The sequence below is a fragment of the Acinetobacter sp. BHS4 genome, from assembly GCF_018454425.1.
GTDB lineage: Bacteria > Pseudomonadota > Gammaproteobacteria > Pseudomonadales > Moraxellaceae > Acinetobacter > Acinetobacter pittii.
The window spans coordinates 1,498,864-1,556,534 of record NZ_CP075323.1 but is presented as its reverse complement, the minus strand read 5'-3'; the positions used below and the strand labels follow the sequence as shown (position 1 = coordinate 1,556,534).

At 38.8% G+C, this 57,671-nt stretch carries 48 protein-coding genes and 1 pseudogene (2 of these 49 only partly in view); 14 read left to right on the top strand and 35 right to left on the bottom strand.

Features of this window, described 5'->3' with window-relative positions:
• The 13 genes from KIP84_RS07360 to KIP84_RS07300 all read right to left on the bottom strand — a co-directional run.
• Positions 1 to 828, bottom strand: partial view of a molybdopterin molybdotransferase MoeA gene (locus tag KIP84_RS07360; RefSeq protein ID WP_202724216.1) — the 5' portion only. Its footprint begins 408 nt before the window's first position; only the first 828 of its 1,236 coding nucleotides appear in the window; it begins with the start codon at positions 826 to 828; its stop codon lies beyond the left edge, outside the window.
• The gene (moaCB, locus tag KIP84_RS07355; protein ID WP_213689626.1) at positions 828 to 1,751 is read right to left on the bottom strand and encodes a bifunctional molybdenum cofactor biosynthesis protein MoaC/MoaB; all 924 of its coding nucleotides are present in this window, start codon (positions 1,749 to 1,751) and stop codon (positions 828 to 830) included. The genes KIP84_RS07360 and moaCB overlap by 1 nt, the downstream gene beginning before the upstream one ends.
• Positions 1,752 to 1,774: 23 nt before the next feature.
• Entirely contained in the window at positions 1,775 to 2,260 is a 486-nt protein-coding gene (locus tag KIP84_RS07350) for a molybdenum cofactor biosynthesis protein MoaE (RefSeq protein WP_213689625.1), read from the bottom strand.
• Between the two features lie 3 nt (positions 2,261 to 2,263).
• On the bottom strand, positions 2,264 to 2,518 hold the full coding sequence (locus KIP84_RS07345) for a MoaD/ThiS family protein (RefSeq protein WP_170248197.1): 255 nt from the start codon (positions 2,516 to 2,518) through the stop codon (positions 2,264 to 2,266).
• Positions 2,519 to 3,559, bottom strand: coding sequence for a GTP 3',8-cyclase MoaA (gene moaA, locus KIP84_RS07340; protein WP_199977732.1), 1,041 nt, complete (start codon positions 3,557 to 3,559; stop codon positions 2,519 to 2,521). It lies immediately after the preceding gene.
• Between the two features lie 229 nt (positions 3,560 to 3,788).
• Positions 3,789 to 6,062, bottom strand: coding sequence for a molybdopterin-dependent oxidoreductase (locus tag KIP84_RS07335; protein ID WP_213689624.1), 2,274 nt, complete (start codon positions 6,060 to 6,062; stop codon positions 3,789 to 3,791).
• A 404-nt stretch (positions 6,063 to 6,466) separates the two neighbouring features.
• Positions 6,467 to 7,252, bottom strand: a complete 786-nt coding sequence (locus KIP84_RS18790) for a hypothetical protein (protein ID WP_228308307.1) — start codon at positions 7,250 to 7,252, stop codon at positions 6,467 to 6,469.
• A gap of 46 nt (positions 7,253 to 7,298) precedes the next feature.
• Positions 7,299 to 8,075 (bottom strand): hypothetical protein, encoded by a 777-nt coding sequence (locus KIP84_RS18785; RefSeq protein ID WP_228308306.1) that lies wholly within the window; start codon positions 8,073 to 8,075, stop codon positions 7,299 to 7,301.
• A gap of 120 nt (positions 8,076 to 8,195) precedes the next feature.
• Entirely contained in the window at positions 8,196 to 8,825 is a 630-nt protein-coding gene (locus KIP84_RS07320; RefSeq protein WP_213689623.1) for an NTP transferase domain-containing protein, read from the bottom strand.
• Positions 8,822 to 11,602, bottom strand: coding sequence for a nitrate reductase (locus KIP84_RS07315; protein WP_213689622.1), 2,781 nt, complete (start codon positions 11,600 to 11,602; stop codon positions 8,822 to 8,824). The genes KIP84_RS07320 and KIP84_RS07315 overlap by 4 nt, the downstream gene beginning before the upstream one ends.
• A gap of 18 nt (positions 11,603 to 11,620) precedes the next feature.
• Positions 11,621 to 13,243 carry a nitrite reductase small subunit NirD gene (gene nirD / locus KIP84_RS07310; RefSeq protein WP_213689621.1) on the bottom strand — a complete coding sequence of 541 codons (1,623 nt, stop codon included), beginning with the start codon at positions 13,241 to 13,243 and terminating at the stop codon, positions 11,621 to 11,623.
• Positions 13,244 to 13,255: 12 nt separating this feature from the next.
• On the bottom strand, positions 13,256 to 15,802 hold the full coding sequence (gene nirB / locus KIP84_RS07305) for a nitrite reductase large subunit NirB (protein ID WP_213689620.1): 2,547 nt from the start codon (positions 15,800 to 15,802) through the stop codon (positions 13,256 to 13,258).
• 11 nt (positions 15,803 to 15,813) lie between these two features.
• A complete protein-coding gene (locus KIP84_RS07300; RefSeq protein ID WP_306308256.1) occupies positions 15,814 to 16,083 on the bottom strand; it encodes a hypothetical protein in 270 nt (89 codons plus the stop codon).
• Between the two features lie 456 nt (positions 16,084 to 16,539).
• Here KIP84_RS07300 and KIP84_RS07295 point away from each other — a divergent pair, with 456 nt between their 5' ends.
• Both KIP84_RS07295 and KIP84_RS07290 read left to right on the top strand, forming a co-directional pair.
• Positions 16,540 to 17,130, top strand: coding sequence for an ANTAR domain-containing protein (locus KIP84_RS07295; protein WP_002115726.1), 591 nt, complete (start codon positions 16,540 to 16,542; stop codon positions 17,128 to 17,130).
• Positions 17,131 to 18,153 carry an ABC transporter substrate-binding protein gene (locus tag KIP84_RS07290; RefSeq protein ID WP_213689619.1) on the top strand — a complete coding sequence of 341 codons (1,023 nt, stop codon included), beginning with the start codon at positions 17,131 to 17,133 and terminating at the stop codon, positions 18,151 to 18,153.
• A gap of 5 nt (positions 18,154 to 18,158) precedes the next feature.
• On the opposite strand, the gene KIP84_RS07285 is transcribed toward KIP84_RS07290, so the two are convergent.
• Positions 18,159 to 18,245 carry a hypothetical protein gene (locus tag KIP84_RS07285; RefSeq protein ID WP_101664809.1) on the bottom strand — a complete coding sequence of 29 codons (87 nt, stop codon included), beginning with the start codon at positions 18,243 to 18,245 and terminating at the stop codon, positions 18,159 to 18,161.
• Positions 18,246 to 18,946: 701 nt separating this feature from the next.
• Here KIP84_RS07285 and KIP84_RS07280 point away from each other — a divergent pair.
• Positions 18,947 to 21,136: a TonB-dependent receptor gene (locus tag KIP84_RS07280; RefSeq protein WP_104074388.1), complete on the top strand. Its 2,190-nt coding sequence runs from the start codon at positions 18,947 to 18,949 to the stop codon at positions 21,134 to 21,136.
• Between the two features lie 368 nt (positions 21,137 to 21,504).
• Here KIP84_RS07280 and KIP84_RS07275 read toward each other — a convergent pair whose 3' ends face one another.
• The 8 genes from KIP84_RS07275 to KIP84_RS07240 are packed head-to-tail and all read right to left on the bottom strand — an operon-like array spanning position 21,505 to position 32,034.
• Positions 21,505 to 22,128: a GNAT family N-acetyltransferase gene (locus KIP84_RS07275; protein ID WP_104074387.1), complete on the bottom strand. Its 624-nt coding sequence runs from the start codon at positions 22,126 to 22,128 to the stop codon at positions 21,505 to 21,507.
• A 21-nt stretch (positions 22,129 to 22,149) separates the two neighbouring features.
• A complete protein-coding gene (locus tag KIP84_RS07270) occupies positions 22,150 to 22,776 on the bottom strand; it encodes an RraA family protein (RefSeq protein WP_213689618.1) in 627 nt (208 codons plus the stop codon).
• Positions 22,761 to 23,639 (bottom strand): (2Fe-2S)-binding protein, encoded by an 879-nt coding sequence (locus KIP84_RS07265; RefSeq protein WP_213689617.1) that lies wholly within the window; start codon positions 23,637 to 23,639, stop codon positions 22,761 to 22,763. Before KIP84_RS07265 ends, KIP84_RS07270 begins: the two co-directional genes overlap by 16 nt.
• Positions 23,617 to 25,527 (bottom strand): IucA/IucC family protein, encoded by a 1,911-nt coding sequence (locus tag KIP84_RS07260; RefSeq protein ID WP_213689616.1) that lies wholly within the window; start codon positions 25,525 to 25,527, stop codon positions 23,617 to 23,619. The genes KIP84_RS07265 and KIP84_RS07260 overlap by 23 nt, the downstream gene beginning before the upstream one ends.
• Positions 25,528 to 25,539: 12 nt before the next feature.
• Positions 25,540 to 27,375: an IucA/IucC family protein gene (locus KIP84_RS07255; protein ID WP_213689615.1), complete on the bottom strand. Its 1,836-nt coding sequence runs from the start codon at positions 27,373 to 27,375 to the stop codon at positions 25,540 to 25,542.
• An 11-nt stretch (positions 27,376 to 27,386) separates the two neighbouring features.
• Positions 27,387 to 28,838, bottom strand: a complete 1,452-nt coding sequence (locus tag KIP84_RS07250) for a DHA2 family efflux MFS transporter permease subunit (RefSeq protein WP_213689614.1) — start codon at positions 28,836 to 28,838, stop codon at positions 27,387 to 27,389.
• A gap of 15 nt (positions 28,839 to 28,853) precedes the next feature.
• Positions 28,854 to 30,251, bottom strand: a complete 1,398-nt coding sequence (locus KIP84_RS07245; RefSeq protein WP_213689613.1) for a SidA/IucD/PvdA family monooxygenase — start codon at positions 30,249 to 30,251, stop codon at positions 28,854 to 28,856.
• The gene (locus tag KIP84_RS07240) at positions 30,244 to 32,034 is read right to left on the bottom strand and encodes an IucA/IucC family protein (RefSeq protein ID WP_213689612.1); all 1,791 of its coding nucleotides are present in this window, start codon (positions 32,032 to 32,034) and stop codon (positions 30,244 to 30,246) included. The genes KIP84_RS07245 and KIP84_RS07240 overlap by 8 nt, the downstream gene beginning before the upstream one ends.
• 264 nt (positions 32,035 to 32,298) lie before the next feature.
• On the opposite strand from KIP84_RS07240, the pseudogene KIP84_RS07235 reads away from it, so the two are divergent.
• From KIP84_RS07235 to accC, 6 genes and pseudogenes are all read left to right on the top strand, one after another.
• Positions 32,299 to 32,579, top strand: a pseudogene (locus tag KIP84_RS07235) (aldolase); the annotation flags it as partial.
• A 153-nt stretch (positions 32,580 to 32,732) separates the two neighbouring features.
• Entirely contained in the window at positions 32,733 to 35,003 is a 2,271-nt protein-coding gene (locus tag KIP84_RS07230; protein WP_213689611.1) for a TonB-dependent receptor, read from the top strand.
• Positions 35,004 to 35,271: 268 nt separating this feature from the next.
• On the top strand, positions 35,272 to 36,597 hold the full coding sequence (locus KIP84_RS07225; RefSeq protein ID WP_213689610.1) for a Y-family DNA polymerase: 1,326 nt from the start codon (positions 35,272 to 35,274) through the stop codon (positions 36,595 to 36,597).
• Between the two features lie 235 nt (positions 36,598 to 36,832).
• Positions 36,833 to 37,288: a type II 3-dehydroquinate dehydratase gene (aroQ, locus tag KIP84_RS07220; protein ID WP_213689609.1), complete on the top strand. Its 456-nt coding sequence runs from the start codon at positions 36,833 to 36,835 to the stop codon at positions 37,286 to 37,288.
• A 17-nt stretch (positions 37,289 to 37,305) separates the two neighbouring features.
• Positions 37,306 to 37,725: an acetyl-CoA carboxylase biotin carboxyl carrier protein gene (accB, locus tag KIP84_RS07215; RefSeq protein ID WP_000354611.1), complete on the top strand. Its 420-nt coding sequence runs from the start codon at positions 37,306 to 37,308 to the stop codon at positions 37,723 to 37,725.
• A gap of 17 nt (positions 37,726 to 37,742) precedes the next feature.
• The gene (gene accC / locus KIP84_RS07210; RefSeq protein ID WP_002115704.1) at positions 37,743 to 39,110 is read left to right on the top strand and encodes an acetyl-CoA carboxylase biotin carboxylase subunit; all 1,368 of its coding nucleotides are present in this window, start codon (positions 37,743 to 37,745) and stop codon (positions 39,108 to 39,110) included.
• Positions 39,111 to 39,157: 47 nt separating this feature from the next.
• Here accC and KIP84_RS07205 read toward each other — a convergent pair whose 3' ends face one another.
• From KIP84_RS07205 to KIP84_RS07180, 6 genes are all read right to left on the bottom strand, one after another.
• Complete coding sequence (locus KIP84_RS07205) at positions 39,158 to 39,661, bottom strand: hypothetical protein (protein ID WP_002115710.1); 504 nt, start codon at positions 39,659 to 39,661, stop codon at positions 39,158 to 39,160.
• A 155-nt stretch (positions 39,662 to 39,816) separates the two neighbouring features.
• Complete coding sequence (locus KIP84_RS07200; RefSeq protein ID WP_213689608.1) at positions 39,817 to 40,983, bottom strand: MFS transporter; 1,167 nt, start codon at positions 40,981 to 40,983, stop codon at positions 39,817 to 39,819.
• 573 nt (positions 40,984 to 41,556) lie between these two features.
• On the bottom strand, positions 41,557 to 42,585 hold the full coding sequence (locus tag KIP84_RS07195; protein ID WP_068563032.1) for a spore coat U domain-containing protein: 1,029 nt from the start codon (positions 42,583 to 42,585) through the stop codon (positions 41,557 to 41,559).
• Complete coding sequence (locus KIP84_RS07190) at positions 42,576 to 44,984, bottom strand: fimbria/pilus outer membrane usher protein (protein WP_228308311.1); 2,409 nt, start codon at positions 44,982 to 44,984, stop codon at positions 42,576 to 42,578. The genes KIP84_RS07195 and KIP84_RS07190 overlap by 10 nt, the downstream gene beginning before the upstream one ends.
• 40 nt (positions 44,985 to 45,024) lie before the next feature.
• Positions 45,025 to 45,732 (bottom strand): fimbria/pilus periplasmic chaperone, encoded by a 708-nt coding sequence (locus tag KIP84_RS07185; RefSeq protein ID WP_068563030.1) that lies wholly within the window; start codon positions 45,730 to 45,732, stop codon positions 45,025 to 45,027.
• An 82-nt stretch (positions 45,733 to 45,814) separates the two neighbouring features.
• Positions 45,815 to 46,345, bottom strand: coding sequence for a spore coat U domain-containing protein (locus KIP84_RS07180; RefSeq protein ID WP_068563029.1), 531 nt, complete (start codon positions 46,343 to 46,345; stop codon positions 45,815 to 45,817).
• Positions 46,346 to 47,028: 683 nt separating this feature from the next.
• Between KIP84_RS07180 and KIP84_RS07175 the strand changes: the two genes are divergently transcribed.
• The 3 genes from KIP84_RS07175 (at position 47,029) to KIP84_RS07165 (ending at position 50,526) form a co-directional block, all read left to right on the top strand.
• Complete coding sequence (locus KIP84_RS07175; RefSeq protein WP_016145697.1) at positions 47,029 to 48,702, top strand: FMN-binding glutamate synthase family protein; 1,674 nt, start codon at positions 47,029 to 47,031, stop codon at positions 48,700 to 48,702.
• A gap of 211 nt (positions 48,703 to 48,913) precedes the next feature.
• Positions 48,914 to 49,969, top strand: coding sequence for a linear amide C-N hydrolase (locus tag KIP84_RS07170; protein ID WP_213689606.1), 1,056 nt, complete (start codon positions 48,914 to 48,916; stop codon positions 49,967 to 49,969).
• A 62-nt stretch (positions 49,970 to 50,031) separates the two neighbouring features.
• The gene (locus tag KIP84_RS07165; protein WP_213689605.1) at positions 50,032 to 50,526 is read left to right on the top strand and encodes a hypothetical protein; all 495 of its coding nucleotides are present in this window, start codon (positions 50,032 to 50,034) and stop codon (positions 50,524 to 50,526) included.
• A gap of 56 nt (positions 50,527 to 50,582) precedes the next feature.
• Here the strand turns inward: KIP84_RS07165 and KIP84_RS07160 are convergent, their stop codons facing one another.
• The 5 genes from KIP84_RS07160 to KIP84_RS07140 all read right to left on the bottom strand — a co-directional run bounded on the left by KIP84_RS07160 (position 50,583) and on the right by KIP84_RS07140 (position 54,781).
• Entirely contained in the window at positions 50,583 to 51,611 is a 1,029-nt protein-coding gene (locus KIP84_RS07160; RefSeq protein WP_002115207.1) for an alpha/beta hydrolase, read from the bottom strand.
• Positions 51,611 to 52,735, bottom strand: coding sequence for a YdcF family protein (locus tag KIP84_RS07155; protein ID WP_213689604.1), 1,125 nt, complete (start codon positions 52,733 to 52,735; stop codon positions 51,611 to 51,613). Before KIP84_RS07155 ends, KIP84_RS07160 begins: the two co-directional genes overlap by 1 nt.
• 4 nt (positions 52,736 to 52,739) lie before the next feature.
• The gene (gene murB, locus KIP84_RS07150) at positions 52,740 to 53,774 is read right to left on the bottom strand and encodes a UDP-N-acetylmuramate dehydrogenase (RefSeq protein WP_069030815.1); all 1,035 of its coding nucleotides are present in this window, start codon (positions 53,772 to 53,774) and stop codon (positions 52,740 to 52,742) included.
• 19 nt (positions 53,775 to 53,793) lie between these two features.
• On the bottom strand, positions 53,794 to 54,297 hold the full coding sequence (locus KIP84_RS07145; RefSeq protein WP_213689603.1) for a low molecular weight protein-tyrosine-phosphatase: 504 nt from the start codon (positions 54,295 to 54,297) through the stop codon (positions 53,794 to 53,796).
• Positions 54,298 to 54,553: 256 nt separating this feature from the next.
• A complete protein-coding gene (locus KIP84_RS07140) occupies positions 54,554 to 54,781 on the bottom strand; it encodes a tautomerase family protein (RefSeq protein WP_213689602.1) in 228 nt (75 codons plus the stop codon).
• 62 nt (positions 54,782 to 54,843) lie between these two features.
• Between KIP84_RS07140 and KIP84_RS07135 the strand changes: the two genes are divergently transcribed.
• Entirely contained in the window at positions 54,844 to 55,311 is a 468-nt protein-coding gene (locus KIP84_RS07135; RefSeq protein ID WP_017398914.1) for a helix-turn-helix domain-containing protein, read from the top strand.
• 182 nt (positions 55,312 to 55,493) lie between these two features.
• Here KIP84_RS07135 and KIP84_RS07130 read toward each other — a convergent pair whose 3' ends face one another.
• Positions 55,494 to 55,724 carry a hypothetical protein gene (locus KIP84_RS07130; RefSeq protein WP_213689601.1) on the bottom strand — a complete coding sequence of 77 codons (231 nt, stop codon included), beginning with the start codon at positions 55,722 to 55,724 and terminating at the stop codon, positions 55,494 to 55,496.
• Between the two features lie 289 nt (positions 55,725 to 56,013).
• Positions 56,014 to 56,343, bottom strand: coding sequence for a YcgJ family protein (locus KIP84_RS07125; RefSeq protein ID WP_213689824.1), 330 nt, complete (start codon positions 56,341 to 56,343; stop codon positions 56,014 to 56,016).
• Between the two features lie 341 nt (positions 56,344 to 56,684).
• Here KIP84_RS07125 and KIP84_RS07120 point away from each other — a divergent pair, with 341 nt between their 5' ends.
• A protein-coding gene (locus KIP84_RS07120) for an iron-containing alcohol dehydrogenase (RefSeq protein ID WP_161282331.1) crosses the window boundary here: on the top strand, positions 56,685 to 57,671 show its 5' portion. 171 nt of this gene lie beyond the right edge of the window; only the first 987 of its 1,158 coding nucleotides appear in the window; it begins with the start codon at positions 56,685 to 56,687; its stop codon lies off the right edge, out of view.

The window sequence follows — 57,671 nt, the reverse complement described above, 5'->3', positions numbered from 1 at the left end:
GATCTGTTCAAAACCAACTTCAAAAGCACATGGCCGAACAAAGTCGTAGTCTCCTACGGACACCCCGCCAGTCGTTATAACAACATCATGGTTATCTTTTAATTGGTCGAAATATTGTGTGACCTGTGCTGCCTTATCTGCCACATGAATAATTTCAACCTGCAAGCCATAATCTTCAAACCAAGCTTTTAGTAATGGGCCATTTGCATCAAATATTTTACCTTCAGCTAGATCTTCTGCTGTTTCGGCAACTTCATCACCGGTGATCAAAACAGCGACTTTCGGTGCACGATAGACCTCAACGGTTTGCACACCCGCCATACTTAAGGCAGCCAAACTTCCAATATTCAAAAATTGTCCAACTTGTGCAAGTAACTGCCCTTGCTGGATTTCTTCGCCAGTAAAACGAATATCAGCTTGAGGTCGTATATGCTCCGTTAAACAAATCTCTTGAGGCGAAACAACCGATACGATTTCTTGCCTCGCAACATGTGTTGTACCTTTAGGAATTTTACCGCCCGTAAATATACGAATTGCCTGACCTTCACTCAGAATGTCATGACTTTCGCTTCCAGCACGAATCTCGCCAGTAACCCGAAACTTTTGATTATTTAAATCTTCGGCATGACAACAAAGTGCATAACCATCTACAGCACTCTGAGAAAAGCTTGGTAGATTAATTTCTGAATAAATTTCCTTAGCAAGATACCTATTCAGGCTATTTTGAAGAGGTTGCTGAATCGAACCTAATTTTTTTGGTCGGTTACTAATCAGCTCAAGTGCTTCATTTATGCTAATCAAACCACGTTCTGCACCACAACCTGACATTATTCATAGCCTCCTGGATGTGGTAAGTCACGGCAAACATCAAAAATATGAACTAAGGCAGGTAAAATAGCAGCCATTGATTCGCTAGCTCCACCACGACTTCCCGGTAAAGTCACCACTAAAGAACGATCAATAAAACCAGCCACTCCACGTGACATTGCAGCATATGGCGTGCGTTTTTGTCCAAATGAACGAGCAGCTTCCATTAAGCCATCTAGCTTACGCTCTAAAAGTGGCTCTAGCGTATCAACTGTAATGTCACGCTTACCAATTCCTGTTCCACCAACCGTCATAATGCAAGCATATGATTTGCTCAACTCAAGCACTAATTTTTTTAAAGTATCCGCTTCATCTGGCAAAATTTGGTAATGAATTGGGTCGAATCCTGCTTCGGTTAAAGTTTCAACCACAGATTTTCCGGCAGTATCGGGCTTTCTACCCGCTGCCACGGTATCGGATAAGACAATAACAGCAGCAGAAACAGGCTGACGAAGAACGCGCTTAAAGTGTGATTTACCGCCTTTTTTCTTAAGCAATTTACATTGATCCATCCAGAGTTCTTCTGGTTCACAATGTGGTTTTAACATATCGTAAATAGTTAAACCTGCAAGACTTGCAGCCGTTAAGGCCTCCATCTCTACGCCAGTTGGACCAATGGTTTCAACTACGGCAACGATCTTTACAAAATCATGTTCTAGTTCATATTCAACATCTGCCCGATAAATCGGCAGAGGATGACACAAAGGAATCAGCTCATCAGTACGTTTTGCTGCCAAAATTCCTGCAACACGTGCGGTTTTTAATGCATCACCTTTTTCCGTACTCCCTTGTCTTAATAATTCAATACAGTGCGGTGGTGCATATAAAATTGCTTGTGCTTCAGCAACACGATAACTTTCCGGCTTCATTCCTACATTTTTCATTATTTATCCTAGTCGTACTTATTTCAGTGTGAGTGTTCATAGCCGGCATGATGGTGATGCTTGTGTTCGTGCGGTGCATCCTTACGAATACAGCAGCCCTCTACATAATGACTCGTGCCATCTGTAAAGAACTCTTCTTTAAACACAGGCACTTCATGTTTTACCCGCTCAACCGCTTCTTCGCATGCTTGAAAAGCTTCACGGCGGTGGGCTGCATAAGCAATGGCAATAATGGCTGTTTCACCGACATCTAGATGTCCAATCCGATGAACCACTCGCACATAAGATACCTGATACTTTTTCTCAATTTCCAGTTCAATTTCACGTATCATTTTTTCAGAAAGCGGTTTATAGGAGGTATATTTCAAGGCCTTAACCGCTTTACCTTCATGGTGATTACGAACTGTACCCATAAAAATATCAATTCCACCGCATTCAGGAAATGATTCAATAGGATCAAAAATATCTAGGCTTAAAGCCTGCTCTTGTATACGGGCAAAATCTCGCATAGCTTAGCCTCCTGCAACTGGTGATAATAAAACCAAAGTACACGGCTCACTTAAGGCCGATTGTCTTGTTATGACATTATCGCCAACAGCACATGCACATTTTTCCATGGCCTGTGTACATGACGGGTGTAATGAAACAATTTCATCTAATACATCTTTAACTAAAATATGGCTTGGACAAACTAACGAAAGATCTTGAGGTAGCAATTTTTCAATTGCACCAAATGATTCGATTTTAATTTGAATAGATTGCTGCATTTATCCCCCAAGCATATGCATGCTGATTTTACGGGTTTGTTGATGTTGTAAGGCATGAAAACCTTTAGCTTTGTGCCAGATATACGGATGGACCAAATTCTTTAAATTTTGGATATACATATCGTATTCTGGTGTATGTTGTTTACTTACCAGCGTCTGAAGCTGTGGCTTAATATTTAAACCCTGCGGGGCAAAGAGACAATTATAGAGCTCACCTTGTGCCGTTAGTCGTATACGGTCACATTGATGGCAAAATGAATGAGTAATGGTAGAAATGATGCCTAGCGCGTAGCTATTGTTAAGTAAATATTGGCGCGCTGGTTCATGTTGCTGCTCAATCACTTGTACTGAATAATGGGGGTGCAACGTCTGTAAAATTTCAGCCTCACTCACCACATCTTTATTTGACCAAAGAGCATCACCATCAAGTGGCATGAATTCAATAAAACGTAGCGGAATATGATTGGTGATTGACCATCTCACCATAGGTAGGATTTGATCCTCATTTTTGTATTTCATCAATACGCAGTTAATTTTAAAAGGTAGCCGTGCATCTTTTGCAGCTTGAATACCCTCAAGAACTGGTTCTAACTTTTTCTTAGTGAGTTCTTTAAATTGAATCGGATCTAGGCTATCTAGACTAATATTTAAATCATCTAGGCCAGCGTCTTTTAATTGCTGAGCGTACTTTGCAAGGTAATGTCCATTAGTGGTCATTGAAATACGCTTTAAACCTAATGCTTTTAAAGCTTGTAAATCGCGAATGAAATGAACAATACCTTGACGCATTAATGGTTCACCACCCGTAATACGGATGCTTTCAATACCTTGTTGCACCATAAAACTGCAAAACTGAAAGAGCGCCTCAAAACTAAGCAAATCTTGTTTGTTTAGCCATTCAGGATGCTCAGGCATGCAATATACACACTTAAAATTACAGCGATCAGTTACAGAAATTCTTAACTTACGCTTGATGCGCCCATATTGATCTTGCAGAAGACTTGGGGCCGTTTCAGAGTGATATTGTTTCATCATTTGCACTCATATCGAGAACAGTTCAAATATTGCAAGCACCGATTACGAGCAATTAAACTGTAAAAATTGCGCCTTAGTAGTGCTTTGATCTTTATTGCAAAATTTGTTCCAATTCTATTTATCATCCATAATTATTAAGGTTGTAGTTAAAATATCAGCATTACTGTTTTAACTCAGATTTTAAAGCTTTGCAAAACCAGCACGGCGTCAATTTTTTATATGCCTTACTTTATTTCTAACACTTTTCTAGACGGATGGGTACATATTTATGGTACGGCGTTTTAGATAATGGATCACAATGTTCAGCGGAAATTAGACGGTTTAATTGCGGTCCTATTGGCTCTCCATCTTGAAAACGCATGCCATAACCATGTGGAAGTGAGACAACCCCTTTTCGCATTCCCTCATCAAAATCTACGGTAACCTGAATTTCTCCATGTTGTGAAATACATTTAAGCTGACCACCTGCATCTACATTAAGCTGCCTCGCATCTTCAGGATGAATTCGTAAAGCACCTTCAGCATCTACTTTTCGCCAAGCCGGGTCACGATAAATTTGATTAGCGTTATAACTACGTCGCTCACCCGACAAAAGGATGAAAGGAAATTCTTCAACATTCACCTCATGGCTTTTCAAGGTTGTGAGTTCGCTTAACATTTCGGGAATCGCAAGACGTACTTTCTTATCTTTATAAGCAACCAATTTCCAGACTTCATCATATTCATGTTGTGATAAAACCATACCTGAACGTTGCTTTAATATCTGCTCAAATAAGTTGACACCTTGTGCTAATGGATTACCCTTATAACCTGCACGACGTACCGCTTTGGTGTGTAATACAGCATATTGAATAGACAGTGGCAATAAAAAAGCAACTGAAGCAGCCGAGTTTTCTAACTGCTTACCTAAAGTACGATAGATAATTGAAGCAGCAAAAGGAATATATTTTTTATGCCGTGCAAAAGTGAGTCCTAATGCTGACAAATACGGTAAATAAGCTGTTTTTTTAGAATCGACTGAAGCTATTTTTTCTAAAAGTGGAAAGCGTTTTGGAATCACCTGCATGGCTTCGAGTAATCGTGTATAAATTTCGGATTCCGGCAAAGTATTCGCTTGAGCATTCAATACTGGATGTCTTAGGTGAAAGCCATTCTTAGGAAACTCAAGATTAAAGCCCGTAAATTCCCATTTTTCAAACTGAGTGTGAGCCGGCAAAATGTAGTCTGCAAGTCTCGCTGTTTCTGTCATAGCAACATCCACCACAACCAACAAATCTAAGGCTTTAAAGGCTTCCTCAAAAGCTGGTGTATCAGGATAGGTTAATAGTGGATTACAACTATCTACAAACAAAGCACGAATTCGCTTTTCCCCTGCTTTTAAGATTTCATCGGGTAAAATATTAGGCGGGAAAAACCCGGAAATCGGGAACATTTTATGGTAAACACTACGACGATATTTCGGCTTTCTTTCATCTGTATCGCTTAAGATTGGAATAAACATAGTATGCAGATTATTGGTACCTTGCTTTCCAAAGTTTCCAGTCAGTAAGTACAGTAGTTTTTCTAAATATCCGTTTAATGTAGTATTTAAAGTATGTTGAATGCCTAAATCAATACGTACACAGCCTCTTTTCGCCTTGGCAAAATCTCGAACGACTTGGTAAATCAAATCGACTGGAACATCAGCTTTAGCAATATAGTCTTCAATCGGGACATGGTTAAATACTGTTTTTACATCGTCAAATCCTTGCGTATGTTGCTCAATAAATGCTGCATCATAAAGCTTTTCTTTAATAATGATCGCAATCATGGCCGACATTAAAAAAGCATCAGTCCCTGGTTTTAGCTGCACATGAATGTCTGCTTGTTTGGCCGTTTCAGTAACACGCGGGTCAAACACGACCATGGTTCGATTCGGATCTTTCTTAATATGTTTTAGTGTGTCTCGTGCGTTAGGAATGCCATGGGCCTGAAAAGGATTTGTCCCAATGAAAAGTACATAATCTGCGTGTTCAACATCTTCTGTGGTATGGCAAGCCTGACTACCGAACAAACGTCCATTGAGCCAGAAATCACCTGTTTTTTCTTGAGCAAGTGAGTTGTAGGCATAATAACTTTTCATGGCCAACAAAAGTTGTCGACCATACGCTGCGCCGAGGTGGTTGCCCTGACCACCGCCCCCAACAGAAGCAAAAGCAGTTCCACCAAAAGTATCTCTAATCTGTACTAAACGATCAGCAATTTCTTGTATGGCTACATCCCAACTCACTTCTTGAAATGATCCATCAGGTTGACGTTTTAAAGGTGTAGTCAAACGGTCTGCGTGTTGCTGGTAATGCTGTAATCTGGCAGCTTTTTGGCAAATGTAACCTTGAGAAAAAGGATGTTTGGGATCACCTTTAATTTTAACAAACTGGTTATCTTTAATTTCGACACTCAAACCGCAGTTTCTAGAACATAAGATACATGCTGTCACATCTGTTTTACTTTGCTGAGCTGCGTCCATCATTTTTCTGGCTCCGTTTATTTTTATACATCTGGCTAGAATGAAAATAACAAGTTCCAAAATAGAACTTAAATAATAAATAGTCAACCGCATAAAGATTAAAAATATAGTTCACTCGGCCAATCGTTAAATGACAATTGATGTGAGATTTTTGACACATATTTCAGAATTTTAAAAAGAATTTATATATCAATCACAAATTTCAAATGAACTTAGGTATTACAATAATGAAAACAAACATGGAGATGATGCTGTTGCATTAATTCTAGCTTGGTTCACTAGTTTACATTTAGCTTGTAAGATTGAGTTTACCCCTATCCCATCTAAGGATGGGGATAGAGTTAAATTTTGATGATTATGAGTGGTATCAAGAAAAAGGGTTTATTTGATTAATTTTTGAGAAGAAACTATTTATAATCTCTTTTCACTATTCTGACGTTTACTTGGGCATCTTCATGCCCATCATATTCAAAAAATTTGACAACTAAAAGATCTCTATATTTACTTCCGTATATATCGGAATATTTAACAACGAGATAAAACTCAACTGCACGTTGTTCAATTAATTCCTCAACGTAATCAACATCTACGTAACAAACAATAGTTACAGTACCATCTTTCTTAATTTCATAAGTAGAATCTAACTGAATCATTTTATTACTGTCAGTAACAGTTATATGTTTTGCAACTTCACCCAAATTTTTAATTTCAAATACTAATCTAAGTACTTCTTCTGGTTCTTGAAATTCTGGAACGCCATCAATCAGAATAGTATTACCTCCTTCTACCTCAAAGCTATATCGAACGTGATTAATTTCTAGAAAGGGTTTTGCTGCAAAATATTTAGCTTGAATTTCTTGCTGTTGAAAACTTACTAATTTAGATTGTTGTTCCACACTATTTTTAAGTTCTTCACATTGCTTATTAAAAGCTTCATTACTAATTTTTAGTTCTTTACCTTGTTGTAAATATCCTAAATAAAGGAAAAGGAAAGCTAATGGAGCAAATACACCAGCTAAAAAATCCCCTAGTTCATTCGAATTAAGAAGACGGTTTTCTCCTTTACTGAATATTAAACATACGGTATGTATAACAACAAAACTTAGATAAATAACAACTACCCAAAAAGTCCATTTTTTGTAAAAAACCCAAGTTTTATAGAATGGCTGTTTAGGTGGTACTGGGTTTTCCATGGAATTCATTACTCGTTAATTGATTAAAAACAGATCATTTATGTAATTAATAATAATTAGGATCATCTGTAAAGTTTTTATTATGCAACCATGAAATTGCATAAGGAACATTCAATTGAGGTAGTATTTGATTATGATCTATAGTGATTTTTAAAATTTGAATTCTTATTACATCAATTGCATCAGTATAAAAAAATTTTAAGTAAAGAACTGATATATCTTCCCTTTCATCAATGACATAGCGGGAATGAATGTTAAAGTTAATATTTATTCCTTTTTCTAAATCAGTTGGTAAAAAATCAGCCCCTTCCCATACGAGTTGATTATTTACGTAATCTTTCGAATACATTGTAAAAAGACTTCTGCATAGATTTCGACTATTTTTTAAATTAAATGAGAAAATAAAACATAGAGCACCATGAGACTGTAATTGTTTAATTTCAAAATCTTTTACATGGAAATAGGGCTGAGCATTAATGATTTCTAATTCTGTTTGCCTCTTTTCTCTATCTATTAATAAATCTAATTCTTGTTGAGCCGTAATTGCTAAGCTTCTCTGTTGCGCCACACTATTAGATAATTCTTCTATTTGTAGACTTAATTCTTTGCCCTGTTGGTGATAGCCATAAATTAGCCACATAAATACTAAAGGTGCAAAGAAGCCAGCTAAAAAATCTCCCCACTCATTTGGTCTTAAAGTTCTCACCCCCTTCACATCTAAAAGGCAATATAAAATAACCATTGCCAAGTACACTATCGTGAATATAAGCATATATGGGAATTTTGACTTTTCTTTAGTTTCTTCAATTTTATTGGTATCCACTATAATATTTTCCCGTAATATAAAAAAATGTAAATTAACAGAAATAAATATACTTATAAATAATGATTAATCTGATTAAATAAAATGCATCTTATTTTGTAAATTGACAGAATCTAATGTTTAACTCGCGGTAAATATCTCTTTAAAAGCATTGATTTGTTTATATTGTTGGAGCTCATCCAAAGAGTTAATGCTATGAAAAAATAAGTTTTGTTTTTGGAATACGGCGACTTGTGCATGTAAAAGCTTAAAGGACTCTTTTAAACTTAATCGTTGTTTGTCAATTTGCTCTCTTATCGTAATCAGACTTTCACGCTTTAATAAGCAAAATGGGTATAAAGCATCCCCATTAATTGAAACATAGGCTGCCTGAGCTTGTTTATTTTTGCGAAGTGCGCTGTGTAATTTCGCAACGACTTGCGTAGGTATATACGTCACATCACAAGGAATAAACAAAACATAATCTGCTTTTACATGAGACCATGCGCTTTTCATACCCATAAGGGGGCCGAAAAAACCGGAAGCATCATCTTGAAAACACTTAATATCAGGCACAATACTTTGATAAATCGAATAATCACGATGACTATTTACCCAAATTTCAGATACAGATGACTTTAGTTTTTGATGAATTTTGAATAGTTGCGTATCGCCATCAAATTGCTGCAATAGCTTATTTAAACCATTCATACGGCGGGCTTGTCCACCCGCCAAAATGACCAGATCAGTTACGGGATATCCCTTATTCACACTTCCACCTCTTGTTGGCAAGCTTTAATCAAGCCACGAATCTCAGGTAAACATGAACCACAGTTCCCACCTGCTTTTAAACATGCAGTAACCTGTTTTTCATGGGTAATGTTTTGTGTTTTTATCACGTCGATAATTTTATTCTTACCTACTTTAAAACAACTACACACTAAAGGCCCATCATTATTAGTAGCCGACATTGGCATACCTGCTAGTAAAGCTTTTCGGTGCAAGGCACTCAAACGTTCTCGCTTAAACAGACTCGCAACCCAATCACGGTCTGGCAATAAATCTGGCGGTGCAATATATAGACTTGCAATTACAATGCCATCTTTCAAAATAACGCTATGGCTCAGTTGTGAAGAGATATCTTCTATGCTTAACCATTCAAAGGTTTCATCGGCAAATGGTAAAAAGCTTTTCAGATTCTTTTGAGTATCGTGAAAAGTTTGACGGTCTGCAAGTTCATAACGATTGGTTTTCACCATTTTGACTTTGGTCCACCATGCACAGTGATGCAGCGATTCTTGGATATACGAATCGTATCCTTCACGAATATAGAGCACACCTTGCCAAGTGGTATAGAACGGCTGAATAGTTACAGGCGTATGTTTGAACTCAGGTTCACCTGAAATTGCATCAACTTCTGGATTAACGACTTTACCAATGCGGGCGTCGGATGCAACCTGTTCAGTCCAGTGAATCGGTGCAAAAATTTGCCCACGACGTACCCCCGATGAGAAGGTCACACGTAGTACACAACTGCCCCATTTCGAACGAACTTCTACTAAGCCTTGATCACGTACACCAAATTTCAAGGCATCACTCGGATGAATCTCGCAAAATGGTTCGGCACGGTGACTGGTCAAATTTGGTGACAAACCAGTACGCGTCATGGTGTGCCATTGATCACGAATACGTCCCGTGTTCAAAATGAGCGGATAATCTTCTGAAACTGCATGTACCGGATCAATTGCAACAGTCGGAATCAATTTTGCCTTGGCATTTTTATGACTAAACTGGCCCTTGCCAAACAATTGTTGAACGGCTTTAGCGTCTTGGTTTTTATCCCATACTGGCCATTGAATTGGTTGTAGAGCGTCGTACTCCACAGCGCTCAGATTCATTAAGCCTTTTAAGTTAAAATAACGGAAATTATTACTTTGTTCACGAGCATCTATGTCTGCATTGTCTTGTGCAGATAACGCTGCATGCTCATTGAAAATATCAACAGCAGTGGTGAAATCAAAACCATTAAACCCTAATTTTTTCGCGACTTGGCTAACAGACCACCAGTCTGCTTTTGCTTCACCTGGTGCAGGTAAAAAAGCACGCTGACGTGAAATACGGCGCTCAGAGTTAGTCACAGTTCCATCTTTTTCTCCCCACCCTAAAGCTGGAAGCAAAACATCGGCATAAGCCGTAGTATCGGTATCAGCACAGATATCTGATACGACGACTAACTCGCACTTCTCTAAAGCACGTTTAACTTGATCGGCATCTGGCAGACTCACGACTGGATTGGTTGCCATAATCCAGATGGCTTTAATTTTTCCAGCTTCAACCGCATTAAATAAATCCACTGCTTTTAAGCCAGCTTGAGTTGCAATAAATGGGCTGTCCCAGAAAGTTTGAACAACTTTTTGATGTAAAGGGTTATCTAAGTCCATGTGCGCAGCCAACATATTGGCTAAGCCACCGACTTCACGGCCACCCATCGCGTTGGGCTGACCAGTCATTGAAAATGGTGCAGCACCAAGCTTACCAATTTTTCCAGTCAATAAATGACAGTTAATAATACTATTGGCTTTATTTACACCCTGACTTGATTGATTCACACCCATTGAAAATAGCGTGATTACTTTTTCAGTCTGCGCAAATTTCTCAAAAAACTGCTGTAATTTGTCTAAAGAAATACCACTGCGTTTGGCAACATAGGCAATATCCGTTTCTTGCTGACTACTTACCAAAACATCTTGCAGACCTTCGGTATAAGCCTCTACAAATGCCTGATCGGCATGACCATTTTGATATAGATATTGGAATAGACCATTGAACAATGCGACATCTTGGCCCGGCAAAATCGGTAAATGTAAATCCGCTTGTTCACAAGTACTGGTAAAACGTGGGTCAATTACCACCACAAACATATCGGGATTGTGGCTTTTAGCCTGCATAATCCGCTGATACAGCACAGGATGGCACCATGCGGTATTAGAACCGACCAATACCACCATATCTGCATGTTCAAAATCTTCATAACTTGCAGGCACAATATCTTCACCGAAACTACGTTTGTGACCTGCCACCGCAGATGACATGCAAAGGCGTGAGTTGGTATCAATATTTGCAGTACCCAAATAGCCTTTTACAAACTTATTCACCACATAATAGTCTTCAGTCAAAAGCTGACCTGAAACATAAAATGCAATGCTGTCACGACCATACTGATCGATACAAGATTGGAATTTATCGGCAATTTTATTAATGGCGGCATCCCATGTCGTTACTACCCGATCAGCTTTGCGTCCCATCATTGGTTGTAAAACACGTGTTTCTAACCCCAAAGTATCCGCAAGACGGCTACCTTTAATACATAAGCGTCCAAAGTTGGAAGGATGCTCAGCATCCCCCTCAACTTGCACCACAGGTCCTTGAGGTTTTTGTTGGACGTTTACGCTAACACCGCAACCCACCCCACAATATGGACATGTTGTTTTGATTGTTTTTGCAACATGGTCGGAGCTATCGATTTCAACGCTTGGAGTACTATTCATAACTGCTCCTTTCCCTATTTAGCCTGCATTTTTTAATGCAAAATCTCGACCAAATAGCAGCTTATTTCTAAATGAAGAAACAGGTGTTTGGTCTGCAATTAACTCTGCATACCACATGCCATCTTCAGTATCTCCAAACAATACTGCACCGATTACTCGATCGCTTTGAATGATAATACGCTTATAAATCTGGCGTTTTTCATCGTTCAGGATAATGTCTTCATAATCATCTTTCGGCTCAAAGTTACCCGCAGAGAATACATCGACACCACTGACTTTTAACTGAGTCGGCACAGTTGGTGCTTTAAAAGTTAAGCTACCGTGTTCAGCCAAATGGGTCGCGCAAATAAAAGCTTGCCCCCACAATGGTTCAACCAAACCAAAAGTTTGACCACGATGTTCGATACACTCTCCAACGGCATAAATACTTGGGTCAAATGTTTGCATGGTGTCATTTACCAATACACCACGATTGCAACGTAAACCGGCACTTTGTGCCAAAGCAATATTCGGACGGATACCCACAGCGAACACCACAAGGTCAGCATCTAACACTGTGCCATCTTTCAAACGGATTTGCTTCACATGCCCATTTTCATCACCAATTAATGCTTCGGTATTGGCTTCGGTAATGATTTGAATGCCTTTTTGTTCAATGCTATGACGTAATAACTGACTTGCACGCCCATCAAGTTGACGTTCCATAATACGGTCCATCAAATGCAGGACTGTGACATTCATACCACGTTGTTTTAATCCATAGGCAGCTTCTAAACCGAGCAAACCGCCACCAACCACGACTGCATTAGTTTTTGAACCACAGTATTCAATCATGGTGTTAACGTCATAAATATCGCGGAAAGTTAACACCCCTTTTAGGTCAACACCTTGAACTGGTGGAATAAATGGTGCCGAACCTGTTGCCAGGATCAAACGATCATAATCAACTGTCTGGCCTTTTTCGGTGTAAACCACTTTCCGAGGACGATCAATTTTTACCGCTTTATCACCTGCAATAAATTTGATGCCTTTATCGCTATACCACTTTGGTGGGTGCAGCATAATATCTTCAATGGTTTTTTCACCCGATAAAACCGGAGACAACATAATACGGTTATAGTTACCCCATGGTTCTTCACCAATCACCGTAACTTCATAACGATCTGGTGCCATATCAAGTAAATCTTCCAGACAACGCATCCCTGCCAAACCATTACCGATCAACACCAGTTTAAGTTTGTCTTGTGATACACCTGTATTGGTAATATAAGTTTTCTGCGGCACCGCATTGACCCAAACACGGCCATCAACAATTTTGCTCGGGTAAACCGCCAATTTTTGGTCTTTATCTTCTAAACAACGGCCCGTTGCCAAACTAAAATGTTGTTTATAGATTGGCGATGCAATGACACGCTCACCTTGTAAATCTCCGATAATGCCGCGGCTCATGACATTCGCTTGGCTAAACGGATCTTTATTGCTCAGCACGTAAACACGTTTTTCATGTCCTACACGGAAAATCGCAACAGCCTGTCCAGCCACGAGCGCACCCGCGCCAGTGTTTGGGGTTAAATCATCGAGCGCACACACATCAATCCATTGATCATCAGGAAGCATATTTTTGTCTTGTACAATATTCATAGAAACTCTCCTTTATGCTTCAACCATTGGAATACGGTCTTCTGAACGTTCAGCTTCAGTTAATGGGCGGATTTGACCACGTTCAGTTGTAAATTGAATGTGCGGATCAGCCTGTTCATTTGCACCTGCGTTGATATACGTTTGGAAGCGTTTGCGAACTTCAGGATTTTCCACCGCAGTACGCCATTCGTCTTGATATGTGCCAATAATGTGTTCCATACGGCGCTCAAGCTCGATAGCCAAACCAAGTGAATCATCCACAACTACAGATTTAAGGTAATCTAAACCACCTTCCATGTTGTCACGCCATACACTGGTACGTTGTAAACGGTCTGCTGTTTGGATGTAGAACATATAGAAACGGTCGATGTAACGGATGAGTGTTGCTTTATCAAGGTCAGATGCAAGTAACTCGGCATGACGTGGTTTCATACCGCCGTTACCACAGACATAAAGGTTCCAACCTTTTTCGGTCGCGATAATACCAACGTCTTTACCTTGCGCTTCCGCACACTCACGAGTACAGCCAGACACTGCCATTTTTAATTTATGTGGTGAACGTAAACCTTTGTAGCGGTTTTCAAGCTCAATCGCTAAACCAACTGAGTTGTCTACCCCGTAACGGCACCATGTGCTACCTACACAAGATTTCACGGTACGCAATGATTTACCGTAAGCATGACCAGACTCAAAGCCCGCAGCATTTAACTCTTCCCAAATGAATGGAAGCTCGTGAACTTGCGCACCGAACATGTCAACGCGTTGACCGCCAGTAATTTTGGTATATAGGTTATATTTCTTCGCAATTTGACCAATCGCGATTAAACCATCCGGAGTCACCTCGCCACCTGCCATACGCGGTACAATCGAGTAAGAACCATCTTTTTGGATATTACCTAAATAGTAGTCATTACTGTCTTGTAAGCCTGCGTGGCTTGGCTCAAGGACGAAATCATTCCAGCAAGATGCCAAAATATTTGCGGCAGCAGGTTTACAAATATCACAACCTAAACCGTGACCATGTTGATGAATCAAATCATCAAATGTCTTAATTTCATTGACACGAACCAAGTGATACAACTCTTGACGCGAGTATGGGAAGTGTTCGCAAATGTGATTGTTAACAGTCACACCCTGACGTTGCAACTCAGACTTCAACACTTGAGTCACTAATGGTGCACAACCACCACACGCTGTTGCTGCTTTGGTGCATTTCTTTAATGCACCTAAAGAGGTCGAACCATCGCTAATCGCTTGGCAGATGTCCGCTTTTGATACGTTGTTACATGAACAAATGGTCGCGCTGTCTGGAAGTAAATCTACACCGCTACCACCAGACTTACCTGCTGATTGTTCAAAGCCCGGCATGATCAAGCTTTCAGGAACTTCTGGTAAAGCCAGACCATTTAACATCATTTGTAAAAGGTCGTTGTATTCTTTCGCATCGCCCACCAAAACTGCACCAAGCAATTTTGTTTTCTCAGCATTTACAACAATCTTTTTATAAACCAGTGCATGCTCATCTGCATAGAAATAGCTTAATGCACCCGGAGTCATGGCATGCGCATCACCTACAGAAGCAACATCAACACCCATCAACTTCAATTTAGTGCTCATGTCTGCACCAGCGAAGCAGTGACATTCTTCATTTAAAATGTGTTTTGCTGCAATACGTGCCATGTCATAGCCCGGTGCAACCAAGCCATAAATTTTGTTTTGCCAAAGCGCACATTCACCAATGGCATAAATGTTTTGATCTGACGTTTGGCAATAATCATTAATGACGATACCACCACGTTCACCAATCGCGAGACCACTGTTACGTGCGAGTTCATCACGTGGACGAATCCCAGCAGAGAATAAAATGACATCTGCTTCAAGCTCGCTACCATCTGCAAATTTCATTACATGTGTAGTGCTGTTGCCACATTCGATAGATTGCGTCGCTTTTTGTGTATGAACTTTTACACCTAAATCTTCAATTTTACGACGTAGAACTTTACCGCCTAGGTCATCAATTTGAACTGCCATTAAACGTGGTGCAAATTCAACAACATGTGTTTCTAAATCTAAATCACGTAATGCTTTTGCAGCTTCAAGTCCAAGTAAACCACCGCCAATTACTACGCCTGTTTTTGCATTAAGACTCGCTGCACGAATCGCGTCTAAGTCTTCAATCGTGCGGTAAACAAAGCAGTTTTCACGGTCATTACCCGGAATTGCTGGAACGAACGCATATGAACCCGTAGCTAACACCAATTTGTCATAGCTGATGACATCACCATGATTGGTTGTGACTGTTTGTGCAACTGTATCAATTGCAGTTGCTTTGGTATTTAGACGTAAGTCAATGCCATACGCATCGGCAAAATCAAAACGTGCTAAAGATAAATCTTTTGCTGATTTCCCAGAGAAATATTCTGTCAAATGTACACGGTCATAGGCGATACGAGGTTCTTCCGCGAGAATCGTGATTTCCAGTTCATCATCTGCTTTTTCTAAAATGGCTTCGATGAATTTGTGGCCCACCATACCATGACCAATCATTACCAATTTCATAGTGTTTCTCCTCAAATCACGTTGCTTTTAAGCTGCGTTATTGCGTTCTCAAATAGACGTTGTTTTTTTGCCTTGTGTTCTACCGAGAAGCGAATCAATCTCACAAAGCATGTAGCTGCTTGGAATCCATTTTTCCCACTCGTTAATGACACCCAATGCACAGCAAAGTCATAAAAAGAAATAAAAAAAGCGAGCCCCCTCATAGAGAAGGCTCGCATCGCTGGAACTGAAAAATTAGATAATTCAGATGTAACTTTTTTATGCAATAAAAATAAAGACATGGCCTTCACTCCGACTGAACGTAAATTCTTTGTGTGCACAGTTGCACTCACAAATTCGATCAGAACGGACATCGTTGGCCGTCTTTAAAACTTATGGTCGTCTTCGACCTGCAATTAAGTAAGCATTTTGCATGCCAATCCTTATATAAATTTAATTTAAAAAATTTTTATTTTTAATTTCAAATAGATATAATTCACCCAGCTATCTTATAAAAATAATGTCTTATTCTATTTGCCCCATCGCTGTACACTTAAATAGTTGAAATAAAAATATGTCTTGCCACAAAATGAATCGTATTTTTGCACCAAGACTGACCACATTCATTGTTTAGCTTGCTGAAATGCCACTTAAACTGGATTTTTTGTTTAGTTTTGGATGGCATTAATCTTGCTTAAAACCTGATAACAAAAAACGCGTCGAATTGGCGCATTTTCTTAGCCTGATTTTCTGAACTTATGCCAAAACTCAAAATAGCCCTTATTGATGATGATCATGCGCGAGCAGACTATATAAGAAAAAGTCTGCTTGAAAATGATTTTGAAGTGGTCGCTTGCCTTACTTTGGACCATTTAAATATTTTTCGTCTCGAGCATTTACAAGCCGATGTGATCTTGCTCGATATGGATCATCCTCATCGTGACATTATTGAAAGTTGTGTGAGTAGCTATGACCTACCGACTGTCCTGTTCACTAAAAATTCAGATAAAGACACCATCAAACAAGCCATCGATGCGGGAGTAACGGCTTATATCGTAGATGGCATAGACCCTGCCCGTTTACATACCATTTTAGAAATCTCGATTGAGCAATATAAAAAGCACAAAAAACTCGAAGGTGATTTAAAAGAGGCTCAAACCAAATTGGCTGACCGTAAAGATGTTGAAAAGGCCAAAGTGTTACTCATGCAACTCCACGGGCTGCCTGAAGATACAGCTTTCCAACTTCTTAGAAAAAATGCCATGAGTCACCGTATAACGATTGGAGAAATGGCACGGCGGTTACTTGATGCCCAAAAATTACTCAACAATCAACTAAAGGATGAATAAATGAGCACATTAGAAAAGACTCAATTACAACTCGGCTATATTCCTTTGCTTGATTGTCTTGCATTGCTTTGGGCAAAACAAAGAGGCTTCTTTGAAGAGGTGGGTTTAGATGTCACTTTAGTTAAAGAAGCATCATGGGCAAGTCTTCGAGACCGTCTTGCTTTTGGGTTATTAGATGCAGCGCACTGCTTATCTGCAATGTTACCTGCAGCGGCTGTCGGCACGGATCAAATTGGCACGCCACTACAAACATCACTCGTTTTAAGTGAAAACCGTGCTTTCATTAGCTTAAGTCAAAAACTTACTCATCAACTTGCAATTCAAAAAAATGATACGGCTCAAGTAACAGCGCAAAAAGTGGCAGATTATCTCGAACAAGGTCACTCCATTTCTTTAGCTCATGTATTTAAGCATTCTATTCATCATTATTGTTTAAGAGAGTGGCTCGCCTTAGCAAACCCTGAACTTGCACAATCTATCCAGCTTAAAACATTACCGCCACCTTATATGGTCGAAGCATTAGACAAACATGTGATTGATGGTTTTTGTGTCGGAGAACCTTGGAATACTCAAGGAGAGCTTTTAGGTTTAAGTAAAATGATTTGCTCAAGTCAAAACATTATTCCACCTGTGGCTGATAAGGTTTTAGCCGTAACTCAAGAATGGGCTGAACAGCATCCACAAACACTGGTTGCACTCACCACGGCAATTATGAAAGCCCAACAAGAATTGAGTGAGTTAGACGATTTTGCTCCAATTTTAAAATTATTAGTCGAGTTTGGAATTGTGCGCTTCCATTGTTCAGAAGAAGTACATGTCGACAAATACTATATGATTCAGGATATTGTCCGTCATTTAGTAAAAGAAAGTGCTCTTCCAAAAGTTGAAGACTTTTATTGGCTGCTCGAGCAAATGCAAAAATGGGATGAACTTCAACTCGACCAAGCACAAATCACAAGCTTGGGTGCTCAATGCATTAATCTTGAGGCTTATGAACAAGCTAAACATCGCTATCGTTCATAACTTTTCTACTCATCAAATCGCCATAAAAAAAAGCTGTCTTTTATGACAAAGACAGCTTGAAAGACCCATAAGACAAAATGCGAAACACGCATTACTATACTTTTAGAATCAATCGATTCATTGAAAATATAGCGCTTATGGAAATGATCATATCTATCTAAGCGTATCATTTTCAGACATTTTCATATCAATAACTGCCACTTGATCAAAATCCCCCTCTCTCTTAATCATTCTTACAATTCAAACTAATAGCCAACATGTGCACCTCGTCCTGTTGACGTTGCTGTAAATTATTTGGCTTATGAATCGCAGTAGTTGCTGAGGTTTGCGGAAACTAAACAGCTTTGAACCATGCTCATGGCGATACTTATATCAGTAAAAAATTTGAATTATATAAATAATAAAAAAGCTGATGATAAGCGAAATTTAAATACTCAGCACCAGCTTTTAGCTAAAATCAATTAATAATTAAAAGTATGACTCAAACCAAAGGTATGCCCTTAGGTCCGCATACTAGATACTGGTGAAAAGGTAATTTCTGACTGCTGGCTATAAATCGTGTGATAGTCTTTATTCCACACGTTATAAATTCCAAAATCCACTCGCCCCTTATAAGCTGGAAAATTCACTAGGGCGTCCATAATCGCATAACCCTGTATTTTTAGGGGGGGCTTACCATGTTAAATAACCAATAAAGATTTTATATCCATAATAGTAATGACTACTATTTACATCTGTAATGATAATGAATACTATTTGCATCAATATTAATACTTACTAATTGGGTATAACAATGCGCTTGTCACACTTCAGTCTTTGCTTCCTTACAACAGCAATTTGTACCCATCTTTATGCCGATGATTCAATTAAAATAACTACTGAATCACAAAATGCTGAAGCTAAACTTCCGACAATTGTGATAACAGCGACACGTACACCCAAAAGCATTGCTGAAATTGCAGGAACAGTTCAGACCATTTCTGCTGATGAAATTGCGCAACAGGCTGGTCCAGGTCGTAAAGTTGCAGATGTTTTGACACAACTAGTTCCCTCTTTAGCACCAAGCAGTGGAACGAGTAGTAATTATGGTCAAACTATGCGTGGACGTAATGTACTGGTGATGATTGATGGCGTATCACAAACGGGTTCACGTGATGTAGCCCGTCAGTTGAATAGTATTAGCCCAAATATGATTGATCATATTGAGATAGTTTCAGGTGCGACCAGTATCTATGGTTCAGGTGCGACTGGCGGAATTATTAATATTATTACCAAACGTGCTGACAAGTCTAAGCCTGTTAGCTTTCAAACAAAATTAGGTGTGACATCGGCCGATAATTTCCGCAGTGACAGCCTGGCTTATCAAGTTGGCCAAACGGCTTCATTTTCAAATGATAAAGTCGACGGTTTTCTTGGCATAGACTATACCAATCGAGGTTCTCAATTTGATGGTAATGGAGATCGTATTTCATTAAGCCCTTGGCAGGGTAGCACTATGGATACTGACACTATTGATGTGAATGGTCGTGTAAACTTTAATTTAACAGATAATCAGACTCTTAGTTTTGGTACTCAGTACTATAAAGATGAACAAGATACAGAATATGGGCCTGATTATTCTTATTTGCTCACAAAAACAGATCCATCTTACAAAGCTGTCAAAGGTTGGAGCTTAGATAATCAGCCGTTTACTGAACGTTATGCTTTTAATACACAGTACCAAAATCAGGATTTCTTAGGTCAAGTTCTGAATGTGGAAGCGTACTATCGAAAGGAGAAGTCACGCTTTGTCCCTTATGGTTATTCAGCTGATGGTGTTAGTGTAAAGCAAAGTCAATCAAATGTGGATTATGCAGGTATTCGTTCAACTTTACAGTCTGATCTTATTGTTGCTGATCGTGATTTAAAACTAACTTATGGCTTAGACTATGACTGGGAAAAAGATCATCAGTGGGCAGACTACTATACACCAAGCAATAATGGTTTAGTTTATACCCCAACTGGAGAAAAACAAGGCTCAGGACCAGATACTGAAATTCAGAATATTGGTACCTTTATACAAGGGGACTATGCAGTAACAGATCAGCTTAATATTCAAGCTGGAGTGCGTTACCAATATGTTCAAGCGGACACAGACAGCTATTTAACTGCACGTAAGCCGTATACATTAATGGCTGCAGACTCTACAGATTCAGATAAATTCCTGTTTAACCTAGGTGCTGTCTATAAACTCACTGATGCTCAGCAAGTCTATGCTAACTTTTCACAAGGCTACAGTTATCCAGATGTGCAACGTGTATTACGTGATGTTGCAGCATATACCTTAACTACGTCTGGTATCGCTCCGATCACTGTGAATAGCTATGAACTAGGCTGGCGCTTGAACCAAGATAAAGGTTTAAATTTGGGCCTAACAGGTTTTTATAATACTTCTGATAAAGTCGTTCAATTTAACTCGGATCGTTCTGTAAATGTTGTTGATACCGACCAGCGAATTTATGGGGCTGAAGCAACAGTAAGTTACCCATTCATGGAAAATTATAAGGTAGGTGGGACTTTAGGTTATACAAGAGGCCAGTACAAGGATGGAGCCAATAATTGGCATGAGTTAAATGCTTTTGCAGTTTCACCAATGAAAGGTACGTTGTTTGCCGAATGGAATAATACGGCAGGCTATGGTGTACGTGCTCAAATGCTTGCGATCAAAGGAACTGATAAAGCTTATAAAGACGATCTAGAGTTAAAATCAGCTGGACTGAGTGATAGTAATAGCGCAGCAGAGATTAAAGGTTATACAACCATGGATGTATTAGCACATTTCCCTGTGGCGAAAGGTCGTGTGGACTTTGGTGTCTATAATCTATGGGGAAATCAATATAAAACTGTATTCGCTCAACAAGCAGCAGTAACCAATGCTAACTCATTGCTAGCAATCCCAGCCGAAGGTCGTACTTTTGTGCTAAGTTATACTATAAATTATTAAATTTAGAACTGGGAGGGACTGTTCTAAATTTTCTAAAATTAACGTAATATGCCTTATTATTTAATAAAAAGTCCAACCCTAGTGTCTGGACTTTTTTAATGATTTGTCACGTTTAACGGTTAATTATCAATCAATTTTTCACAATTTCATGTAGCCTCTCTTATTCTATTAGAGAGAAATACAGATATTAAAATTCGAATTTTTTAACAGTCTGAGTTAGGTTTTCCCAAAAAAACTTGCCCCTCATTCTTTAATTGATCATGGATTAAGATGGTATGTAGGAGCATATGATTATGAAAAATGATGCTATATATCAAACTGGTCCTGACTATTTGAGATAAAAAATTAAGTTGTTGATTTATTATATTTTACTGTACTCTCATTTCTGATTCATTTAGTCCATCACGTTGCCGATAACTTCCACAGCGTGAGTAAAATTCATTTCGATAACAATGATATAGAACTGCTGTTTTTTCTAACATCTTTATTTTTTTCTGCGCTTGGTAAGCGATATCTTCTGCAATATAGGCATAAGATTTTACATTTTCATCCGGTTCCCCCACAATTTTACTGGCAGCTGTATTTTCAAAAATAAAATAACTCATCATACGCATGACAGCTCTGAAATGCCCTTGCCCAAGCACATGTTTTTCACCAAATAAAATATGCCACCCAAGATCAGAGTCATCAGCATCATAATAAAGCGCCAGTCGATCGCGCTTGGCTTCATATATCTCAAGATAACCGACGTCTGTATGTTCAATCGTAATAATAAATAACCGCTGATGATCATCACAAATCATCTTTTCAAAATAAACTGCCAGTTCAAGCTCTGGTTTATTCAACTGCCATTGGGGAATCACATGAGGTTCATGCATCCATTTATACAATAATGGAAAATCCTGCGGAAGTTGCACGGCTCTTAATCCATAAGCTACTCCTCTTTCCTCGTAATGGAACTCATCCAACAGCTGTGAAGATAATGTCATCATAAATATTTACTCAATTCAATTTCATGCAGATACAGTAAAGTGGTAATAATCCTGTGCTGAATGTTCGCTAAAAAACTGATCCCGTTTCTGCCGTTCTTGGATTTCCATTTGCTGAAACTTCTCAAGATGATGACGGGCAATATCTGGATTCAAAATAAATACACCATCGGCATCTCCGACCATTAAGTCACCAGAGGAAATACTGGTATCTCCCATCTGTATTTGCTGGTCAAACTCCACCACACATTCTCCCTGCTGACGTGTAGTCAGACAACTGACCGATGAAGCAAAAACGGGGACCTTCATGTTTCTTAAAGCAGTTACATCCGTTACTGCACCCAATATAATTACAGCGGCAAGCTGATGATATATGGCAGCGCGATGTCGCTGTTCTCCCCAACAGGCACGATGTTCCAATTGACGTGCATCAATGACCAGTACATCACCCGGGTGACTGTTCAGCAAAGCCTGACGCAGTGCCATACCATTGACTGAATGCAATGTCGCCGTACGCACTCGACCCACAACATGTCCAATTGGGTTAATCGCATGAATCTGTGGTAAATGCCCTTGGTCCAGTACATGACCAATAGTTGAGCTGGCAATACCTGCATAGCTCTGGATTAAATTATTTAACTGGTCTTGCATGAGTATTGACCTCTGTGTTCATCCTGTCTCAGTAATGGACAGCTTGCACAATATTCTTTTTGTGCTTCAGGTAACTGAAAATAAAAGCAGCATTTTTTACGTTGATAGGTCGTCGACGATTGCTGCCGACTCTGATCCAGTAAATAAAATGGGTTCTGTTTTAGACCCAGATCAGCTGCAGGTAAATCTATCAAAAACTGCCGTTGAAACTGGATACGGCTGAGTAAAGCTTGGCTCCCCCCTTCTCTGTTCATCATGTCGTAAAATTGCAGAATTCGTAATGCAGTATTTTCCCACAACAAAAATTTCTGTACTTTCCCTATACGGGCGAGGACATCAAATAACTTTTGCAGGTCATCTAGTATGAATCGCACATATTCTTCAAAAGATTGCTGTTTTCTACTGATTCCATGCTGTAATTGAGGCAGATTAATCAGATGCAGTGTTCTGTCCCAATGCCAGTCAGGAGGCAATACTGTGGAAATACAAGATATTTCCCATGGCAAATCAATTTCCTCAGAAGTCACGGCATAAAAATATGGAAATAATAGAGGAACAGCCCAATATTTAATGAACATGGATGTAGTGCAGGTTAAACTCACTGCACCCACACGGGAACCAAAATCATTTAATGCTGTCAGACATGCAGAGGGATCTAGCAGATCTGTAAAACTCAGAATCTGCTGATCCTCTACAGGCAGCACATCAAATTGAATATTCAAGCGTTCAGCCAGCAACTGCCGAAGTACTGGTATATTAGATTCTGTCACTTTAAAACCAGACTCAATATTCAATACTGCAATCTGTGACTGCACACCTGAGTTTTCTCTATTCATGAAATTAAACAACACTCCTGAATACATTCGGCACAGTTCCCATACTGCTTGGCATACTTCCTACCCGATTATCTTGCTCAAGTAGCGGACGGATCAGTTGCTTATATGGCCACAACTCACTATCAAACAGAATATGCTTTAATTCAGCACGGGCTGTATCCGTAAATGGCACATCATCCAGCGCTTGCTGTAACTGCTGAGCCAATACGCGCCATAAATCCGCCGAGTCAATCTGATAGAACTCTGCAACAGTTTCCAAGATACTCGCCAAATTGACCTGTATACCGAGTGTTTGCAGATAGAGAATCAAACTTTTCACGCTGTCGTGATACAGCGTAATACGAAAATCATGTGGACTCAGGTACTCCGGATCAGGCAGGCCCTGCTGCTGCATCCACGGCTGATATATACGGACGGAATCATGGTCGCGGAGCATGAAACCAGCGAATTGCCCCTGTTCCAGTACAATACAAATATTCTGGCCATGAATTTCGCCCATCAGACCAAGACGGAACAGGCGCAAATTCACCTCAAAGAAATCACGGCATAATGCAGCAAAAGTATTGCAAATATGCTGTGATGTAATCGTTAAATTCTGCCATTTTAGAATCAAATCAAATACACATCCCTGCCCATCCATCAGTTGCCCTAAGCTAGCCATAGGAATAATCTGATAAGGTGCTTGTAACAACTCAGCAGGAATTCTACGGCGCTGTGCAGCGAGATGCATCGGCCGTTCATTGAACAGCATTAAATTATCTGGCGTTAAATTATCCTGTTGGTCTGGAAGATATGCCCACCATTGATTTTCATCGCATAACCACAGACGTCTCTTCAGTACCTCATCTTTTTGCTTAGCAAGCTGCAAAAGTTGCTGATTCTTTTGCCCATTGATCATTTTTACAATCGGCAAAAAACGCAATGAACCCAAAGACTTAACTGCAAGTGGTAATTTTAGACTATCCTGTGGCTGTGTCGCTGAAAGAAGACTTCTTAGTGACGAACTGGCGTACCAGCCGCTAGACTGGAACGCTAAAGGGATAATATCCTTATGGTGCAACTCTTCAGAAAATTTGTCGGACAGCACATGCTTGAACTGCCATGCATGTAAGGGAATCGCCAAATAACTATCCCCCAGCGCTTTTTCATCACATTCCTGTTTCAACATCAGGAACTGTTCTGCATTCAGAAAAATACGCGCAGGTTGCTGCCTGCTGATCTCAGTAACATCCTTCCCATAGACCAACTTTTCTTTATTTACTGCAACCCAGTGAACATTCATATCCTGAGCAAATTCAGGACTGAAATACTGATATTCATCGGGACTAAAACCGTCCTTTAATTTGGCCAGCGGATGATAGGGACGATCCCGCAAAGCAGCATACTGCTCCAGCTGTATAAATAAATCTGCGGGATGCTGCGTTAACCACTTTGAAGAGGACAATTGATGTTGCTGAGACAATTCTGCATGCAACATTGCCTGTTTTAAATCTGCACGAAAATCTGCCAGTTTTGATGTATCAGCAGAGTTGAAACAGTGTAATTGCTGTATGAAGTCAAATAGTTGCAATGCACTTAGTTTCTGAACATGATAATCCTGTGCTTTGTCCAAGCTAAGCTTACAGATCGATGCTCCAACATACATCTGCCAACGCTGTTTCACACCCTGTTTAAGCGGTAGGATCAAACACTCAGTCTGTGCAGAATTAAATAAAACTGCAAAATGCTCTCCAGCTGCATAACTGTCAAAAAGTGTTTCAAGTCCACGCTGAAACCTTTGTCTACATAGTCGTTGAGCCTCATCCTTTGTTAGGATCTCCGATTCTGAAATATATTGCTCAGCAAGTAGACTATTAACCAAATCCATCAATATCTCCTGCCCTGAAACGGCAGGTGAAAACACCATTGTATTCATTTATTTATTCCCCTAAACAAGCTGACGGAAATGGAAAAGAGGGTTATTTACATAACGCATCTGTACATCACCATCACCGAATAAGCGGCGGCGGGTTAGCGATTCAATACAATATTGCTCTGCAAAGACATCAAACACAGCATAACGTGACTGGTGTTCGGGATATTGCTGCTGAAAATGATGAATAATATCTGCTGCTTTTTGCCAGAAGACCTGTTCACTAAAGTCAAGGTGCTGTTTTAATGTTATGGCAATATCACTCAATGCAACAAAGAATAGACAAGCGCAACTAAAATCCCGCACTGCATTTAGGTCATCCGTGAGAATAAATGACATACGATTAGCTTTCGCATGTTCTGCGGGTAATGCATGCAAGACTGGAAAAGCTTCTGGATGGGTCAGATGATCAGGACTGAAGCGTACCCCATCATGAAAATCCTTTAAAATGATTCGTACTGGCCAGCCATTACGATGAACCAAAATAATATTTTGCCCATGCGATTCAGTTCCAATTCCTTCAGCAAAGAGTAAATATAGAATCGGCTGAATGACCACAGACAGCAATTGCCCAACCCATGCATCCACACCATACTGATCCAGCCAAGGTGCGATCAGTAACTTCCCATCCTTCTGGACATGACCAATTCCATTCAGGGGAATAGCATCTTCACCAGATTTTAGATACTGCTGAACACTTTCACGCCACAAACTGGCAATAGTTCCATATGCCTGTTTGGCATGTGATTCAGGTAGACGAGTGAAATCCACTGCTGAGGCATGTACTTCACCAAGAATATCAAAATCTAATTTTTGGGCAATTTCACTGTTCTTTTTTAAACCCTGTAGCCAATCTGTAATTAACGGCCCATTCATTGCTGTATGTGTCGCCAATATCCGTGAACTTGAGGTATTTGTCAGACTCATGGACAATTTGATATAAGGCTTTTCAGGATGTTGTAAATTGGTCAGTGTTCTCAGTGACTGCTGAGCAATATAGGCATATTCGCCTCGTCCCAGATAAACAATCTTCTGTTCAGCAATTTCCTTAAAGAACACATGCACAATAGTATTTTCCCATTGCCATGGATGAACGGGTAACCAAATATACTCATCTACATTTTTTTGCTGACCCAAAACCTTTGTAAACTCTTTCTGATCCTGTTCAGTCAACTGCTGCTGCAGGAAATCATCCGCATTTAAATGACTGGATGCATTATGGGAAAATATGGACTGATGTACTGCAATCCACACAAGATGAATAGGTTGTGCATATTCAACCCCATATTTCAGATTATCCTGCAGATTAAAACCCACTCGGGATTTATAACAAGGATGATAGGGATGGCCATCCATCAGATAGGTTTCCAGCACATCATAACTATATTGTGCTGCTGGTAGTACATACTCATTCTGGCAGTGCTGAGACTGCACATCATGAATAAAAGTTCGCTTCAACTCACTGATAAAACCATCAATCTGGGCTGCCTGTGGAATACTTCGGATAACCTCATCAATGACTAAATTCAATTGTGCAACCGTTTTTTGTCCCTGATGATCCTCACGGATGACATCTGTAGCATTCATGCGTACTAGGCCAAAACTGAGATGTCGCTGTCCTGCAGCTATATAACGTACCGATTGCCTTTGTGAATTGATCACATCTATATAAAAAACACCATCCTCAAACTGGGCTGGAATCACCTCTTCATAAATCAATGCCTGTAGCAATTGTTTAATCACACGCTGTTCAACTTTTTTCATCATGGCTTGATCAGGTTGCTGCCAAGCCAAAGTACTTGTATTCACAGAATGTGTGGTCGTGGAAAGTGCTGGATGTAAATTGCCCATTATTTTTACCTTTATTGATTTTGGACCAAAACGTCCGCTTGCTTTTGACTCGGAAACCTCCATGCCGCGGGTAATGCCAACAGCATTACGCCTGCACAGATCAAAAACAGTTCCCGTATCGCATGAATTTGAGCAATTGCGAGTTCTGGTAAATATGGAATATTGTGTGTACGAATTTGCAGATAGAGTGCAGCAACCACGACAGCAATTGCAGCGCAAATCCGGCGCAGTAAATTATTAACAGCTGCTCCCTGAGTCACCAGTTCCTGATCTTCCAGACTATTTAACCCAGCTGTTGTCGCTGGCATATAGGACAAACCAAATCCCAGCCCATGCAAGATCATACAAAACATCAGGGATATAACATGTGTACCTGGAATCAATGCCAAACCAGCGAATGCAGCAACAGTCAACAGAAGACCAAAACAAATTAATTGCCGGGCGCCATGTTGATCGAGATATTTACCCGCCCATTGACTACATAGACTGGTGGTCAGTGCACTGCTCATCAGAATCACTCCTGTCCACACTGGACTGAGTTTTAAAGTATTCTGTAACAGTAGCGGGATCAGGAGTAAGGTAATGAACAGTCCGATGGTATGCACAACTGAAATAATCACACTGTAGTTAAAACCACTATTGGTAAATAGTTGCCAGTCAATTAAAGCATTGGGCTTATTACGACTGAACAAGAAAAAGCCGCAACATGCCGCAATACCTGTACTGAACAACAGTAGAAACTCAGGCGTTTGGATGTCACTCAACTGCTGAATTCCACTCAAGCTGAGCAGCAACGCTACAATACCCACAGCAAGCAGTACAAAACCACTCCAGTCAAAACGAAGCAATTTCACATTAGTCTGCTGTGACGGCAACCACCTTAACCCCATCACTAATGCAAAGATCGCCAGCGGAACATTCAATAAAAACAACTCCTGCCAGTTCCACCACACCAAAACCAGTGCACCCAGCATGGGTCCACATGCCAAAGTCAGCATGATCATGGCACCCCATAGCCCTGTAGCAGCACCGCGCTGCGCAGGCGGAGTTACCATAAAAATAATTCCCAGAGACAATGGGATCATTAATCCACTTGAAAAGCCTTGTAAGGCACGAACCAGCAGTACAGTTTCAAAATGCTCTGCAAAAGCACCATATAGCGAGCTCAAACAAAAGACTGTCAGCGCAGTCAGATATACCTGACGTTTACCAAATCGCTGACTCAAATAACCTGTAAGCAATAGACTCAGGCTCATACTCAGCAGAAAAATAACCATGACCCAGCTAACTGCTGTCTCATTAATCTGAAAATCATGCATCAACTGAGGAATAGCGGGGTTAAAACTACTGTTGTTTATGCTGACGGTGCCAGTCCCCAACATCACACAGATCATCACCCAACGTTGTAACCCTGTAGATACAGGATTTTCTGCTTGCAACAGTGATTGTGGCTGTTCAGCCATCTCCTGTCCCCTGTGTTATTTGCTCATGACTTTTAAATACTGATCATCGGTTTTCCCAGAGGGACGCGGCATGACTGTATTTGTTCGGGAATTATTTATCTTGAATTCAGTCGTCAAGGCATGACTATCCAGCTGAAAATCCTGAAAGCCTTGTTTCCCATCTACATCAAAATAGTTTTCTTTCAGAATCTGATTGGCAATCCGTGCGGAACGAAATGCACCCAAGCCCAGATCTGGAGTTCCAACGCCATGGTGTTGGAGACTGGTATTTTGTATATAGATCTCACCATCCCCTTGATAATGCAGTTGATGATGCTCACTAATTTTCCAGCGTTGCTGGGTATCTAATACAATCCCGTCCTTTAACTTATTCAGGAAAGTCTGTGCAGGATATTGATAACCCGTTGCTGCAATCACGGTACTTGCCCGAAGTTTCAACACCTGCTGTTGCTGAGTCTGTAAAAATTCAAGTTGAATATTATTCGGCCCATGTAACTGTGCATTCTCCAACTGATAGTTGCCGGCAATAGTCACACAGGTATCCGCTTGTCCAATACTACGGTGATAAAGGCGCTCATAGATTTCCTGAATAGTTCTGCTACTGATGCCCTTGTACAAGTGGGCCTGCGCAGTTGGCAAAGTATCTTTGAGAGCTTCTGGTAAATGATAGAAATAACGCATGTAATCTGGACTGAAGCTTTCCAGACCCAATGGTGTATTTTCCATGGGTGAAAAACCTGCAGAGCGGGTCAACCAATACAAATGGAATTTGGGCTTACCTGTTTCTGATGAAATCTGCTGATCAAATAAATTAATAAAAATTTCCGCTGCAGACTGACCAGAGCCAATCAGTACCACATTGCCAGAAAGATTATCGGTACACTGCTGTAGATAGCTGGAAGAATGCAGACAAGATGCAGTTTGCTCTGAAATTGTTTGTAAGGGTTTGGGTAATCGCGGCACCGTTCCCACCCCCAATACCAGTTTACGGGTCTGATGAATGGACAATCGTCCACACTGTTCAGCAATCACCTGAAAACCGCCAGAGATTGGAGCAACGTCCACCACTCGATGACCAAAATGTAGATCATGCAACTGCTGTACCACCCACTGGCAATAATGGTTGTATTCTTTACGCGGAATATACAGATTCTCACGAAAGTAAAACTTATAGAGGCGTTGCTGTGCCTTTAAATAGTTCAGAAAGCTATAAGGGCTTGTCGGCTCAACCAGACTGACCAAATCGGCCATAAAAGGGACCTGCAACATCGCACCTGGCAGCTGTAATCCTGCATGCCAGTCAAAATTTTCCCGTTTTTCAAAGAAACAATATTTCAATGAAGCATGCTGATTCACCAACGCAGCAAGACTTAGATTAAAGGGCCCCAGACCAACACCTATGAAATCAAGCATAGTCGGCCTCCTCAATGACTTGTCTAACATAGAGTGGATTTTTTAAATCAACATAGATTGATTGCTGAGAAATATCAGCTTGTAACTCATCCAGTTCATACAGACGTGTCATCATATTACCTTTATAAGGAAAAGTTTCATGATGTAAAACAGTCTTTAATAAATTGCTTTCAGGATATTTCTGATAGGCCTGCAACAAGTAGGATTGCAGCATTTCAATTAATTGTTGCTCCTGAACGGCGCCAGTCATACCTATGGCATTAATCAGACCGAATAAGGTATTACCAATAAAGTAATAACGGAAACGTTCATCCACCAGTGACAATGGGCATACTGCCTGACCATCTGTTGCCAATGTCGGATAATGTTTCAAAATTTCTGTGGCAAGCTCACGGATATAGTAAAATCCTTGATTATCCCTAAACCATACTGTTTTAGGCATACCCTGTTCCAGTTCAATCAAGGTATTCTGTTGATGTGCTTCAAAAGCCATTCCATATTCATGATACAACTCCATCAATGGTAGAATGGTCATTTCCAGGAAGCGATCAAACCACAGCAAGGCAACTTGTGACTGAGATTGACCTGTTTGTTTTGAAATATCTGCAAAAATTTCACTGAAACGATTTTTTGCCAATATAGGATGATCCTGACACAATGAAGCAATACAAGTCACATCATCACTGACCTTAAATGGATTTTCACGCAAAATACAGATGGTTTCATCCAGCACTTGACCACCAAATTTCAATGCAATCCAAGCAGGATCACTCAAAGCCTGAAGGTTCGGATTTCGCTGCCTGAATTCACTTAGACAATCATCATGCCACAGTTGATAACTCAACAAACCACGGTGGCATTCCTTATACAGATTGACCCGAACTGAATTAGTCACAGCCACAGTCATTGATGCCTTGAACATCCAAGGTGATTGCTCACTGTACAGCGTACGCACTGAAGTTGTTGCTTTGACATCCCAGCCTAACGCGCCAAAATCAATCAATTTCTCTTCATGTAGAAGCTGTTGATACCAGTCCTTATCCTTTAGATAACGTGCCTGCCATGGATGTAAAGGCAACAAAGCATATTCAGGAAACTGAGCTATTTTTGCTCGGTGAAACGCATTGAAATATGGTTCTAAATCATGTTTGAACTGTGTAGGAATATCAATTTTATGTGCATTATCCGAAGCAATATGCTCTGGGTGCACATATAGAAATTGCATTTTGAAGGTATTCTGTGTTTCAGGTGAAAAAATCTTCCAGTCATCCTGTACAAAACCCTGTCGGCTTTTGGGTGAAGGATGCATGCTGTGGCCAAGTACCAATGCCTGTTCACTCTGAATAAAATTTTGCTGTTTTGCTATAATTTGATCAAAATTTGGTTCACGATGACTGAGAAATTGCTGCAGTGCTCTGTGACTCTGAATCCAACATTCCAGCAATGAAGATGCATCAAGCTGCTGAGCTTTGGATTGTTCAATTAAATTTTCCAGTAGATTTGACGCAATATTTACAGGACTAAGTGCCAAATATTGACCTTCCCGCTCGACCCACGGCAAGTCAGCAAAACGGTGCCGCCCTACCTGACTAAAATACTCAATCGGTGCATAAAGAAACCCATTGATTGCATGTAAAGGGATACTCAGTAAAACTTTGCCCTTACCTCTTTCTGTCAAATGAGGAGATTGTTCTGTTAAAGAGAGAAAACGTCCATGACCTGTTTCTTGTAAATATGAGTTCACTAAATGCTGCAAGGCAATTTTATTTGTGATTGATCTCATCAGGATTACTCTGTGGAGGGATAAATACCTACGGAGAATATCCACATTTATCCGCAAATACAAATGATAATTATTATTATTAACATTCAATAATAAAAAATTACATTTTATCAGCAAATTTCAATTTTATTCGCAAAGTAAAATTAAATATAATGAAAAGTTAAGCCTTAAATATCCTAAAATATTGATCAATGCAAAACTGGATTAGACAAATTTATCTTAATTAACCGTGATATAAATCACAGTTAATCTATGATTTTTAACAAAGGTATCGATATTATTCTTGAGGGTGCTGCCGACCTCTCTCAATCTATGGGACTGCCGTGGCAATCTAGTCATCCAAAAGTGAAAGAAAAGGTTCAAGAGATGTACGCTAAGACAAGACTAGAAATAGCCAAAAGCATTTCTGCGCTATTCCCCGACAACCTGAAGATATTGCAGCTTGGAAACAACAATCTATTCAGCTTTTTGTACTCGGTGATGATCGAAGTATTATTCGTCGTGCCCATCAAAACCATCTAAATACTTTTAAGGACAACTCATAACTGTTCACATCTTTTTAGGGGAATAAATTCCTATTCCCCTAATTCATTGAATAAATTTCAAATATATTATTTTAAAGCAATTAATAATGTTTTTAATTACAATGATTCTCATTTATAATTCGCTCAATTTAAAATCACTCTCAGGGCGAGACAATGGGAAATAAGAAAAGTAATAAGCTTTTTACGAGGAAGTCTGAAGTAAAAAATATCAGTCCACTCCTTTCACTTGGTGGGGCCATTATTCTTTCCAATGCAGCTTTTGCTGCTTCACCTGCTGAAACTACAGAAACAGAAAAGAAACCCGAAGCTCTCCCGACAATTACAATTACTGCTTCACGCGCAGATGAACTCTCTACCTCTGCCAAACAAGTCACCAAGCTAGATGAAAAACAAATTGAACTTTTAAGAAATGGTTCATCTGGAAGTATTGCGACTGTTTTAGCAAAAGCCGTACCGGGTTTATCCGATTCAAGCCGCACCATTACCGATTATGGTCAAACTTTACGTGGTCGTAATGCTCTCATCTTGGTCGATGGCGTTCCAATGAACCTCACACGTGACACATCACGCGGACTTTCAGCAATTGACCCTGAAAGCATTGCCAACATTGAAGTGATTCGAGGCAGTAACGCAATTTATGGTGGCGGTGCTTCTGGCGGTATTATTTCAATTACTACGAAAGCGGCTGGTGGCGAACCTACAGCAAAAACAGTCGTTGGGCTTCAAACACCTTTAACAAATTTCCGTTCTAATGCTTTAAGTGGCGATATTCATCAATATTTCACAGGCAGCTTTAACGCTTTTGACTATGCACTAGACTTTGGTTACCAACGTATTGGTAGCCCATACGATGCAAGTGGTGACCGTGTTGCACCTGAACCTAGTCAGGGAGATTTATATGATGCCGATGCTTACAGCGTAGGTGGTAAACTTGGTTATCATATTGATGACAATCAATACTTACAATTTGCTGCGAACTACTACAATGCCGAGCAAGACTCAGATTATGCATCTGACATAAGTGTTAAGAATACCCCCGCTGGAACTGTACCAGCCAAAGCAATTAAAGGCTTAAAGCTTAAAGATCAGACTAAAAATGAAAACCAGATTTACAATTTAACCTATAACCATAAAGACTTTTTTGGTAATAAGGTTGATGCTCAAATTTATTATCGCGACTTCTTTACGCGTTTTTCACCATTTGATGCGCGTGTTCCTGAAAATGAAGTCAGCCCACGTGGTGGACAAGTGGATCAGGTATCTCAAGAAAATAACGTACTCGGTAGCCGTTTAACTGTAACCACACCTCTTGAGTTTTTAGGTGATACCTCATTAGTTTGGGGTGGTGATTTTAGCCGTGAAAAAAGCGAAATGCCTTTAGATATTTTCGATCGTGACATTTATGATCAATCTGGTGGCTTAGAGTTTGTAAAAACTGGCAAGCTCATGTATTTACCCGAGCTTACCACGCAAAGTGTCGGTGGCTTTGTACAATTAAAACACCGCTTTAATGACCAATGGTCAGCAGAAGCTGGTACGCGTTATGAAGATAGCTATGCCCAAATTGATAGTTTTATTCCACTATCACAACTTGATCCTAACACACAATCATATAAGCCCAACCCTTATGTGTATCAAGGTGGAAAAGTGAAAGCTGATTCATGGTTATACAATGCTAATGTAACTTTCTCTCCAAATGACCAACACTCGATTTATGCATCATTTAATCAAGGTTTCCAATTACCTGATGTGGGTGTGATTATTCGTAATGCAAGTGAGGAAAAAAAATCTGAATTATCCTCTTCATTTTTAGAACCAGTAAAAGTTGATAACTATGAGTTGGGCTGGAAAGGGGACTTCAATAACGTCTCTTCAAGTTTAGCTATATTCCACTCTACTTCTGATCTTGGCGCTGTTCAACCAGTGAGTAATAGTTTGGTTATGCTTAGAACCAAAGAGAAAATCACTGGTGTTGAAGCAACTTTTGACTATCTTGATGATGCTAATGTTTGGGGAACGGGTGGTAGCGTTACTTGGATGAAAGGTCGTGAAAAACCTCAAGACGGTGCTGAACAAGACATGACAGGCTTCCGTATTCCACCATTAAAACTTACAGCTTACGTTTCTTATAGCCCAACTGAAACTTGGACCAACCGTCTACAAGCCACTTATTTCGGTTCAGAAGACTACCGCTTAAATGGCAAAAATAGTTTTGGTCGTTACGATGTAAAAACGTATACAACAGCAGATTTAATCAGTAGCTTTGCGCTTAACAAAAAAGACACTGTGACGATTGGTTTAGAGAACATGTTTAACCGCAAGTACTACCCTCTCTATAGCCAATTATTAAGATCTAGTAATAATACTAGCCATTTAGTGGCAAATGGTGCAACGCTGAAAGTTTCCTATAGCCATAAATGGTAATCAAAAACTGATATTGAATGTGTCACAAAAAGGAGATCAATGCGATCTCCTTTTTTTTATTAAAAATATTAATTCCTTATCTATTTTTTCCATGGTTAACCTAAGTTAAACCCACAGAACCACCCTAGTATTCTGCTAAAAATTTTGTTAACTTGATTCTGTTACACATTCAAGATGCAGCTTTTTCATCCAACACTTCCTCTCACTGTGTTTATGAAAACAATATCAATATGTAGTTTTACCAATATTTTTAATGGGGCAAATCATAATGGAAATCTCACACCGCGAAATTTACGCGCTCGTAGACATTAATAATTGTTATGTGAGTTGTGAGCGACTATTTAATCCCAAACTTATTGGTCTACCAGTCGTAGTACTTTCCAACAACGACGGATGTGTTGTATCACGTAGTGAAGAAGCAAAAAATATGGGTATCAAAATGGGTATCCCATGGTATCAAATCGAACAAGAAGCTCTTCAAGCAGGTGTACACGTCTATTCAAGCAACTACACTTTATATGCTGAAATGTCACGTCGCTTTTTTTCCGTTCTTGGTGAATTTTTCTCGCCCGATGATTTAGAAGCTTATTCTATAGATGAATGTTTTATTCGCCTTACCCCTTACCTTCAATCTCTAGATATTCATTCTTATTGTGTCAACGTCGTAGAAACCTTAGAAGAATGGCTAAGCTTACCTTGTTGTATTGGCATCGGATATTCAAAAACTCAAGCAAAATTAGCCAATCACTATGCTAAAAAAATTAGAAGCTTTAATAGAATTTGTAATTTCACCACTTTAGATCCTCTGCTTCTTGAAGACCTCATGCAACACACTTCAGTCAAAGAAGTCTGGGGAATTGGCTACCAATTAGTCAAACAATTACGTAGCTATGAGATTTATTCATGCTTAGACTTAACTTTTGCCAATGAGCATCATCTAGCAAAAGCTTTTTCTGTGGTTATGGCCCGTACCATTCGTGAGCTAAAAGGCCAATCCTGTATTCAACTTGACGATCCTGCCATCGTCACAAAACGAATTTTAGCTTCACGTAGTTTTGCTCAAGCTTTATCCAGCATTGAGATTATTAAACAAGCACTTATTTTCCATCTCAACCGTGCTCATCGCCGTTTAATGAAACAAGAGCAACTATGTGTCTGCATTCAAGTCATGCTTTATGAAAAAATAGATAAACCACCTTATAAAAAAGCGTCTTCTCAAGCGATAGGCTTAAATTATGCAACAGATGATTTATGCATATTAACAAAAGCAGCTATGCAGCAAATAGATGTTTTATATAAAGAAAATAAAAAATACATTAAGATTGGAGTTTTATTTTGTGGTTTGCATCCCCGTCAACATCACATTGATGATTTATGGCAACCTCTTGAGTTGATTCAGCAAAGACAACAATTAATGCAAACACTCAGCACAGTTCGTAACCGATTCGGTAGTCACTATTTACAAGTCGGTTATCATTCCCGTAATCCATCTTGGCATATGAAACAATGTCACCGTTCAAAAAATTATCTAACTCGATGGAATGAGCTATTAGTGATTGGAGAGAACTCTATAGCCGTTACACAAAATACATGAACTGTTTTTGTCAATTCAGTTTAAAATAAGCTCCATTAAATTACTTGAAATTTTGTCATTTTTTAACATTGCTAAATCATCGCAAAATTTACAATATATAAGCCGAATTTGGTATACCCTTTCTGCGACGATGAAAACAAATTATAAAAAAATTGTAGAAACATATGCCATAATAAGCAAACTTTGCAGACATCTTGCAAAGAATATTTGCATCTTTAGAGCTGGAGCAATCTGAATGAGTTCGACCATTTTGGTGATTCATGGACCGAATTTGAATTTGCTGGGAAAACGCGAACCAGAAGTATATGGTCATCTTACCTTAGATGATATTAACCAACAACTTATTAGCCAAGCTCAACAAGCTTCAATCACATTAGATACTTTTCAAAACAACTGGGAAGGTGCCATTGTTGATCGTATTCATCAGGCACAAACTGAAGGCGTAAAACTTATTATTATCAACCCTGCAGCCCTCACCCATACATCTGTTGCTCTACGCGATGCCCTACTTGGCGTTGCGATTCCATTCATTGAAGTTCATTTGTCGAATGTCCATGCAAGAGAGGCATTCAGACATCATTCTTATTTATCTGATAAAGCAATTGGCGTGATTTGTGGTTTAGGTGCAAAAGGCTATCGTTTTGCACTCGATTACGCTATTGAAAAAATTCAACCATCTAACCCAAACTAGTTTAGGAATAGTCGCCCATGGATATCCGCAAAATTAAGAAACTCATCGATTTAATGATTGAGTCTGACTTGCAAGCGATCGAAGTTAAAGAAGGTGATCAATCAATCGCTTTAACTCGTCGCAATCCTGTCGTTGCTGCGGCTGGTGTAGCACTTCCGGCTGCTCCTGTTGCAGAAGCACCAGTTGCAAAAACACCGCGTGGAGCAGTTGAAACTTCTCCAATGGTTGGCGTGTTCTACGCTGCTCCAAGCCCAGGCGAAGCACCATTTGTTAAAGTAGGTCAAACAGTATCTGCTGGTGAAACTTTGGGTATTATTGAAGCAATGAAAATCATGAACCCAATTGAAGCAACTCAAAGTGGCGTGATCGAAGAAATTTTAGTGAAAAATGGTGAAGTTATCCAATTCGGTCAACCTTTATTCCGTTATCGCGCGTAATTACCCCGGGGACGTCTATGTTGCAAAAAGTTTTAATTGCAAACCGTGGTGAAATCGCTTTACGTATTACCCGGGCTTGTAAAACATTAGGAATCAAGACTGTTGGTATCTATTCAGATGCCGACAAGGATTTGATGCATTTACGTTTTGTTGATGAAGCAGTATGTATTGGTCCGGGCGCAAGTAGTGATAGCTATTTAAATATCCCGGCAATTATTACTGCTGCAGAAATTACCGGTGCTGATGCTATTCACCCGGGTTATGGTTTCCTTTCAGAAAATGCTGAGTTTGCTGAAATTGTAGAAAGTTCAGGCTTTACTTTTATTGGTCCACGTCCAGAACATATCCGCCTTATGGGGAATAAAGTTTCTGCGATTGTTGCCATGAAAAAAGCTGGCGTACCTACTGTACCAGGTTGCGACCATGCAGTAACCATCCACAATGCCTTAGCAGAAGCGAAAGAAATCGGCTTCCCGCTTATTGTTAAAGCGGCTTCTGGTGGTGGTGGTCGTGGTATGCGTATTGTTGAGCGTGTAGATACTCTACTTGAATCAGTTCAAGCAGCGCAGCGCGATGCAGAAATGTGGTTCGGTGATGATACCGTTTACATGGAACGCTTCTTACAAAAACCTCGCCATGTCGAAGTTCAAGTTCTTGGTGATGGTAATGGTCATGCAATTCATTTATATGACCGTGACTGTTCATTACAACGTCGCCATCAAAAAGTACTAGAAGAAGCACCTGCACCAAACCTACCAGAGCAAGCTCGAGCTGATATTTTAGAAGCTTGTGTCCATGCTTGTCAGTTGATGCAGTATCGTGGTGCTGGTACGTTTGAATTCTTATTTGAAGACGGTGAATTCTTCTTCATTGAAATGAATACTCGTGTTCAGGTAGAGCACCCTGTAACTGAAATGGTTACTGGTGTCGATATTATTGAACAACAGTTACGTATTGCTGGTGGCCTAGGACTAGAGCTTCAACAAGAAGATATCAAAGTTCAAGGACATGCAATTGAATGCCGTATCAATGCAGAAGATCCAACAACATTCTTACCTTCACCAGGTAAAATTGAAAGTTTCTATGCGCCAGGCGGCGCTGGTATTCGCTTAGATTCTCATATCTACCCAGAATACAGCATTCCACCTTACTATGACTCTATGATTGCTAAACTGATTTCTCATGGTAAAGACCGTGAAACTTCAATTGCTCGTATGCGTCAAGCGCTAGATGAAATGATCCTTACAGGAATTAAAACAAATATTCCTCTACATAAAGATCTTATTTTGCAAGATAAGAGTTTCTGCTCTCAAGCAATGGATATCCATTACCTTGAAAAACACTTGTTAAAGCAAGTCGAAGAAAAGAAAGCTGAAACTGCATAATAAAAAAAGCCTCTTATTTTTAAGAGGCTTTTTTTATATCTATAATTTTATGGTAATACCCGACGTAAAGTCGCAAAGCACTGCTCACCTTTAGCTGTTGAACAGAAATTGATTGTATGGTCGTTTTTCCATTGTACAAAATATTGTGAGACATCACCTGTTTGGTCTTGCTTCTGACCAGAACAATCTACTTTATTATTATCAAATTTAATTTGCATTACTAAAGCGGCTAGCTGCTCTTTAGGGTCATCAGATGGTTGATATTCATAAATACCATAAGACCATTCCTGACCGCTTTTGATCACTACATCATTACTACTACGAAAGTTATAATATTCCACACATTTCTTATTATTTGGAATTTCCATTCCCCATAATCCCATAATTTCAGGGCGCGTAACAATACGTATAGCATTAGGATTACTTGCGGTCCGAACGGGTTGTTCAGCTGGCTGTTGAGTAGCCGTTTCTGCCACAGCTAAACCAGAACAAGCCCACAATAATCCAATAATATAAATATTTTTCATAGATTTATTAATCATTAAACGCATGAAGTTAAGTTAGCATATTTTTTGACAAAATCACTGCTCCATAACCATATAAAAACAATATTTTTCAACTGTAACGTGCCACAACAAGTCATCAAACAATTTTATATTTACTTGCTTTTTTCAATATAAATTCTTTGTTTTGCATGATCTCAAGCTTAGGCAGTTGAAGAATCGACTTGTTTCGGAAGCCACTTTACAAAGCACAAACCTAAGAGCACAACCACGCTGGCACACATAAAGATGAGTTCACCAGAAAGAATTTTCCAGAAATGCCCAGCCAGAACACTACCGAAAGCTACACCTAATCCCCACATGGTACTATAAAGTGCTTGTCCACGCCCTTGCTGTCCAGCAGAAAAGTTTTGAAAAATAACTCTCATTGCGATCAAGTGAAATAAACCAAAACTAAAGGCATGTAAGCACTGCGCAAAAAGTTGACCAATAAAATAATGTGAAAATACTGCAACTAGCATCCAACGTATGCTCGTCACTAGCAGACACACAACGACTAAACTGCGCCACGAAAAACGTTGAAAAATCTTTGAGGCAATTGAAAACATAAAAATTTCAGCAAAAACACCCATGGCCCATAAAAATCCAATTTCAGTCGTACTGAAATTCAAAGATTTCAGAAAATTACTATAGAAACTATAAAAAGGCGCATGTGAAAAAAGTAGAATAAATTCAATTGCAAAAAATGCAGCCACTGTTGGGCGCTTAAGAACAGGAAGTAAAGGTTCTAAATGTTTTTGGGAAGTAGGCGCGCTATCAGGTTCGCGGATTGAGAAAGACCAAATAAACGCTAGTGATGCGATAATTAATAGTAAAATTGGGAGCATTGAAATAGGCACTATTTCTAAAATTGCCCCAATAGTGAATACCCCAACGATAAACCCAACCGATCCCCACTTACGAATTTTGCCGTAAAGTTTAGCTTTTTGATTACCCAACCAAAATAAAGTGACTCCCTCAAATTGAGCTAAAATCGCATTTTGAAAGAAACTAAAAATAAGCATAAGCAAAGCAACTGATTGAAAAGTATTTGGCACTATAAAAATAGCCAACCATATACAAGATTCCATCCAAGTTGCTATCCGAACAAGCAACATCCGCCTACCAGATTTATCAGCAATCCACCCCCAAACTAAAGGCGCAAAAAAACGAGTTACAATCGCAATTGATGATAAAACACCAATTTCTTGATAATTAAATCCCTGATCTTGAAGATATAAATTCCAATAAGGCATGAATGTACCCACAATGGAATAGTAGAAAAAGTAGAATCCACCGAGTCGAGTTTGGATAGTAAGTGGTTGAAACAATTTATAAACCTTTGTATTTTCATGAGGTTAAAATTCGGGATAGCTGTCACACATGTAGCCATTTGTCTTTAGTACTACTAAGCATCCACAAATTTCGATTCGTAGATTCACCGAATAAAATACAATTAAACATATCAGAGCATCTCAGCCTTTCAATTTTAACACTTTGTTTTCCAATACAAATAATTAAATGATTGATAAGACAAAATAAAGAAAGAAATGAGAACTGTAATTTAATTTGTACAATCTGTTAACTTGTGTAAAAATACATTTAATATTCACAAGGTATATATTTATCAGATGTTTTTTCTTATTTTTTTAATTTGTCTTTTTCTGTTTTTACTCATCCTGAAACAACATTATCGCTAACCACTTATCACCCCTACTTTTTTTAAACTTATCTGCTTCTTTTAAATTAGAACAATTAAACATCAAATTCTATAAATAAGGCCCCCTTTTAAACTACATCTTTAAGTCGAGCCTAGCTTAAATATCAATTTTAAAAACTAATTATTATTCATCTCCGCCACTCAAAACATTGGTAAAATATCCAATCTTAGAATCAAAAAATTCTTAATAAGTTACTGTAACAACGATCGTATCTGAGTAATTACCCGGAGCTGTTGCAATAGTGGTACCTTGCGGAATTTTTCCATAGACATTTGTACCCTGAGAACTGCCCGAACCTGTTTTAGAAACACCTCCAGAACCTCCAACTGCGCTTACACCACCAGTAGTATCCCATACCGTACTATAATTCGAGTTCTGATATAACTGATACTGAATGTACTGACCACTACCATTTGCCATCTGCCTAAAACCACCGGCAATACGGTTATTTCCATCCCCCAAATAAATACTATATGGCAGTCCATTATTACAGGTCGTATTCACCACTCCTTGAGCTGTATAATCACGAGTAGTCTTACCAATATCATTAATATTTCCAAAATCGACATTTGATGTTGAATCTATTTGACACAAACTTGGCACAACATAATTAGCAGTTATGGTGGTATTACCCGAGTCCCAACCTCCACCACCATCACCTTCGCACACTGTGCTAGAGCTTGCTTGCATGTCCCAAAATAGCTGAACCGTACCCGTATAGGTTCCTTTAGGATATGCCATGAGCGAACCCGTACGAGCTGGTACTTTTATATTTACTGAGTAACTTATAACATTCTTTGAAGAGACGGTTTTCACAGGCCCATACCAGACATTCGAATTTTGATTAGTGGTAGAAGAGCCAGCCCCACCTACACTTGCAGTTACCGTATAGGGTAATGAAACATTATTATTACTACTCGTGGTTCCAGTAAAAACGGTTTTCATACACATATAACCTGAAATTTCTGGTGTTGAACGTGCTCCATAACAACGTATTGTCCCAGTGTATGTCAATACTGCATCATTGTTAATTGTTGCAGCAGTGTATGTATATGTGCCAGAATTTGGCGCTGTAGCTGTGCAATCTGCATGGGCGGAATTAAAAAATGTAAAGATCAGGCATAGCAAACCCGTTCCCAAAAAATATTTCAGGATAAATGAAAGTGCTCTAAATGTTGTCGGTTGGTTAAAGCTAGCAATATTTATCGACATACATAAGGCCCCAATTTTTTAGCACTGTATTGCTTATTTTCATACGCAAAAACAACTTGGCATGAACCATGATCCAGAAGATCAACTTCAAGTTTGTTTTGCTTTAACAGGTTTGGAATAAATACTTCGCCGTCGTAACCAACTATTCCATCTTGCTGACTATTAATTTGAACGGCATAACCCGGCATTAACGGTGAGTTGTTTTGATCAACCAGTTTCACTAACCCTGAAATGACCTGATGAGCACCGAAGTCAACCAAGGTTCCTTGGCGGTAACCTACAAACGCTGTCTGATTCGTAGAGCTCACTTCCCACTCTAAAGGTAAATATGATGGGTCTAGGTAGATATGATGAGACATGTAGGGTCTTAAATTCGCAATTAAGAATCGGCCAGACTTATCGGTCGCACCTAAATTAACACCACCATTTAGAATTTGGCTTTGCGGCCCTGCATTGGTTACGACCGCATAGCCATCTCCAATTTCATTGGCCGCAAAGATACGTCCCGCTGCCGCAACCAGTGAACCTGTTGCTGAAAGTGCAACCTGATCGTTGTCTCCAAATCGGTTATAGCGTCCTGTCAGGTAAGCTGCTCGTGCTCGATAAGAGGCATAAATTGAAGCATTATTCTCCTGCGCATCCTGATCACGTTCAACATAACCGCCCCAGCCAAACGAACCAATTTGGGGTTCTGACAAACCGAAGATTTCTTGGCGGTACCGTAAGCTACCACTATCACTAGATACACTCGTGATCGCATTCACTTTACTGGACGGGGTATATCGCAGCGCAAAGTAAATTCCATAGTCCTTGTGGTTTTCATAATCTTTATACGCTGATGCATAAAAACCCCAGTTCTTATCCAAACTTCCACTTAAATTGGTAGACAGTAATTTATAGGAGTTATCACTATATTTGATCTGGTTATAGCCCAGATAAACCCCATAACCTGCATAAAAGTTATAGTTAATCCCTGCCCTAAAAATCTCATCTGCCAATGCACTGTAGTTGAGATAGTTTTGTGACTCGGCATTGATCTGGTTATCTTTTAAATATCTCACTTGAGACACACGGGCAAGGTCAAAATAGTTATCAAATACTTTACGGTAACTGGTGTTAAATGAAATGTTCTTACTGATGCGCCCTTCTAAACCCAGCAAGGTAGAGTAACCGTTTTCATCTTTATACTGGCTTGCTGCAATGTCAGCATTGATCACCCCAATACCAAAAATATTCTTGGCAAATCCTGTGCCGAGGTTCGACAGGCCATCTGTTGAAGCTTCTGCACCACCACTTAAAGTCAGTGAGTTACTGTAGCCGTATCGGATCGCACCTGAGGCAAAGGTGGCATCATCATAATCGTTTGAATAGAGTCCATAGTTGTAGCGTGGAATACCAACATCTACTGAAAACTCATTTATGCCTTTTGCCAGAATCTTGGATGAAAAATAGTACGGCTTTTTGGTAATGCTCTGCTTTCCAGTTGCATCGGTAGTCACAAGGGTGACTTCATTTCCTGAAATAAATGGGAGCTGTTTAATATCAAATGGGCCTGATGGGACTAACCCTGAATAAATCTTTTGCTGGTTGACATATAAATCCAGTGTTGAAGGCAATGCTGCCGAGCCAGAAAATTGCGGAAGTGCTGAGGTGACAATATCACCGCGTTGGCTATAAGCACTCGACCACTGGAAACCAGCCAGACGGACACTACTGCCCCAATCCGGGCTATTGGAAATAAAGTCCCCTAGGGTATATATCCTGATCTTTTCAGGGTCTACATACTGCCACTTACTTTCCAGTCGTACCCATTTTTCATGGCTATAGCTAGTTTCATTACTACCGTTATATAAAACCCCTGATGAGAAGTTACCAATTGCACTGTTAAAAATACCCTCAGCCGTACCTGAGAAAACGTTCTCGTCATTGGTTATGGTGTTATACAGACTGTAGTTCAAAATGGCTGCATTTAAGGGTTTCATCTTTAGCAATTGTGGGCTAGTGATCTGCTGACTACTTAAATCAACTGAGTAACCCGTTAACATGTTCGATGGAACTTTTAAGTTTAAAGACTGCTCATTTTCCAGATATTTAAACTGGATTCCGTTTAGATCATTAATACACACCCACTGGTTATCTGGGATATGTGCATCCATTTTTAATCTTAAAGTTTTTAAATCACGTGAGCGGATATATAGCTTTCTATCTTGATCCTGCCGCACCGATATTAAATCTTTAGAAGCATTTGAATTAACAGAGATATTTAAAAATAGTTGTATATATCCCTGATCAGAACCAAATGCTTGATGAGCAGAATTCGTAACTTCTGGAATACTTGGTAAGACAGCATTGGTACTATCTTGTAATGATTCAGCAGCGGCATGAATCGGCAAGTACATAACACATAAGGCACTTACGATATATTTCATATGTGCCTCTTTAAAGAGATGTTTGCTTACCGTTAATATTTAATGAAATATTATATTTATGATCTGCTTGAAATTTAAAATCCGGACTAATATTAAAATTTCTCGCTTTCCCGGCAAGAATATAACCATTCACGGTATTTACTTTAATGGGATAGCTTTTATTTGCTGTTGTATCCACAAGTATTAAGTTATTTAAAAGCGCATGTCGATTACCAACATTACTTATGGTGAGATAAGCGTTATTTTGTTCTTGTTGTATTGACCAATTCAGTTTAGTAATCGCATCTTTATTGACGACAAATACAGGTAATGACGAACGTAGTAGTACGTTAACCCCTTGATCAGCTTTACGACTGTCAATCGGTTTGGGTAATTCATCAATAATAATACGATAAGTTTTTTCACCAGAAACAGGTTCTGGGTTAACTCTAACTACACGTAAGTTATAAGAGTCACTAGGTTGTAGTTTTAAAAATGGTGGACTAATTACAATCTCATCCGTAGGGATTAACTGATCTTGACCAGCATTTTGTCTCCACTCAAATACACGCACCTGTAAATCAGCGCTTTCATTTGACTGGTTATATAAACTAATGGAAGATGCAGCCTGATCACTCAATATTTCAACACTAACAGGTGAAAGGCGAATTGATGCTGCATTTAGCATACTAGGCAAAAATAACAATAAACTTGTAACAACAAAGATATTTTTTTTCATGATTTGCCCAGAACTACTTTTCTCAGATTGAGCTAGCTCCCTTAAAAAGAGCTAGCGATGACGCAACTAAACTTATTAAAAATTAATAAGTCACTGTTACAGTCACAGTGTCAACATAGCTGCCCGCGCTTGGCAAAGTAGTGCCAGCAGGAATACGGCCATAAACGTTCACTGTCTGAACATTACCAGTTCCTGTTCCACTATAAGCAGTTGTTGAAATACCTATTGCTGTGGCACGTCCTGTGTCTGAGAAAAGGTTGTAAGGAATATATTCGTTGCTAGTCGCCCCACCAATCATGTTACGTTGAGTAGATTGAGCGTTTTTACCGCCATCAAAAGCCAAAGTCCATGGTACAGTGTTGTTACATAAAACTTTAATTGCAGTCCCACCTGTCGTTGTAGTGTCCGCATCTACATTGCTCGCAAGCGAATTTAAAGTGCCAAAATCTAAAATTGCATTTGACGTAGTACCTGTTGCAGAAGTGTTGAGAACACAACTGTTTGTAATCGTTGCTTTAACAGTTAGTGTACCGGTTGCGTTAGCTGCATTTGCAACATTGATAGACGTTAAACCCATAGCAATTGCTGATAAACAAATGAGAGACTTATTCATGGTTAAAAACCTTTTTACATTACGCCAATAAAATTAATAGATGTAAAAACTCGCCTTCCCCATCACAATCATTAATTTTTCTGATTGATTTTTCAAAGCATTATTTTTTTTACTCTACTTACGGCGCATAATACAAAAAAACAACAAAAACACTAACAAAGCTTTCATTCTAAATATCAATTAATAATTCCACTTTTGATGAATTTCTCAATTATAAACTTTTTCATGCTTTATCACGCTTTTATATTAATTTTTGATACTTTCATTCAAATTTTGTTAGTTTTTCTAAAAAAATTATAAATTTTCATTAGTTAAAGTTTACCATCACTTTTAGCATTTTATAATTTTTTAAAGTTTAGTCAAAAAAAATAAGAACAAAAAGCAAGCACCTGATTATTCTATATATTTTAAATGAATAAGAAAATAATACTTTATGAATAAGAAATCTAAGTGTTTTATCACATCTTTAGAATTTTTTTAGAGATTTCAATGGCTAGAGGCGGGTCTTCACTACTAAAAGTATATATTGCTAGCTCAACTATTTCTAAAAATTAAATGAAAAATCAAACCTAATAATCTTTGGATTTTGTTATACCGTCCTTAAGCTAACAATTCCATACTTGTGGTTTTAGTTCCTTCTTGGCAAGGTATGTATCAGTAAAACATTAGGAATTTGTTCCAATATGGCGAGTCCAGCACAAATCATTCGACATAAATTTCTCAATACATTTTTTTCACGTCATTCTCTCTGGTTTTTATGTATTTTTACTGCGCTCAGCATCACATGGTTTCGAACCGTCTATACCCCTCATAGTATCTATTATTTTATTTCTGATACTCTCCTTAATGGTTTATGGGTAGTTACAGGCGCTTTAAGCCTATTAGGCCTCTATGATGTTTTACAAAATAAACATTCTATTTTAAGAAACTACCCAATTATGGGACATTTTCGTTTTTTGTTTGAAGATATACGCCCCGAAATTCGTCAATACTTTATTGAAGCGGATCAAGATGCTCTACCTTTTTCTCGCATGCAACGAAGCTTAGTTTATCAACGTGCTAAAAACGAAAATGCAGATAAACCTTTTGGCTCAATTATTGATGTCTATCAAGAGAATTACCGCTTTATTGTCCACTCAATAAGCCCTTGCCCACCAGCTGATCCAAAAAGCTTCCGCATTCAGGTAGGTAATGCGCAATGCCTTCAACCCTATAGCGCATCCATTATGAATATCTCTGCCATGAGCTTTGGTAGTTTAAGTGCCAATGCAATTCGAGCACTCAATAAAGGAGCACAATTAGGTGGGTTTTATCACGATACTGGTGAAGGTAGCTTAAGCCCTTATCATCTCGAAAATGGTGGAGATATTGTTTGGCAAATTGCCAGTGGTTATTTTGGTTGCCGTACCCTAGATGGAAAATTTGACGAACAAAAGTTTGCTAAACAATCTCAATTGCCACAGATCAAAATGATCGAATTAAAGCTTTCACAAGGTGCAAAACCGGGCCATGGCGGTATCTTACCTAAGCATAAAATTACCGAAGAAATTGCCCAAATTCGTGGCGTTTCACGCGATCATGATTGTATTTCTCCTGCTAAGCATTCTAGTTTTTCTACCCCAATTGAAATGATGCATTTCTTACAGAAGCTGCGAACATTATCTGGCGGCAAGCCAGTTGGTTTTAAACTGTGTATTGGTCAACCTTGGCAATTTATGAGTATTGTTAAAGCAATGCTTGAAACAAAAATTGTTCCTGACTTTATTGTTGTAGATGGTTCTGAAGGTGGTACTGGTGCAGCACCAATTGAGTTTAGTGACAATATTGGTACCCCATTACGAGAGGGCTTACGCTTTGTCCATAACACTCTTGTGGGTGCAGGGCTAAGAGATCAAGTTAAAATTGGCGCAAGTGGCAAAATCATTAGTGCATTTGATATCGCTAGCACTTTTGCACTCGGTGCAGACTGGGTTAATTCAGCACGTGGTTTCATGTTTGCGGTTGGATGTATTCAGGCACAAAGCTGCCATACTAACCAATGCCCTGTAGGTGTAGCGACTCAAGACAAAGATCGTCAAAAAGCAATTGATGTACCGACTAAATCAGAACGAGTATTTAATTTTCATAAAAATACGTTGCATGCGTTATCAGAAATGATTGCTGCTGCGGGTTTACGCCATCCTTCTGATATTAAAGCTCATCATTTGGCTCAGCGAGTAAATGACCGTGAAATTAAGAACTATGCTCAGTTGCATTTTTTCTTGAAAGAAGGTGAACTTTTACAATCTGAACTTAACAATGACGATGATAATTTCTACTATCGAATGTGGAATATGGCTGATGCCAATCATTTTTAATTTATATTAATTTTTATAATTTGAGCATCACCTTTATAGTGTGATGCTCTTCCATATTTAAACCTAATATGTGATTTTTGCTTAAATTTCACCCCTCTTTTAATTTGTATTTAATAGATTTTTCACCTAATATAAAAGTATAAATAACGTACACATTTTAATTTTATTTAATAAAAATTTTTTAATGCTTATAACAAGAAGGTACCTCATCATGTTGAAAAAAACATTCATCTCTTCTTTTGTTGCAATCGCTGTAGGCTTAAGTAGCTATGCTGTTGCTTGTACACGTGCCGTATATTTAGGTAATAATCAACATATTATTACTGCTCGCTCAATGGACTGGAAGGTTGATACAGGTACCAACTTATGGATTATGCCAAGCGGGGTTAGCCGTGACGGTAGTGCTGGTCCCAACTCAATAAAATGGACGTCGAAATATGGAAGTGTAATTGCTACAGGTTATGAAGTTTCCACAACAGATGGAATGAATGAAGCAGGTTTGGTTGCTAATATTTTATGGTTAGTAGAGTCTGAATACCCAGATGCAAAAAAGACAGATAAGCCTTTATTAAGTATTGCAGCATGGGCTCAATATGTACTTGATAATTTTGCAACTGTAGATGAAGCCGTTAAGGCCTTAGAAAAAGAACCCTATACTATTATTACCGACAATGTTCCCGGTGAAACACGGCTCACCACCTTACATTTATCTATTTCTGATAAAACAGGTGATAGCGCAATTATTGAATATATTGGTGGAAAACAAGTGATTCACCATAGCCGAAGTTATCAGGTCATGACCAATTCACCTACTTTCGATAAACAACTTGCACTTGTTGAATATTGGAAGCAAATTGGTGGAACAATTATGCTTCCCGGTACTAACAGAGCATCTGATCGCTTTGCACGTGCATCATTTTACATTAATGCTATTCCTAAAAATGATAATACAAAACAAGCACAAGCCTCTGTATTTAGTGTGATTCGCAATGCATCTGTTCCCTATGGCTTAAATACTCAAGAAGAACCTAATATCTCTTCGACTCGCTGGCGAACTGTTGCCGACCACAAACAGATGCTCTACTTTTTTGAATCCGCTCTCTCACCAAATGTATTTTGGGTTGACTTAAAAAAGATTAACTTTAAAAATGGTAAAACACGTAGACTTGATTTAGGACCTGATCAAAGCCATATCTATGCAGGTGATGCCACCTCTTCCTTTAAAATTGCAAAACCATTTGTATTTTTAGGTCCAACTACGCGTTAATTTATGTCAAAATTTATTACTCTTAACATAAATAATATTAAACATACGATCTTGGAATTTATATGATGAAGAAATCTCTACTCTTATTAGGTTCATGTCTACTTACTGCAGCGTGTAGCACCACACAGGTTAGTACACCAGCTCCTAAAGAGGTAAAGACAGCTGGTCAACTAAACTGCTCACCAACTGAACTATGCCCAAGCTTATTGGTTCAATGGAACGAAAATCAAAAAAATCAGCTTCGAGTAGATGTTCATTTAAGTAGTAGTTATAACTTTTATGATATTAACGCTTTGACTTTTGATATTGATGGCAAACGATTCAATTACGAACCAGCTCAAGCCACTGAAAAGACAAATGTGAGCCGATTAGTACCTAAACATTCAACCACTTACTTTGTTATTCCAAGTCAATTCCTACAAGAATTTAAAAATGCTCAAAATGTGAATGTTTTAATCAAAACAGATAAAGGAACAATCGAGCGCAATATGTATAGTCTACAAAAGCAGTCTTCGGTTTATAAAAACTTTATGCAGCTTTATCAAAATTCAAAATAAACTACAAAGATTAAATAATGCATCTATCTAGAATTTTGGATAGATGCATGACTTTTCTAATAATAAAAATGTTTTGGCTTTGCATGCAAAAAGGCCGGAATCAAACCCGTTAAAGCCGCACGTATATCAGCACGCTCATTAATTAATTGATGAGAGCCTTCTTCAAGCATTAACAACGTTTGGAGTCTAAATTTACGACGAATAAATTCAATGTTGTAACGCCAATCAACCGTCTGATCAAGAGCACCTTGTGCAAGCCAGACTGGGATACGGCAAGCAGGTCGCTCTTCCATTTCCTGCATCCATTTTGACATTGCTAAAATCCAGTCCATGCCCATCATTCGGGGTTGCAAAGGATCTTTTAAACGAATAAAACGCAAAAATTCAGGATTATGATTATTACGTCTAAAATGCCTTGGTACCTGACGCTTAATACGGCGAATAATGCCTAATCCAACGGGGTTATGCCACCACGCGGTTTTTGCAGGGCGAATTAACGGAGAAAGTAAAAGTACTCGATCTACAATCGGATCTTGGCGTTTTTCAGCATATTCTAATAAGTGATGCATCCAAATTGCTCCACCCGTACTTTGACCAATACCGACCCATGGTTTAGGTAACTGATCTGCATGTTTCACATATTGATAAACAGCCATCAAAACTTGCTGGTAATGATCAAAGTTTTTAATGCTGGCTGGTGAGCCATCACTTAATCCATGCCCCGGCAAATCATAAGTAATGATACTAAAGCCCTGCTCAAGAATTTCACGAATAATTGGCTGGTAAATACCGCTATGCTCAAGATAGCCATGCAATAGACAAACTGTACCTTGTATTTTTTCTACTTTAGGTTTGAAAACTTGCACATGCAAACGGAATAAAGGCATTTGAACATAACCTTGCCAATGGTCACATTCAAGTAAATGTAAACCATACAATTTGCGGTAGGCCAGCAAATCACGAGAAGGTTCTTCTAATGTATTTAAGTTAAGTGGACTCAAAACCTGTGGCGTAAGATCACGATTAGGAACCGGTAAATCTAATTGTTTTAATACGGCAGGATTGAGAAATGGAATATCTGACATTAAGGAACCTCTCGACAATCACTTGAGCCAAACAACATGTCGCGAATTGTCGCAAGTAATTCATAATTTGCACGGCGGCTATGATCGTAATTTTGCACACTTGGTTGCCAACGTGTCAGTGGAGTTGGCATTGGAGCTACAACAGGAATAGTTTCTATACCATTTAAAGCAAACAGTCGGCGTGTACGTGGCATATGGTATTCATCTGTAACCAACATGACTGTCGGTGCTCCGCCTTTTTTCTGAAGCAATAAAGAGCTAAAGCGAGTATTTTCACAGGTATTCATACTACGCTTTTCTAATAGCTTTGCATCAACACCGCGCTCTTTTAACCAAGCTTGCATATAAGGTGCTTCTACACCGCTAAGCACAATAGGCAGATGATTTTGTTTTTCAACTTCTAAAGTTTTTTCTAATCGCAAACGCGTATAGCCATTAACTACAATATCCTTACCATTTTTATCTAAGGTTAATCCGCCACCCAACACAACAATTGCATAAGGTTCTGATAAATTTTTAGGTTGTACTGGTAATGGATTTTTACGCACATACTCGACTTTTTGTTCAGGTTCACTGACAGCTTTTTGATGCTCTGGCACCACAGGTTTTCTTGCTAAAAACTCTGTATATTGCTCAGTAAGCGCTTTATTTTCAGAACTATTAATAAAAAGTGCTTCGTCAACAAGACTACTCGCCTCATCTGCGGCATCAATTTCTGAGTTTTTAGCGACTAAAGGAACCGTTACAGATGCTGCTTGCTCTTCCGAATCCTGTTCCTTTTCTTCTAAAAGAATAATTTGCTGCAAGGCTTTATAATTCTCTTGAATATAGGTCAGATCAGATGTTCTTTTTTCACGTAACGCTTGCTCTGTCAGTTTTAAATAGGCCTGACGAGCGATCCATAAATTTGAACCCGGCTCTAAATTATCATGCTCACTTAATGCAGCCTGTCTTTGGCTCTCAGCAGCGACTTGATTAACATCAACAGGTACAAAATAGTTAAGCCCAGCTACAATAAGTTTTGAATAAAATGGCGAATATAAAAAAACCACGAAACAGCCTAATAGTACAAATAGTACGGTGACTACTTGTACTAAACGTACCATTAAGTGTACTTTTGGCATAAAACTATTCCGTATGATTTTCAATTAAACCTAAACTGTTATAAAGCACAGGTTCTGGTTCTAACATAATATGGAAAAGCTGATCAACATCATGTTGTACAGCCTGATAAGTTTTCCTTACATCAGCTAGAGATGCATTGGCATAATTCACCAGAACTAATGCCTGTTTATGGAACATCCCTACCATATCGAGTTGCTTCCCTTTCCAACCCGCCTGATCAATTAACCATCCTGCTGCAATTTTAACGTTTCCATTCGCTTGAGGATAATGTGGAATTGTTGAGAATTGTGTGACTAAGCGTTCAAACTCTTGAGGTTTAACAATCGGATTTTTAAAAAAACTCCCGACATTTGGATACTCTTTTGGATCAGGAAGTTTACTTTGACGAATATGGATGACCTGATTTTGTAAATTTTCGGCAGTCTGATTGTCTCCAACTGCTTGTTTCAAGTCGCCGTAGTTAAGTTTCAAATGCGGCTGTTTAAGCAATTTAAAAGTAACATGCGTGATAATGTAACGGTTTGGATCATCTTTAAAAATACTATGGCGGTAGGCGAAATGGCAGTCGGCCGCTAAAATTGTCTGAGTTTGCTTCAATTTACGGTCATACACTTGTACTGACTCAATAAACTCACCTACCTCTACCCCATATGCACCAATGTTCTGTACGGGTGAAGCACCGACTAAACCTGGAATAAGGGCTAAATTTTGCAAACCAAACCAGTTCTGTTCAGTGCTGTATAAAACAAAATCATGCCAGACTTGGCCTGCGCCAACTTTAACCCGCACAAAATCATCATCGTTTGATAAAACTTCAATTCCCTGAATATCAAGATGAATCACTAAAGCATTGATCTGCTGCGGTAATAACATATTACTACCGCCCGATAATACAAGTACATTTAACTGATGCTGCTCAGCAAACTCTAAAGCTGATTCAATATCTTGAATATTGCCAACTTTAGTATAGTGAGAAACAGTTGCATCTAAACTTAGAGTATTGAATGGCTTAAGCTGTACTTGATTCTGAATTTGCATTGTGTTGAAAAACCTATTCTTAAACATTCAATTGTTTTTTTAAAATATTAACCCATGCCAAACTACTGGACTCACATTGATTGAGTACACGTTCAAAACCATCAGCACCGCCATAATAAGGATCAGGCAACGCTTGTTGTGGGTATTCAGGATCATGCTCACTCATTAAAGCTACTTTTGCACGAATTTGATGTGCGCAAAATTGGGAAACGGCTCTTTGCAACACGTCATGAATATCTTCAAAATTTTGATGATCCATTGCCAAAATCAAATCAAACTCTAAAAAGTCTTGAGTTGAAAGTTGTCTTGCACGTAAAGATGATAAGTCATAGCCCCTTTTCTTGGCATGCAACTGACTACGCTGATCAGGCGATTTATTGGGATGATAATTACTCGTTCCAGCTGAATCGACAACCACATTGAGTTGATGCGCGTCACAATAATGTCTGAAAACCACCTCAGCCGTGGGAGAACGGCAAATATTTCCTAAACAGACACATAACACCTTATATTGTGTTTCCATTAGAAATTACTTCCAAACATTTGAATTACATAAAAATAAACGGGATCATGCACAATCTTAACAGACTATAAGTTTATAAGAACCAAATTGACCAGCGTGACTTGTTGCATTTTGTCAAAACTCACTTGGGTTGAAAAGGAAAATAATGTTTATCAATAGATTAAAAGTTGATAAATCAGACGATAAATTAGCTAATCTTGTATTTTTGTAGTAATTAAATAAAAATAAAGCCCTAATTTATAGGGCATTACAAACATCACTTTGATGCAGTGATTAATTCAATCATTTCTTTCGTAGGCCTGAAGCTGCCTAATCGCCAATGTTCAGGAGGATGCTCATCAATTCTTATCCAGACATGTTCTCGAAAAGCAGGATTTCCCTTTCCTTCTATTTCTACAAATAAATCTGTTATTCGCTTGAAAAGCTCAGCCTTACTATCTTTATCTAGTAAACCTTCTATAGTTTGTATATTTATAAATGGCATAATGCTACCTGAATCAAATCTAGGTCTAAATTATAGACTCATACTAATTGGAGCTTCCACTGATGTCAAATCAAATTATTCCAGATCATAAATTTCCAGTAGATGTATGTGGGATCTTCAAAATTACAGAAATATTGAATGACAGATGGACGATCCTCTTGTTAAGAGAAGCCTTCTATGGGGTAACAAAATTTAATGATTTTCTAGAAAATACAGGCATATCAAAGCAAATTTTATCTAATCGTCTAAAGCATCTCATCCAATTAGAAATATTTGAATTATCAATTTATAAAGAAGTTGGTGAGCGAGAACGTAAAGAATACTTACTTACTAAAAAAGGCAAAAGTCTAAATATTGTTTTACTCGCCATGCTTGAGTCTGGCGGTAATTTTATTGAAGCTGGTAAAGATGTGGTGAAAGTTTTTAATAAGAGTACTGATGATGAACTTAAGTTAAAACTTGTTGATTCTTCTAATCAAGTTATAGATTTTAAGAATTTAGAACTTAAGCTCATTCATTGCAAAAAATAAATTTTTATAACTTAGCTACACAGATCATAAAGTCCTCAGCATGCTTTTATAGATAAATAAAAAAAAGCCTACTTTTTCAAGTAGGCTTTCCCCTTATGACTTTTGCGCTGATCATTAAGGTTTATTGTTGTTTAAAGCAACGGAAGGATCTTACAGAAATACTTAAGAATAAAAAAGCTTATTTACTTAACTGAATGTAAGTACTCATAGACTCCTTTTTCGTTACTCTCAAGTTTAATGACTGCATCCGTTTCGTCATTTAGTGTCAGGTTAAATACTTTTTCACCATCATATGAAATTTGGTGGCCCATACGAAACTCTGAATCAAGTGACTCAAGAATAATAAAATTTCCTTCATTGTTCGAAGCAATATAGTAAGTGTTGTTCCGATGAACATATCTAATTGTGTACATCACTATTTAAATTCCACCTAAAAATTATGTTTTTTCTTAATAATAAAAAGATCCTTTTTCCCTTCCCAATCAGAAAAGATCCTACCGAAAACTAAACCCTCCCTTATTAATTATTCACCCTCATCACTTAGTATTTTTTCACCCTATACTATTAAATTGATATTACAGAAATACTTAATAATAAAAAACCCCGCCATTAGTCGATAGTTAGCGGGGTCTTTTGTGATTTAATTTTACTTTGATAGACTCATCTATCAGAGATATTTACCTCATTTCTGCAATAGAAAAATCATTTATTTTTGAAAAGCTTATCCGTCATAGTTCTATCAATTTTACTGCGATGCCCATTCTCAAAGTATCGATCGACATGGCATAGTTTTGTTTTAGTATCACAGAACACACCGTTTGAGAGCGTAAACGCTGAAGTATCAAAATTACCTTGAGAGAAGGCTTTATTCGCTTTATAAGTGCTTAAATATTTAGCTGTAAGCTTTTTAGAAACACCTTTTTTGTCAGCACAAATATATTTATCACAAATTACACCTTTTGTAGGCGAATATACACTAGAGCTGGTTTTCGCGATTGCTGCCGAGCTAAGCATCAAACACGTACATCCCATAATACTAAGAAAAGTTTTAGAAATTTTCACTTTTTAGAACCGATAAAATTATAAATTGTTAAGGCATTATATAAATTAGAAGCTTGCCAGAAAATCTACAGAACCCTATAAATAACAAAAAGCCCACTTTTCGACGAGGGTTTAAATATTTTGGTAATCCTCACTTACATGTCGGACCCAACATTGCAAAAAAGTATTTATCTATGGGTGGCACAAGGCTTAAGAAAAGCATAGTCACTTCAGAACTACTTTATTTTAAAGTTTCTTATGCTAACTTATTTAGAGATTGAATCTTATAGAACCATTCAACAATAATGTTCAAAAATAAGGAAATAATGTATATGAGCCATTTTCAATTTCAAACTGTTCCAAATATCATCTCTGGCTTAGGCTCTATACAAGAATTACAAAATGTTTTTTCGTCAAAAGCTTACCGTAAGTTATTGCTAGTCACCGATGCAGGCATGGTTAAAAATCAATTACACCGTCCCATCCTTCAAATTTTAGATACGCTCAATATTGAATATGTCATCTATGCTGATGTGCAAGCTGACCCGCCTGAACAGGTAGTACTAGATGCAGCCACTTATGCTAAACAGCAAAATGTTGATGTCATTATTGGTTTTGGTGGCGGTAGTTCTCTAGATGTTGCAAAAGTTATTGCTTTACTCGCCCACCCTAACCAGACCCAAAGTTTGCAAGAGATGTACGGCGTAAACCAAATCACCACAGCTCGCCTACCTCTTATTTTAATTCCTACTACTGCGGGTACAGGTTCAGAAGTAACACCTATCTCGATTGTCACCACAGGTGAAACGACAAAAATGGGGATTGTCTCTCCAGTACTATACGCCGACACTGCAATTCTTGATGCTACTTTTACTCAAAATCTTCCAGCACATATTACCGCTGCAACAGGTATTGATGCGATGGTACATGCTATTGAGGCATATACCTCTAAACATAAAAAAAATATTTATACGGATATTTTAGCCAAGCATGCTTTGAAGTTGTTAAATCATAACTTACCAAAAGTTCTTAAAGATGGTAATGATTTAGAAGCACGTCAAAACATGCTTTTTGGTTCAATGCTCGCAGGTCAAGCCTTTGCAAATTCGCCCGTTGCTGCGGTACATGCTTTAGCTTATCCATTGGGTGGACATTTTCATTTGTCGCATGGGCATACCAACGCCTTAGTGTTGGTTGAAGTATTAAAATTTAATGCGCCCAATGCAAAAAAATACTATGCGGAGCTTATGCAATGGCTCGATCCATATAGTAATGGCAGCACTGATGGCTTGTGTGATTTATTTATTGACCACATGCAG

Bases quoted from the DNA above. Each gene is read 5' to 3' on its own strand.
- moaCB (WP_213689626.1), bottom strand. From the start codon at position 1,751: ATGAAAAATGTAGGAATGAAGCCGGAAAGTTATCGTGTTGCTGAAGCA.
- KIP84_RS07350 (WP_213689625.1), bottom strand. From the start codon at position 2,260: ATGCGAGATTTTGCCCGTATACAAGAGCAGGCTTTAAGCCTAGATATT.
- KIP84_RS07345 (WP_170248197.1), bottom strand. From the start codon at position 2,518: ATGCAGCAATCTATTCAAATTAAAATCGAATCATTTGGTGCAATTGAA.
- KIP84_RS07335 (WP_213689624.1), bottom strand. From the start codon at position 6,062: ATGATGGACGCAGCTCAGCAAAGTAAAACAGATGTGACAGCATGTATC.
- KIP84_RS18790 (WP_228308307.1), bottom strand. From the start codon at position 7,252: ATGGAAAACCCAGTACCACCTAAACAGCCATTCTATAAAACTTGGGTT.
- KIP84_RS07315 (WP_213689622.1), bottom strand. From the start codon at position 11,602: ATGAATAGTACTCCAAGCGTTGAAATCGATAGCTCCGACCATGTTGCA.
- nirD (WP_213689621.1), bottom strand. From the start codon at position 13,243: ATGAATATTGTACAAGACAAAAATATGCTTCCTGATGATCAATGGATT.
- nirB (WP_213689620.1), bottom strand. From the start codon at position 15,802: ATGAAATTGGTAATGATTGGTCATGGTATGGTGGGCCACAAATTCATC.
- KIP84_RS07300 (WP_306308256.1), bottom strand. From the start codon at position 16,083: ATGTCTTTATTTTTATTGCATAAAAAAGTTACATCTGAATTATCTAAT.
- KIP84_RS07295 (WP_002115726.1), top strand. From the start codon at position 16,540: ATGCCAAAACTCAAAATAGCCCTTATTGATGATGATCATGCGCGAGCA.
- KIP84_RS07290 (WP_213689619.1), top strand. From the start codon at position 17,131: ATGAGCACATTAGAAAAGACTCAATTACAACTCGGCTATATTCCTTTG.
- KIP84_RS07285 (WP_101664809.1), bottom strand. From the start codon at position 18,245: ATGCGTGTTTCGCATTTTGTCTTATGGGTCTTTCAAGCTGTCTTTGTC.
- KIP84_RS07280 (WP_104074388.1), top strand. From the start codon at position 18,947: ATGCGCTTGTCACACTTCAGTCTTTGCTTCCTTACAACAGCAATTTGT.
- KIP84_RS07275 (WP_104074387.1), bottom strand. From the start codon at position 22,128: ATGATGACATTATCTTCACAGCTGTTGGATGAGTTCCATTACGAGGAA.
- KIP84_RS07270 (WP_213689618.1), bottom strand. From the start codon at position 22,776: ATGCAAGACCAGTTAAATAATTTAATCCAGAGCTATGCAGGTATTGCC.
- KIP84_RS07265 (WP_213689617.1), bottom strand. From the start codon at position 23,639: ATGTATTCAGGAGTGTTGTTTAATTTCATGAATAGAGAAAACTCAGGT.
- KIP84_RS07260 (WP_213689616.1), bottom strand. From the start codon at position 25,527: ATGAATACAATGGTGTTTTCACCTGCCGTTTCAGGGCAGGAGATATTG.
- KIP84_RS07255 (WP_213689615.1), bottom strand. From the start codon at position 27,375: ATGGGCAATTTACATCCAGCACTTTCCACGACCACACATTCTGTGAAT.
- KIP84_RS07250 (WP_213689614.1), bottom strand. From the start codon at position 28,838: ATGGCTGAACAGCCACAATCACTGTTGCAAGCAGAAAATCCTGTATCT.
- KIP84_RS07245 (WP_213689613.1), bottom strand. From the start codon at position 30,251: ATGCTTGATTTCATAGGTGTTGGTCTGGGGCCCTTTAATCTAAGTCTT.
- KIP84_RS07240 (WP_213689612.1), bottom strand. From the start codon at position 32,034: ATGAGATCAATCACAAATAAAATTGCCTTGCAGCATTTAGTGAACTCA.
- KIP84_RS07230 (WP_213689611.1), top strand. From the start codon at position 32,733: ATGGGAAATAAGAAAAGTAATAAGCTTTTTACGAGGAAGTCTGAAGTA.
- KIP84_RS07225 (WP_213689610.1), top strand. From the start codon at position 35,272: ATGGAAATCTCACACCGCGAAATTTACGCGCTCGTAGACATTAATAAT.
- aroQ (WP_213689609.1), top strand. From the start codon at position 36,833: ATGAGTTCGACCATTTTGGTGATTCATGGACCGAATTTGAATTTGCTG.
- accB (WP_000354611.1), top strand. From the start codon at position 37,306: ATGGATATCCGCAAAATTAAGAAACTCATCGATTTAATGATTGAGTCT.
- accC (WP_002115704.1), top strand. From the start codon at position 37,743: ATGTTGCAAAAAGTTTTAATTGCAAACCGTGGTGAAATCGCTTTACGT.
- KIP84_RS07205 (WP_002115710.1), bottom strand. From the start codon at position 39,661: ATGCGTTTAATGATTAATAAATCTATGAAAAATATTTATATTATTGGA.
- KIP84_RS07195 (WP_068563032.1), bottom strand. From the start codon at position 42,585: ATGTCGATAAATATTGCTAGCTTTAACCAACCGACAACATTTAGAGCA.
- KIP84_RS07190 (WP_228308311.1), bottom strand. From the start codon at position 44,984: ATGTACTTGCCGATTCATGCCGCTGCTGAATCATTACAAGATAGTACC.
- KIP84_RS07185 (WP_068563030.1), bottom strand. From the start codon at position 45,732: ATGAAAAAAAATATCTTTGTTGTTACAAGTTTATTGTTATTTTTGCCT.
- KIP84_RS07180 (WP_068563029.1), bottom strand. From the start codon at position 46,345: ATGAATAAGTCTCTCATTTGTTTATCAGCAATTGCTATGGGTTTAACG.
- KIP84_RS07175 (WP_016145697.1), top strand. From the start codon at position 47,029: ATGGCGAGTCCAGCACAAATCATTCGACATAAATTTCTCAATACATTT.
- KIP84_RS07170 (WP_213689606.1), top strand. From the start codon at position 48,914: ATGTTGAAAAAAACATTCATCTCTTCTTTTGTTGCAATCGCTGTAGGC.
- KIP84_RS07165 (WP_213689605.1), top strand. From the start codon at position 50,032: ATGATGAAGAAATCTCTACTCTTATTAGGTTCATGTCTACTTACTGCA.
- KIP84_RS07160 (WP_002115207.1), bottom strand. From the start codon at position 51,611: ATGTCAGATATTCCATTTCTCAATCCTGCCGTATTAAAACAATTAGAT.
- KIP84_RS07155 (WP_213689604.1), bottom strand. From the start codon at position 52,735: ATGCCAAAAGTACACTTAATGGTACGTTTAGTACAAGTAGTCACCGTA.
- murB (WP_069030815.1), bottom strand. From the start codon at position 53,774: ATGCAAATTCAGAATCAAGTACAGCTTAAGCCATTCAATACTCTAAGT.
- KIP84_RS07145 (WP_213689603.1), bottom strand. From the start codon at position 54,297: ATGGAAACACAATATAAGGTGTTATGTGTCTGTTTAGGAAATATTTGC.
- KIP84_RS07140 (WP_213689602.1), bottom strand. From the start codon at position 54,781: ATGCCATTTATAAATATACAAACTATAGAAGGTTTACTAGATAAAGAT.
- KIP84_RS07135 (WP_017398914.1), top strand. From the start codon at position 54,844: ATGTCAAATCAAATTATTCCAGATCATAAATTTCCAGTAGATGTATGT.
- KIP84_RS07130 (WP_213689601.1), bottom strand. From the start codon at position 55,724: ATGTACACAATTAGATATGTTCATCGGAACAACACTTACTATATTGCT.
- KIP84_RS07125 (WP_213689824.1), bottom strand. From the start codon at position 56,343: ATGGGATGTACGTGTTTGATGCTTAGCTCGGCAGCAATCGCGAAAACC.